We start from the raw sequence: 57671 nt of genomic DNA on the forward strand, positions 1-57671 counted from the left end.
ACGTGGAGGGTATCCGTGGGCGCACGGACCGCCGGGCCAGTCAGGGTCTGCGCACGATGGTCTTGGCCCACGCCCCGCTGGAGGGTCCGCTGGCGGCCTCTTCCGGCGGGCTCACCGGCCCGTTGGGCCGTGGTGAGCATCTGCCCGCTGAGCTGAGACCGGTGGCGGTGCTGGCGTTCAAGGAGAAGGTCCGTCCCGACGCGGCCGAGACGCTGCAGTATTTCCGGGACCAGCGGGTGGCCCTCAAAGTGATCTCCGGTGACAGCCCGCGGACGGTGGCGGCGGTGGCCCGTGAGGTAGGGATGGAAGTCGACGGCGACGGCGTCGACGCCGCACAGCTGACCAGCCCGGAGCAGCTGCGGCGGGCGGTGGAATCTCAGGCCGTGTTCGGCCGGGTCACCCCGGATCAGAAGCGGGACATGGTGGAGGCGCTGCAGGCCGAGGGGCATGTGGTGGCGATGACCGGTGACGGCATCAATGACGCGCTGGCACTCAAGCGTGCAGACCTGGGCATCGCCATGGGCAACGGTGCCCCGGCGACGAAAGCGGTCTCCCGCATGGTGCTGCTCGATGGGCGCTTCGACCGTTTGCCGACAGTGCTCGCCGAGGGGCGCAAAGTGATCGCGAACACCGAGCGTGTGGCGCACCTGTTCCTCACGAAGACCGCCTATGCCATCATCCTGGGACTGTTCTACGGCGTGATGTTCTGGCAGTTCCCCTTCCTGCCCCGCCAGTTCTCCACCGTGGACTTCCTGATGCTGGGCTTCCCGGCGTTCTTCCTCGCCCTGATGCCGAACCCACGCCGGTATCGGCCCGGGTTCCTGCGGCGCTCGCTGATCTTTGCCGCCCCCACGGCCACGGCCATCTGCCTGGCGGTGATCGCCGTGAGCTGGGCCGGTCGCACGTTCTCCGCCACGGCCTCAGAGGTGCAGACCGCGGCGACGATCACCCTCTCGATCGTCGGGCTGTGGGTGCTCAGTGCGGCGCTGCGGCCGTTGACCCGCCCGCGGATCGCGCTGATCGCGGGTATGTATGTGCTCTTGGCGGTCGTGCTGCTGGTGCCGATCTCCCAGCAGTACCACCTCTTCGCGATGCCGGGGCCCCAGCTGCTCTCCACGGCCTTCGTCGCTGCGGTGATCGGCTGTGCAGTGGTCGAGCTGGGCTGCCGCTGGCAGTCCCATCGGATTGAGCTTGAGCCTCTGGATGAGGCGCCTGCAGTCCGCTGACCTGGTGTTCCGTGCTCGTGACGGTGGCCGCTGGCGGCGATGTCAGAGGTGCGGGGGAGACTGGTACCGGCGCAGAGGCCAGGGATGTCACCAGGGATGTCAGAGGTGTCATACACACTGGTATCAGCGCGGAGATATCGGCAGGGATGCCGGGAACCCAGACCAGCAGCGGGGAGGTGCAGGCGATGACGACGACGGCCTCTCGCACCATGCCTGCCGGGTCCTCCGGAACTTCGTTGGACGTCATCCGCGCTCAGACATATCGGGCCCGGTGTGCCGAGGCTGAGGCGCTCGCCGCCATGCTCGATCACCAGGATGAGGCCGAGCGCGCCGCCTGTGCGGCTGGGGAGTCCCTCCATACACGTTCAGCCGCCCGCGCCCATGCCGTCCACGAGATCGCCCGCGCCTCTCACCTATCTGAGCGCACTGTGGGCCATCTGCTCAGTGCGGCACGGGAGGTCCGGCAGCACCTGCCGCAGTGCTGGGCGGGGTTCCGCCGCGGCAGCTTCGACCGCACCGCCCTGCGGGCCATCGCCGGTGTCAGTACGGACGTGCGTGACCCCCCACTCCCTGGAGATCTTCGACCGCGATGCCGCGGCCGCGGCGGCACGGATGAGCCCGGGGAAGCTCCGGACGTGGTTGATCCGCCGCCTCGTGCGGCTGACTCCGGAGGAGAATCAGCGTGCCGTGGCCTCCGCGCGGGAGCGGCGTTGTGTACAGGTCACACATTTCCCCGACGGGACCTCCCTCCTGGAGGCGCTGCTGCCCACCCCGGTCGCCGCGGCCATCGACAAGCGGCTGCGAGCCGTCGCCCGGTCCGCAGAAGCCCCGGTACCGCGTCAGGACACCCGGGGCCGACGCCTCGATGGGGCTGATACCGCGCCGCAGACCTCCCTGTTCGAGGCGGAGGCCGGTGCCGGACCTGTCGGCGGTGTACCGGTGGAGGAGCCGTGTACCCGTGCGGCCGGAGACGGGCGCACACTGGATCAGCGTGCGGCGGACCTCTGCGCGGCCTGGCTGCTCGAGGGCAGGCGCAGCGATGGTGTCGAGATCCAGGCGAAGATCGCCGTGATGATCCCGGAGGCCACTCTGCTGGGGGATTCTGAGGCGCCAGGTATCAGCGCTGACCGGTCCTGGTGTCTGACGGCCCAGGACGCCCGTCAGATGGCCGCAGGCGGTGGTCACGAGTGGTATGGCGCGAGATATCACCCGGGATCAGGGCCACCGGCTGATGAGACGGCCGACGGCCTCGGCCCCACCGGTGACGAGGCCGACCTGCTCTCCATCGTGTATCGAGGTCGTTTCCCCTCCGAACGGCTGCGTGATGCGCTGATCTTCCGTGACGGCACCTGTCAGGCGCCGGGATGTGTGGTGCCCGCAGAGCGATGCGATGTCGATCATCAGATTCCGCATCCCCTCGGGCCGACGAGCGCGGGGAATCTCTGGATGCTCTGCCGACGGCATCACCGCATGAAATCACACGGCTTCCTCACCCCGCACCTGCTCCCGTCAAGGCGCCGTCCTCATTCCTCAGCGGTCTCCCCCTCAGCGCCGGAGACGGAGACGCGCAGTTCGTCACCGACGGGTTCGACCTCCACTTCCAGGGAGAACTCTGCTTCGTAATGCTCCTCGAGCGAGGAGCCGTCGAAGTGGTCGATCGCCTCGAAGTCTAGTTCAGCGGTGAGGGAGTCAGTGCCCTCCACCTGCCATCCGTCCTCACCGAAACTCACGGACAGCTCAGAGACCTCGGGCATCGTCCATTCGATCGTCTCGGGGTCCACCTGGTCCGGGGTCTCTGCGCCCATCGGGCAGCCCGAGGGCATCAGCACCTGCTGCTCAGCACAGCTGTCCAGGTAGGAGCTGATCTGCTCACGGATCTGCTCCTCAGCCTGTTCAGAAGGTTCCACATCCAGCTGCACGGTCGCATCGGAGTCATCGACCACCAGATGATTCACCGTTCCCGAGACCCACGGGCTGCCCGCCTCGATATGCGCCGCCGTCGGCAGGAAGGCCGCCAACCGCACCGAACCGTTCTCCAGATCCACCGGCTGCCCATTCACCGTGATCTGCTCCACCCCTGCCGGGCCAGCCTGCGGGACCTCCACTTCGAACTCACTGATGATCTCCTCGGTGATCTCCCACCGATCGAAGATCAGCCACAGCGTGTCCCCGCTGTCCACCGGCACATTTACACTGTGCTGCTCGCCCTCGTACCCGAAGCGCAGTGCTGGAGCTCCGTCTTCCTCCAGGGTCAGGTCGCTGAGCTGTTCGGTGGACTGCTCCAATGCCTCGCCGCTGAGCAGTCCGGCATCAGTCGGCGGGTCAGTCTGCTCGAAACGTTCGGCGAGATCCTCAGTGGCCGAATCGGAGAGCAGCCCCAGCGCTTCACCGCCGTTGCCGGAGGCCAGCGCGTCACGGTAGCCCTCCGCGGCTGATTCGGCGCTGTACACCTCGGCGCGCACCGCCCAGATCCCGACTCCGCCCAGCGCCACCGCAGCCACCAGTACGAGCCCCCAGAGCACTGCCGCAGGACCCGTGCGGGGCCTGCGCGCAGTCTGTTCCTCATCGTCGGCGTCGTCGTCGGAGAGCATCATCAGAACAGCAGATCACATCAGCAGGGCAGAGACCACCAGCATCGCCGGGATGGCCAGCACCGTGGTCAGCAGGACGGTATCCCGGGCGATGATCTCCCCGGACTCATAACGGATCGCCGCCACCAGCACGTTCTGCGCCGACGGCAGTGCGGCCATCACCACGGCAGCCAGCAGCTGGTGGCCGTCCATGCCGAACACCCACACGGCGATCGCATAGGCGATCAGCGGATGCACCGTCAGCTTCAGCGCCGAGGCCATCAGCACATCACGACGCCGGCCAGAGGCCTTCTCCAGCGGCCGCGACCCCACCAGCGAGAGGCCGAAGGAGATCAGCATCAACGGGATGGAGGCCCCGGCGACGATCTCCACCGATTCCTGCACCGGCTGCGGAAACTGCCACTGCTGCCAGGAGAACAGCAGCCCCAGCAGGGCGGCGATGATCATCGGATTCAGTGCCGTCTTCGCTACTTGGACGAGCACGATCCGCGGGGCCGGGCGGACGCGCCGTGCCGCACCGGTGCTCGGCGCCAGGAAATCCAGGGTGGCGACGTACACCGGTGTATACAGCGCCAGCTGGAACACCAGGATCGGGGCGGCGAAGGCGACGTCGCCGAGCACATAGGCGGCGATCGGGAAACCTAGGTTCGCCGAATTCACCAGAGACGCCGAGAGGCCCCCGACGACTCGCTCCGCCCCCTGACGCCGCCGCAGCACCGGGATGCTCAGCAGCATGAACACCGCCCCCGTGGCGAAGGCCCCGAGCGCGGCGATGGCGAACTGCGGCCCCAGCACATCAGTCAGGGAGGCCTCGGCGACGGCGGTGAAGAGCAGGCAGGGGGAGGCGACGAAGAACGCCACCCGGCTCAGCACCACGCGGGCCTCCCGGCCGAGCACCTGCAGGCGCCCCAGAGCGTAACCCACCCCGATGATCAGCCAGATGACCGTGAAGCCGGACAGCACCGCCTCCATGGGACCTCCTGACCTGACCACTCTGCCGATGACGGGCCGACCGGCCCCGGTGACCCGCACCACCTTAGCCGGAGGCGTCTCGACGGCCCACCGACGACCACAGGATGGACACCCCGTATAGACACCCCATATTGAGGTCTAGGTCGAGCGTGGTTCACCATCCCGCCACCGGAAAGTCATATCTCTCACCCACGCTGGCACAGGGCATTCTGCCCGATCACTCACCTGCACACGCACCGATCTCAGATGCGGGCGTCTGTGTCTGCGCCCTGCGCGTGGCACGGAAAACCGATGCCCGGATCGTCCAGGAGGACCGATGACCATCCGCGCCGCCTTCCCCCCCACTCGCCGTCGGACTGACCGCCGGCATGCTGGCCCTGAGCGCCTGCAGCGACGACGCCGAGGCTGACCCGGACGCCACCGGCGCCGAGGCCTGCCCGGACACGCTGAACTTCTCCGACACCGGCGTCGAGGGCCTGGAGACCCTGCGCGTGGAGTTCGAGGACTTCCGCGTGGCCCTGGAGGAGGCGATCGGCAAGGACATCGACTTCCACCCCATCTCCTCACGCACCGCCGCGGCCACTGCCCTGGAGTTCGACGAGATCGACCTGCTGCTGACCGGCCCGGCGGAGTACGTCGTGCTGCAGCAGGAGGCTGAGGCGCTGCCGGTCACCGGCATCACGCGTGAGGACTACCGCGCCGCGATCTTCGCCACCGAGGGCTCCGGCATCGACTCCATCGACGATCTCGAAGGCGAGACCGTCATCACCAAGGAGGTCGGCTCCACTTCTGGGCACCTCGGTCCGCTGGAGATGCTGGAGTCCGCCGGGCTGACCGTCGGCGAGGACGTCGAGGTCATGCCGCTGGCCGACACCCGCATGGCGGCCTTCGCCTCGGGTGAGGGCGCCGCGTTGGGTACCGGCTACTCCGACTTCGAGGAGATCCAGGAGGAGGTCGACGAGGAGGTCTACATCGTCGAAGAGGGCCCTGACCTGCCCAATGACCTCTTCGTCGCCCGCGCCGGGCTCGGCCAGAACTGCGCGGACTGGCTGGAGGAGCAGCTCATCGAGAACCAGGATGTGCTGCTCGAGGCGATCGTCCAGACCGGGGAGAACGACAAGTACCTCAACTCTGAGTTCGTCGACGCCGAGGACGGCGACTACGACCCGACCCGTCGCGCCTTCGAGGCCGCCGGCTTCGAGGACTACGCGGAGATGCCGGATGAGAATGAGCCGGCCGAGGGCGAGGACGAGGCTGAGGAAGACGCGGAGGAGACTGAGGGATGATCGAGGAACCTCTCGACGCATCGATCAGCATCCGTGGACTCAGCAAGGTTTTCCGCAACGGCACGCGTGCCCTGGATGACGTCTCGTTGGACATCGCGTCGGGGGAGACCGTCGTGCTGCTGGGCGCCAATGGGTCCGGCAAGTCCACGCTGCAGAAGTGCATCACCCGGCTGATCGAGCCCACGGAGGGTACGATCACCGTCTTCGGGCGGGAGATCACGGAGATGGACAGCAGGCGCCTGGCCGAGGTCCGCCGTGACATCGGCGTAGTGTTCCAGTCCATCAACCTCGTCGATCAGCTCACTGTGCTCACCAATGTGATCCACGGGGCTCTGGGTCGTGACGGTTCCCCGCGCAACTGGTTCGCCGCCACGGCGAAGCAGCAGCTGCGTGAGGAGGCGATGACGGCGTTGGAGCGTGTGGGCCTCACCGCGGTGGCCGATCGTCGTGCTGAGCAGCTCTCGGGCGGTCAGCGCCAGCGGGTCGCCATCGCCCGGACCCTGATGCAGCGGCCGAGCATCGTGCTGGCCGATGAGCCGGTCGCGGCGTTGGACCCGGTGGCCGGACGCGGCGTGATGGACCTGCTGTGGCGCATCGCCGAGGAGGAGGGGCTGACCTTGGTGTGCACCCTCCACCAGCTTGCCCTGGCTCGTGACCACGGCCGCCGTGTGGTGGCTCTGCGTGATGGGCGCGTCGATGTCGACGCCGACATCGCTGAGCTCGACGACGCCCGGCTCGAAGGCCTCTACATCGCAGAGGAGGCAGGAGTATGAGCGTGACCGCAGACCCTCGGACCTCCGCCGGTGAGTTCGGCCGCAGCGCCCCGCCGCGCTGGCATGCTCCGCGGTGGACCACCGTGTTGGTGGTCGCTCTGCTGGCTTTCCTGGCGATCAACGGCTTGTTCCGGATGGACATCGACCTCAACCGGCTGGCGGATTCGCCGGCGAGGACGCTGGACTTCATCGTCTCGGGCTTCCCGCCGGACTTCGAGCGGGCCGGCAGCCTCGGCATGGCGATGCTGGAGACCCTGGAGATCGCGCTGATCGGCACGATCATCGGGATCATCCTCTCGGTGCCCATCTCCCTGCTGGCCGCGCGGAACCTCTCCCATCCGGCGGTCGCCGGGGGGATCCGCGCGATGCTCAGCACGCTGCGTGCGGTGCCTGACCTGGTGTGGGCGCTGATCTTCGTGATCGCCGTCGGGCTGGGTCCGTTGGCCGGGATCCTCGCCATCGCCGCGGACACGCTGGGATTCGCGGGCCGATTCTTCGCCGAGCGGGTCGAGGAGGTCTCCCGCGGCCCGATCGACGCGCTGCGCTCCACCGGGGCGCGGGTCACTGCGGTGGTGTCCTGCGCAGTGCTGCCGGCCTCGTTCGCCTCCTTCGCCGGCACCAGCCTGTACTGCCTGGAGAAGGCGGTGCGCGGCGCCGTCGTCCTCGGCCTGGTGGGCGCCGGCGGTATCGGTGTGGAGCTCAACGTCGCCTTCGAGCTGCGTCAGTATGACACCGCGCTGACCATCATCCTGATGATCCTCGTCGTGGTGCTGCTGGCTGAGCAGCTCAGCGCCTGGGTGCGACGGCGGATGCTCGGCGCGGATCAGCTCCGCCGGACCAACTGACCCGGACAAGCTGCCCCGGACCAACTGACCCGGACTAAATGGGCGGTACCGCCGCGGGGTTCTGCCCCGCGGTGGTACTTTGTCTCCGTGCTGCTATCTGATCGCGACATCCGTGCCGAGCTCGACTCCGGGCGCATCCGCCTGGACCCGCTCGAGACCTCGATGATCCAGCCCTCCAGCGTGGACGTGCGTCTTGAGCGTATGTTCCGGCTCTTCGACAACCACAAATACGCGCATATCGACCCCTCCGTCGAGCAGCCTGACCTCACCCGGTTGGTAGAGGTGGACCCGGAGGAGCCCTTCGTGCTGCACCCCGGAGAATTCGTCCTGGGGGCTACCTATGAGCAGGTCACCCTGCCCGACGACGTCGCCGCCCGGTTGGAGGGCAAATCCTCGCTGGGGCGCCTGGGGTTGCTGACCCACTCCACCGCCGGGTTCATCGACCCGGGCTTCTCCGGGCAGGTGACGCTGGAGCTGTCGAATATGGCCACTCTGCCGATCAAACTGTGGCCGGGATCGAAGATCGGTCAGCTCTGCTTCTTCCGGCTGACCTCCTCCGCCGAATACGGCTACGGCTCAAAGGCCCACCAGTCGCGGTATCAGGGTCAGCGTGGCCCCACCGCCTCGCGCAGCCACGAGAACTTCCACCGGACCATCATCAGCTGACCCAAGAACCCTCAGCTCTTCTGCGACCAGTCCCGCATCTTCGCCGGCTCGGTGGGGTTGCGCACCAGGACGAGCAGCCCCAGGCCGAACAGCAGCGTCACGATGATCGCGACGACGATGGCCATATTGCTGTCCAGGAACAGCAGCATCAGGCTGATCAGCGCCGGGGTGAGGAAGGAGACGCTGCGCCCGGCGGTGGCGTAGAGCCCGAACAGCTCTCCGGCTTTCTCCGGCGGTGCGAGCCGTCCCAGGAATCCGCGGGAGGAGGCCTGCGCCGGGCCGACGAACAGGCACAGGAACAGGCCCAGCACCCAGAACGCCGCCGTCGGGGTGATGGTCAGCAGCGGATCGGCGGCGGCACCGATCACCCGCTCCTCGGTGAGCATCAGCAGGGCCAGTGACGAGCCCAGGAGCCCGATCAGGCAGCCGGCGATCACCTTCCGTGGTCCGATCCGGTCATCGAGCCATCCGCCGATGAACGCCCCCAGCGCGGCCACCAGGTTGCCGGCGATGCCGAAGATGATGACATCGGCCGGGTTGATCCCGTAGAGCGTGGTGCCCAGGATGGCCCCGTAGGTGAACACCGCGGAGAGCCCGTCCCGGTACACTGCGGAGGCCAGTAGGAACCAGAACGTGTTCCGGTCCTCCTTCCACAGGCCGATGAGGGTGCCGAACAGCCGCCGGTAGGACTCCACCACCGAGATCCGTTCCGCGGGCACGGTGTCCTGATCGGCGGTCTTCTGCCTGGTCAGCAGCAGGGGCAGCGCCCAGAGGAGGAACCAGGCGGCGGCGACCAGCGCCACCACACGGATGTTCATCGCGTCGTCCTCGCCGATGCCGAACACATGCGGCGGATCCCCGGTGATGAGCCCCAGGTAGACCAGCATCAGCAGCACGATCCCGCCGAGATAACCGGCGCCCCAGCCGATGCCGGAGACGCGGCCCATCCGGGAGTGGTCGGTGATGTCGACGATCATCGCGTTGTAGTTCAGGTTCGCGAATTCGTCGAACAGCGTCATCGACGCCATCAGGGTGACCCCGAGGAGTAGGAAGCCCTCCTCCGGGCGGACGAAGAAGCAGGCGGCCACCAGCGCGACGATGATCGCGGTGTTGATGATCAGCCACAGCCGTCGCTTGCCGGCCCGGTCGGCGCGCTGGCCGATGATCGGTGCGGTGACCGCGACGATCAGCCCGGCGATCGCGTTGGCCGTGGTCAGGTACTGGGTGCCGCGCTCGTCGGGGCCGAAGGCCTCAGAGGCGATGTAGGTGCCGAAGACGAAGGTGACCATCACCGCCGAGACGGTGGCGTTGCCCCAGCTCCACAGGGACCAGGAGGTGATCAGCCTCTTATCCAGCGGTGCCGGTGATGACGCGTCTGCGGCCGGGCGGTGGTCTGCGGTGGAGGCCATAGAGGCATCGTATCGGCCGGTCGCGGTACCTCTCAGAGAATTCTCCCCAAGAATCACAATTCCTGCAATGTTTCTTTCGGTAAAAATCAATATGACTCAATCCCAGTCCCATGTTAAGATGGCTGAGGTCGACCCGCGGCTCCGTGCGATCAGGCGCCCCGCCAGCGCAGTGTTCGATGCCCGCGAGGCCCGCCACGCCCCCGAAGGAAGGACACCGTCCCATGCTGACCGTGCTCGCTGTCCTCTTCGCAGTGAGCATCGCAGTCCCTTGGGTCTACCATCGGCTCGGCCGTCCTACCTTCTTCCTGCTGGCCGGGGTGAACCTCGCCGCGATGATCTACGTCGCGCTCGCCTTCGCCGCGCCAGCTCTCCAGGCAGACCAAGCCGCTGGGATCGGTCAGCCCAACGCCCCTCCCGGCGCTTTCCATGAATGGCTGCCCGAGTTCGGCGTCTCCCTCGCGTTCCGCCTCGACGCCCTCTCCCTGGTCATGGCGATGCTCATCCTCGGCGTCGGCGCGCTGGTCATGCTCTACTGCGCCCGCTACTTCAAGGCATCGGAACGGGCTGCGGGTCCCTTCGCCGCCCAGCTCTTCGCCTTCGGCGCGGCGATGTTCGGCATCGTGATCTCCGATGACGTGGTGATGCTGTTCATCTTCTGGGAGATCACCACGGTCCTCTCCTTCCTGCTCATCGGCTACTCAGCCCACCGCATCTTCGCCCGCCGTTCCGCCATCCAGGCGCTGATCGTCACCAAGCTCGGCGGTCTGACCATGCTGGTGGGCCTGCTGTGGATCGGCGACCTCGCCGGATCCAACCAGCTCTCTGAGATCATGGCTGCCGCGCCGGGACTCTCCGGCACGCAGGTGGATATCGCGATCGTGCTGGTGCTGGTCGGCGCGCTGGCGAAGTCCGCGATCGTCCCGTTCCACTTCTGGCTGCCCGCCGCGATGGCGGCCCCCACGCCCGTCTCGGCTTATCTGCACGCCGCAGCGATGGTCAAGGCCGGGGTCTACCTCGTCGCCCGCTTCGCCCCCGGCTTCCATGACACCTCCTTCTGGCTGCCGGTGATCCTGGGCTTCGGACTGACCACGATGCTCGTCGGCGCCTACCGCGCTCTGCGGCAGACCGACATCAAACTCGTGCTGGCCTACGGCACCGTCTCCCAGCTGGGCTTCCTGGTGATGATCAACGGCTTGGGCACGGAGAACGCGGCTCTGGCCGGTGTCGCGATGATCCTGGCCCACGGACTCTTCAAAGCCGCCCTGTTCATGGTGGTCGGGATCATCGACCATGAATCCGGCACCCGTGACCTGCGTGTGCTCTCCGGGCTGCGGCGCACCCAGCGTCCGCTCTTCTGGATCTCGGTGGTCTCCGCCGCCTCGATGGCGGGCCTGCCGCCGCTCTTCGGCTTCGTGGCCAAAGAGGTCGTCCTCGAGTCCTTCCTCGAGGCGGCCGAGGTTCGCGGCGGCTGGTTCTGGGTGGTCGTGGTCGGCGTCGTCGTGGCCTCCGCCCTGACTGTCGCCTACAGCGCCCGGTTCCTCTGGGGTGCCTTCGGCACCAAGCGTGATGAGAGCGGTGCTGTGCTGAAGGACACCCGATTCCACGAGCCCGTGGATCCGGTGTTCCTGGCCGCGCCGGCGGTGCTGACGGCGGGCACTGTGCTCTTCGCCGTCTGGCCGGCCCCGCTGGAGGCGATGATCTCCCCTTACACCGAGCTCTTCGGCCCGGTGGAGTCCGGGGCGTCGATGACGTATCTGGCGCTGTGGCACGGATTCACCCTCGTGCTGGCCCTGTCCGCGCTGACCTGGGTGCTGGGTGCGCTGCTGTTCCTCGGCCGCGCGGGCGTCGCCCGTCTGCAGGAGCGTGTGCCCGCCGTGTTCGACGCCGAGCGCACCTACCGTGCCTCCATCCGCAGCCTCGATGCCTTCGCCCAGGCTCTGACCTCACGAACCCAGTCCGGTTCGCTGGGCCATTACCTGTTCATCATCCTTGCCGTGGCGACGGTGCTGCCCGTGGTCGCAGTCCTCTACAGCGCCGGCGGGCTGCCGACGCCGGATTCGTGGATCATCGCCGAGGAGCCGCTGCAGGTGGTGCTGGGCGTCGTCGTCATCGCCGGGGCCTTCGGCGCGGTGCTGGCGCCGAAGCGGTTCATGGCGGTGCTGATGGTCGGGCTCTGCGGCTACGGCATCGCCGGTCTGCTGGGCCTGCAGGGGGCGCCGGATCTCGCGCTGACGGTGCTGCTGGTGGAGTCCATCGTGCTGGTGGTCTTCGTCCTGGCGCTGCGCACGCTGCCGGCCGGGATCTGGACCCGCAGCCTCACCCGTTCCAAGGTCTCCCGGGCCGTGCTGGCCATCGGGTTCGCCCTGGTCATGATGGGCCTGGCCGCGCTGGCGGTCTCCTCGCGTTCCGAGGCGCCCATCTCCGAGGAGTTCCCCTGGATGTCGCTCGACGTCGGCCACGGGGCCAATATCGTCAACGTCACCCTGGTCGATATCCGCGTCTGGGACACCTTCGGCGAGATCACCGTGATCGCCGCGGCAGCCACGGGTGTGGCGTCGCTGATCTTCGTCAAACGCCGCGACGTCCGCAGACTCACCGTCCAGGACATCCCCACCGGGTCGGTGGGCCGGGTGCTCACTGATGAGAACTTCTCGCCCAGCCAGGTCCGCGAGATCCGTGCGGCACGCAGCTTCGCCACAGTGGCCCGTGAGGCCTGGCTGGTGGCCGGACGGACGCTGGCTCCGGAGCACCGCTCCATCATCTTCGAAGTGGTGACCCGCCTGCTGTTCCACGCGATCGTGCTGCTCTCGGTGTACCTACTGCTGGCCGGGCACAACACCCCCGGCGGCGGGTTCGCCGGAGGGCTCATGGCGGGGCTGGCCTTCGTGCTGCGCTACCTGGCCGGAGGGCGCTATGAGCTGGAAGCCGCGATGCGTTTCTCCGCCGGCGGGTTGATGGGCTCGGGCATCGTCGTGGCTTGCGTCTGCGGGATCGCCCCGCTGTTCGTCGGCGGTCAGGTGTTCCAGTCCTTCTACGTGGACCTGGACCTGCCGCTGTTCGGTGAGCAGGCGCTGGTCTCCTCGGTGCTGTTCGACGTCGGGGTCTACCTGGTGGTGATCGGGCTGATCGTGGACGTGCTGCGCAGCCTGGGCTCGGAGATCGACTTGCGCTCGGAAGAGGAGAACCGAGACACCTCCGACTACGGCCACGGCGTCCACGCCGAGACCAGCATGGGGGTGGCCCGATGACGATCAACCTCACCCTGCTCATCGTGATGGGCGTGATGCTGGCCACCGGTGTCTATATGGTGCTGGAGCGGTCGCTGACCCGTGTGGTGCTCGGTGTCATCCTGATCTCCAACGGCGTGAACCTGATGATCATCATGTCCGCCGGCGAGGCGGGGGAGGCCCCGCTGGTGCGGGATCACCTCAGTGCTGATGACTATCTCGATCCGCTGCCTCAGGCGCTGCTGCTGACCGCGATCGTGATCGCCTTCGCCCTGGTCTCCTTCCTGCTGGCGATGGTCTACCGGTCCTGGGTGATCGGACGCCAGGATGAGGTCCTCGATGACCCCGAGGATCGCCGCGTCGCCGAACAGCCGGCTTATGACCCGGAGGAGGACTCCGAGATCCCGACGGAGACCACGGAGTTCGACGCCGTCGCCGTCGGCGAGGAGGCACCGTCCCCGGCTGAGGCGAGATCCGAGCCGGGATCTAAGCCAGGATCTGAACCGGAGTCGAAGCCGGGATCCCGGCGCGCACGTCGTGAACGTCGAGAGGGGAGGAGCTGAGCATGCAGGAAGAGCTGACCGCGCTCATCCCCTTGGCAGTGCTGATCCCGCTGTTCGGATCGGCCTTCGCCTTCGCCTTCTACCGGCAGCAGACGGTCCAGCGCATCGTCACCGTGGCCTCGCTGGTGATCACCATGGCGCTGGAGGTCGCGCTGATCGCCTCGGTGTGGCACGGGGAAACTCTGGCTGTGCATCTGGCCGGGTGGCCCGCGCCCTGGGGCATCTCCATGGTGGTGGACCAGTTCTCCGCGCTGATGCTGGTGGTCTCCTCCTTGATCACCATGGCGGTGCTGCTCTACGCGATCGGTCAGGGTGCCGCTGAAGAGGGCAAAGACTCAGGCCCCGTCTCGATCTTCTACCCCACATACCTGATTCTGGTGGCCGGTGTCTCCAATGCGTTCCTCGCCGGAGACCTGTTCAACCTCTACGTCGGCTTCGAGATCTTCCTGACCGCCTCCTATGTGCTGCTGACGATGGGCGGCGGGGAGCAGCGCATCCGTGCCGGTGTAACCTACGTGGTGGTCTCGATCATCTCCTCGATGCTGTTCCTGATCACCATCGGTGCGATCTACGCGGCCACCGGGACGGTGAACCTGGCTGATCTGGCGCTGAAGCTGGGCGAGTTGGAGAGCCACGTGCAGCTGCTGCTGCATGTGATGCTGTTGGTCGCCTTCGGCATCAAGGCCGCGGTCTTCCCGCTGGCGTTCTGGCTGCCGGACTCCTACCCGACGGCGCCGGCGCCGGTGACCGCCGTGTTCGCCGGGCTGTTGACCAAAGTGGGCATCTACTCGATCATCCGCACGGAGACGCTGCTGTTCCCCGGCACGCAGCTGAACACCGCGCTGCTGCTGGTGGCGCTGCTGACGATGATCGTCGGGATCCTCGGGGCGTTGGTGCAGAGCGATATCAAACGTATGCTCTCCTTCACCCTGATCAGTCATATCGGCTATCTGGTGTTCGGTCTGGCGCTGTCCTCCGTGGTCGGGATGACGGCGACGATCTACTACGTGGCCCACCACATCACGATCCAGACCACGTTGTTCCTGGTCACGGGGCTGATCGAGCGTCGGGCCGGGTCCTCGAACGTGGACCGGCTGGGTGGTCTGGCGAAGCTGTCCCCGCTGCTGGCGATCCTGTTCTTCGTCCCGGCGATGAACCTGGCCGGCATCCCGCCGTTCTCCGGGTTCATCGGCAAGATCGGTATGATCCAGGGCGGTGTCGCCGAGGACACCTGGGTGGCCTGGCTGCTGGTGGCTGGAACTATCGTGACCTCGCTGCTGACCCTGCTGGCAGTGGCCCGCATCTGGACCAGGTCGTTCTGGCGGAAGGCCGAGGACGCTGAGGACCCGGATCCGCTGCTGCTGCCGAAGACTCTGGAGCACGGGCGGGCGGCGAACCGCCGATTGATGCCGATGAATCTTGTGGGGCCCACGGTGTTCCTGGTCGGGCTGACTGTGGCCTTCACAGTGGCCGCCGGGCCGCTGATGGCCTTCTCTCAGCAGGCGGCCCGGGATATGTATGAGCGTGCGCCGTATCTGGAGGCCGTCCTTGGTGAGGAGCGGGTCGACGGCGTGCGGGAGGAGCTGGTGGAGATCGCCTCGCAGGTGCCGGACTTGGAGACCGACGACGACGGCGTCGAGGACTTCGCTCCGGTCACCACGAACACCGAATCGGACTCCGGTGCGGAGAGCTACGGCACCGATGAGGAGGGCAGTGACCGATGAGGCGTCCGAAGACTCCGCTGAAGGCTGAGCTGCCGCTGATCGTCTTCCTGGCCGTGCTGTGGATGGCGGCCTGGCAGTCCTTCACCCTGGGTACCTTCATCCTGGGACTGGTGTATTCGACCATCATCGTCCGGGTGTTCTATCTGCCGCCGCTGCGTGGTTCGGGGCGGTTCAACCCGCTGTGGGCGTTGGTGTTCTCCGTGCGGTTCTTGTGGAAGATGACGGCGGCGTCGTTCCATGTGGCGCATCTGGTGTTCACGCAGGGGCCGAAAGTGGGCGGGTCGATCACCTCGGTGCAGCTGCGCAGCCACGATGACTTCATCGTCACCTTGGTGGGGCACGCGCTGGCGCTGGTCCCCGGTTCTTTGGTGCTGGATGTGGACCGCACGACGGCGACGCTGTACCTGCACTGCCTGGACGTCCGGGATGACGATGATGCCGAGCGCATCCGCCGTGATGCGCTGCGCACGGAGTCCTTGATGATCCGGACGTTGGGGAACCGTTCTGATCTCGCGGTGGTCAAGGCGGAGAAGCGGTTGGGCCGGGTCAGCGGGCTCTCCCGCGATGAGCGGGGGCGGCCTGTGGAGCGCCGGCATCGTGCGCAGAACGGCGATACTGCCCAGAACGGCGGAGGTGGTGAGCGCTGATGCTGCTGGACTACGCCTATTGGATCACGCAGTCGCTGCTGGCGGTGGCGATGCTGTGCGCGGTGTACCGGGTCTTCCGCGGGCCGTCGGTGCTGGACCGAGTGATCTCGGTGGATGTGCTGCTGATCGTGGTGGCGTCGATGTTCCTCACCGATATGGTCATCAATGATTCCCAGGATTACATCGTCTTCGTCGTCGGTACTGCGGTGATCGGTTTCATGGGGGCGGTGGCGATCGCCCGGTTCGTGGCGGTTCGTCGGCCGGAGAGTTGGCAGACCGGCAGCGACCCGCAGGCTGACCCGGGGTTGGGCGGTGCGGTGATGGCGCATGAGCCGGAGGCGCCGAGCACCTCGGAGGAGACGGCGGTGCGCCGGATGCTGCAGGATGATGGGTATGCCGCGCCTGAGCTGCAGGACGCTGAGGAGGTGGCGGACCCGCCGGAGGGGCAGCGCAACACCTCGTGGTTCCAGGCGTTGGCGCGGACCCGGGTTGCCCAGCAGCGGAATTCCGGGGCCGCGGACTCCGACGGCGAGACCGGGGGCGGCTCCGGTGAGGCGACGGAAGAGGAGCGTGGCTGATGCTCGCAGTCGATGCTGAACTGATCCGAGAGATCATCGTGGCGGTGCTGCTGCTGGTGGGCGGACTGATGTCTCTGGCGGCCGGTGTGGGGCTGCTGAGATTCCCGGATCTGCATTCGCGGATGCACGCGGCGACGAAGCCTCAGGTGCTGGGTTTGCTGGCGCTGGTACTGGCCTGCGCGGTGACCTGGGACAGCTGGCCGTGGGTGGGGATCGTGATCTTCGCCTGGATGCTGCAGCTGCTGACGGCGCCGGTGTCTGCGCATATGGTGGGCCGCGCCGGGTATCGGACGAAGCATTTCAAGCCGGAGCGGCTCACCGAGGATGAGCTGGCTGCGGCGGTGGACCGGATCAACCGGTCGGACAGTTCGCGGAAGGCCGCCGATGATCGGCGGGCCATCGACGGCCCCCGCGCCTGACGGCTGTGGTTCAGACCTCGGACTGTTTGCCGTAGGCCTGCTTGATCTTCTCGCGGCCGACCTTCGCCCCGCGCTGCGAGAGCACCTGCACGGTGGCCGAGATCGCGGCGGAGGAGATCGCGAAGACCAGCGCCTTCTTCAGGGTGAACTCCTCGTCGTCGCCGTGCTTCGGCGCTTCCTCACCGGTGGCCTGACGCCAGGCGAACTCGAAGGCCTTCGTCGCGATGATCCCTCCGGCGATCGAGATGCCGGTGCTTAGCGCCTTGTCCAGCAGCTTGTCCATGAGACTCCTTCAGCAGGTCTGTGATGTCCACGTGCATGTCCGTCACCAGCCTAGCCCAGGCAGCCTCGAGCCCCACCTCATCTGGCCCTTTTACTCCCTGATCGGTGCGCCGCACACGGTGGGCTACACGAGGCGGGAAGGCGGTGGGAAAATCGCTGCTGTGGCAGGTGGTCTCCGGGGCGGCACGATGACGTCAACCCGGCGTCTATGGTGCTGCACGGGTGGGGTGAGGACGCCTCGAAGGATCTGGGCCATGTCTTGGACTGGATCAGACGCGGACCGCGGGTCTCTGCGATCGCGTCGGCGACCAGCGGTTTGGCCTGCTTGCCGGGCTGCTGGTGGTCAGCGGTCCCGCAGGCTGAGCCTCCGGGGATCGACGGGAGGGGTGATCACCCGTCGACGGAGCAGTGGGAGGGCATGCTCACATGTACTACTGTGGTGCACGTCATCCAGAGACACGACAGGGGAGCGCGGACGCGCTGAGAGTGGGCCCCAACGGCCCTGACCCTCGAACCTGATCAGGTTAGGACCTGCGCAGGAAGTCGAGCAGTCTCCACGGACGACGAGGTGCGATGCAGGCAGACGGCTCGCACCCGTTGACTTCGTGCTCCTTCGTGCTCGCCGCACGTCGACAGGAGCACCATGAGCACCAGCGCACATCGGACGACATCGCCGCAGACGTCCCCCAAGACGTCACCCCGACGGCTGCGGTGGTCGGTTTCTGACATCGTCGTGGCCTCCACCCTCGCCGTGGCCTGTGGGGTCATCTTCTGGGGTTGGAACCTCAGCTACCACCTGGTCTCGAACCTCTTCGTCGCCTACCCGCCGGCCGCCACCCTGGTGCACGGCATGTGGCTCTTCCCCGCCGTGCTGGGCGCGCTGATCATCCGCCGTCCCGGTGCCGCCCTGTACTGCGAGATGGTCGCCGCCGTCGTCTCCGCTCTGCTGGGCTCCCAGTTCGGACTCACCGTGCTGTCCTCCGGGTTCGTCCAGGGCCTCGGCGCCGAGCTGATCTTCCTGCTGTTCCTCTATCGCCGTCACACAGTCGACGTCGCCATGCTCGCCGGTGGGCTGTCCGGATTCTTCGGCGGAGCGGTCTACCACTGGGTCATCCCCATGTACGCCTTCGCGCCGTTCGAGACCTTCGTCCACATCGGCTGCTTCGCCCTCTCCGGAGCGGTCATCGCCGGCCTGCTGACCTGGTGGGCGGTCCGCGGACTGGCCCGGACGTCGGTGCTGGGCCCCCTGGCCTCCCGGCACGCCCATCGTGAGTCGGTCACCCTGCTCGGAGCGCGACGACGATGAGCGCGAGCCTGAACGATTCGGTGCGTACGACGGCCCGGGGTGCCGCGCTCCGGGCGACCGAGTGGACCTACCAGCACCCCGAACGGGACGCCCCCGCCGTGGCCGGGCTCGATCTGCACATCGCCGCCGGCGAACGGGTGCTGATCGCCGGGGCCTCCGGAGCCGGGAAGACCACGTTCCTGCATGCGGCCGCCGGGGTGCTCCACGCCGACGAGGCGGTGTCCTCCGGTTCGCTGCTCATCGACGGCGTCAGCCCCGAGGACGCCCGTGGGCGGGTGGGGTTGGTCCAGCAGGACCCGGAGGCCCAGGTGGTGCTGTCCCGGATCGGCGACGACGTCGCCTTCGCCGCCGAGAACCTCTCGGTGCCGCGGGAGGAGATCTGGGGGCGGGTGCGGGAGGCCATGGCGCTGGTCGGCCTCGGCGCCGGGCTCGAGCACCCGACTGCGCAGCTCTCCGGGGGACAGAAGCAGCGTCTCGCGCTGGCCGGGATCCTGGCGATGCGTCCCGGGATGCTGCTGCTCGACGAGATCACCGCCCACCTCGACCCGGACGGGGTGGCGCAGATCCGCGACGCCGTCGTCGACGTCGCCGCATCCACCGGCGCCACATTGGTGGTCGTGGAGCACCGGCTCGAGCCGTGGATCGATCACGTCGACACGTTGATCGTCCTCGACTCCGGGTCAGGGGTGCGCCGTCGCGTGCCCGCCTCCGCGCTGCGGGAGGACCCCCATCTGCGGGCCGAGCTCGTCGAGCTGGGACTCTGGGTGCCCGGCCACGACCCTGCCGCCGCACTGCCGGCCTGGCGGCGGCCCGCGACGGGCGGACCGCTGCTCATCGGGGAGCGACTGGCGGTCTCACGGACCCCGCCGCGGCGCAGCTGGCGCCGCACCCCGCCGCCGACCCCGGTGCTCGACGGCGTCGACGTCGCCCTGCACCGCGGGCAGGCGCTCGGGATCGTCGGCCGTAACGGCGCCGGGAAGTCGACCCTGCTGCTCAGCCTCGCCGGCCTGATCCCCGTACACGGCGGCAGCCTACGGGCCTCGGACGCGCTGAAGGGGGAGCACGGCGCCGAGCTGGCCGACTCACCGGACCGGTGGGGATCGACGGAGCTGATCACTCGGATCGGCACCGTGTTCCAGGAACCGGAGCACCAGTTCGTCCGCGGCACCGTCCGGGAGGAGCTGGCGCTGGGACTCCGCCGGGCCGATCGGTCCGTCGCCGACGAGCCGGACACCGATCAGCGGGTCGAGGAGATGCTGCATCGGCTGCGCCTGGACCACCTGGCCGATCAGAACCCGTTCACCCTCTCCGGCGGGGAGAAGCGGCGGCTCTCCGTCGGGACCGCGCTGATCTGCGCGCCGGAGATCCTGATGCTCGACGAGCCCACCTTCGGGCAGGACGCGCACACCTTCGCCGAGCTGGCGATCCTGCTGCGCGAGCACCTCGATCGGGGCGGGACGGTGGTGGCGGTGACCCACGAGGACGCTTTCCTCCGCGCGCTCGACGGAGAGGAGTTCGACGTGAGCCCGCGCGACGAGGCGCGTCCCGAACACAACGACGACGCTCCTCGCTCCAGCGGCGCCCCCATTCTCTCCGGGGTGCGGTCGGCGGCCTGGTTGGGCCGGCGGAACCCGCTCGGGAAGCTGGCCGCGGTGCTGCTGGTCACCGGGGCGCTGGTCTCCACGATGGACTGGGTGAGCTCGATCGTCGTCGTCGCGGCCTCGTTCGCGCTGCTGCCTGTGGCGGGGATCCGGGTCGGGCAGTTCCTGCTGCGGGTGTGGCCCTTCGCCGTCGGCGGGGTGCTCATGGTGTGGTCGACTGCGCTGGCCGGCGAGGATTCCGGGGAGGTCCTGCTGGACCTGGGGTACGCGCAGGTCAGCGAGGGATCCCTGGAACTGGGCGTCGCGCTGGGCGTGCGTGCGTTCGCGATCGTGCTGCCCGCGGTGCTGGTGTTCTCTACGACTGACCCCACCGATCTTGCAGATTCGCTGGCTCAGGACCTGCGGCTACCCGCCCGGTTCGTACTCAGTGCGCTCGCGGGGATGCGGCTGCTGGGTCTGCTTACCCAGCGGTGGACGACCATCGGTCACGCCCGGCGCGCCCGGGGGATCACCGCCGACCGTGGGGTCGCGGCACGGCTGCGGGCGTTCGGGTCCCAGTCGTTCGGGTTGCTGGTCTCGGCGATCCGCACCGCGACGCGCCTCGCTGTGACCATGGAGTCCCGCGGATTCGGTGCAGGGACGCGCAGCTGGGCGCGGCCCTCGACGTGGCAAGCGGCTGACGCGTGGGTCGTCCTCGGCGGGGTGGGCCTGGCCGGCGCCGCCCTGGCTGCGGCGATGTTGGCCGGGACCTACAGCTCAGCGTGGTGAGCGGCGTAGGCTGGGCGCATGCGGATTGCAGCAGCACAGATCGTCACCGGCGAGGACACCCAGCAGAACCTTGAGCTCGTCCGCGAGTGGACGGACAAGGCCGCCGAGGCCGACGCGCAGGTCGTCGTCTTCCCGGAGGCCACCCACCGGCAGTTCGGCCACAACCTCACCTCCATCGCAGAACCCGTAGACGGCCCCTGGGCGCAGGCGGTGCGGGGGATCGCCGAGGAGGCGGGCGTTGTCGTCGTGCTGGGCATGTTCACCCCGGCCAGTCCCAGCGCGGAAGGCCGGCAGCGGGTGACCAATACGCTGCTCGCCGTCGGCGTGGACTCCGCCGGGAACCGGATTGATGCCTCCTATGACAAGATCCACCTCTATGACGCCTTCGGCTTCAAGGAGTCGGACAGCGTCGCCCCCGGGGAAGCCACGGCGAGGATCGACGTCGACGGCGTCCGCCTAGGTCTGGCCACCTGCTATGACGTACGCTTCCCCGCATTGTTCACCGCCCATGCCCGCGCCGGAGCGCAGGTGACGGTGCTGCCCGCCTCCTGGGGTGCAGGCCCTGGGAAGGTCGAGCAGTGGCAGCTGCTGACCCGCGCCCGCGCACTGGACTCGACGCAGTACATCGTCGCCTGCGGGCAGGGGAGTCCGGCAGCCGCCGGAGCCCCCGCCGTCGACGGGGCCCCCACCGGTGTGGGGCATTCCGCGATCGTCTCCCCGATGGGCAAGGTGCTCGCCGAAGCTGGTGAGCAGCCGGAGCTGCTCGTCGTCGATCTCGACCTCGAGACCGTGGACACTGCCCGGCGCAACGTGCCGGTGCTGGAGAACGCGAGGCCTGTGTGAACTCCCCGGCGCCGATGAAGATCGGCATGTACCTGTTCGAGAAACTGATGACCCAGCACAGCACCCCTGTGGTGGTGACCATCGCTCCGGGCCGTGTGGTGCTGGCCACCGAGGACCGTGTGCTGGCGGATATGCCCGCCGGTCAGCTGAGCACGAAGGTCTCGAAGATGCTCAAGCTCAACGAGCTCCACGGCCCCTGGGGCAAGTGGCTGCTGGGCGGGCTCGGCGCGGCGAAGAGCCCCGCGTTCACTGAGACCCAGGTGCAGGAGATCATGGCCGCACAGCAGATGGCTGCGCATGACCCCCAAGCCTCCCAGCTGGAGCTGGCCCACACCCTGTGGATCGGGAAACCGACCACTGCCGACGGCAGTAAGCAGGGCGGCCTGCGCTCCTTGAGTGCGGGCGAGGCGAAGCTGCAGCCGCGCGTCGCTCCCATCCTCGACGCCGCACTCATCGCCGCAGGCGTCCACCGCGCCTAACCACCCACGTTTATCCGAATCTCTTCGGAAATCCTGCCCCAACAGCAGTCGGATTCCCGAGAGGATTCGGATAAACGTGGGTGGGTGGTGGGGTGACGTAGGCCTCGACCTGTGATGTGATGGGACCAGTGACACGGGGTGCCGTGCGCCGATGACCGGCCGCGGCTGAGATGACACCCGTCGAACCTGATCCAGTTAGCACTGGCGAAGGGAATGTCCGGTTTCTGCGTACCTCAACGCGCCGTCGTTCGCCTTCGCCTCGAGATGAGAGGCAGGCCATGACCACCCCCACCACACCAGCTGAGCAGCACGCACTCGCCGACCAGATCGTCCTGGTCACCGGCGGCGCCCGCGGCCTGGGCGCCGCGATCTCCCGCGCATTCCTAGACGCCGGAGCACGCGTCCTCATCAACTACCGCACCTCAGCGGAGTCCGCGCAGGCGCTGGGCGAGCAGTTCCCGGAGCGTGCCCTGGCCGTCGCTGCCGATGTCCGCGACCCGGAGCAGGTCCGCGGACTGTTCGACGCCGCTGCTGAGCACTTCGGCGCCGCCCCCACCACCGTGGTGAACAATGCGCTGGTCGACTTCGTGTTCAACGGCGACGCGCGCTCGAAAGTCGCGGACCTCAGCGCAGACGAGCTCGCCGCGCAGTTTGCCGGCTCTGTGCAGGCCCCGGTGCAGGTGATCCAGGCCGCGCTGCCCGGCATGCGCGCCGCCGGATTCGGGCGGATCATCAACATCGGTACCAACCTGTTCCAGCACCCCGTGGTGCCTTACCACGACTACACCGCCACCAAGGCCGCCCTGCTCTCACTGACCCGCACCTTCGCCGACGACCTCGGCTGCGAGGGCATCACCGTGAACATGGTCTCCGGCGGTCTGCTGCGCACCACCGACGCCTCCGCCGCCACTCCGGAGGAGGTCTTCGACGGCATCGCCGCGGCCACCCCGCTGCGCACGGTCACCACACCCGAGCAGCTCGCTGATGCGGTGCTCTTCTTCGCCCACCCGTGGTCACGTGGAGTGACCGGCCAGAACCTCATCGTCGACGGCGGCCTGGTCAAAGGATGAGCATGACGACACCCACCACTTCACGGACAAACCACCCGAAGCCCCTGCGGCTCAACCTCTTCGCCTTCGGCGTCGGCCACCACAAAGCAGCCTGGCGGGCCAAGGATTCCCGGGTCGATGACCTCGGCGACATCACCTATTGGGAGGAGCTGGCGCAGATCTCCGAGCGAGGCACACTGGATGCCATGTTCCTCGCCGACGGGCAGTCGGTCACCGCCTCAGCGATGCAGGACGGTCCGCTCTGGTATCTGGAACCGGTGACCACGCTGAGTGCGGTGGCCCGGGCGACCGAGCACATCGGCTTGGTCACCACCGTCTCCGCCAGCTTCTGGACCCCATACCACGCCGCCCGGATGCTGGGGTCACTGGACCACATCTCCGGCGGCAGGGTCGGGTTCAACGTGGTGACCTCCATGTTCGACGCCGAGGCCCAGAACCACGGGATGCAGGCGCTGCCGGGCCATGCCGAACGCTACGCTCGGGCAGCTGAGTTCATCGATGCGGTGCGCGGGCTGTGGGGAAGCTGGCCGGCATCGTCGGTCCTCGCCGACCGGGACGGCAGCTACGTGGACCCTGAGACGGTCCACAGCATCGACCACCACGGCGAGCACTTCCGGGTGGCCGGGCCGCTGAACGTGCCCAGCCCGCCGCAGGGAGAACCGGTGCTCTTCCAGGCCGGCGCCTCGGATCAGGGCCGGAATCTCGCGGCCCGGTACGCCGAGGGCATCTACGCCGTGGCCTATGACCTCCCCGCGGCCCAGGAATACCGGTGGGACGTACGCCGTCGTGTGGCTGAGGCCGGGCGGGATCCTGACGCGGTGGCCATCATGCCCGGGTTGGTGACCTATGTCGGTTCCACGATGGAGGAGGCTCGGGCGAAGCAGGCGGAGCTGGATGCGCTGCTGCCGGCCGAGGAGTCGCTGCGCCAGCTCAGCGTGTTCGTCGGGCAGGACACCTCCGGCTGGGAGCTCGACGCGCCCGTGCCCCAGCTGCCGCCGCTGGAGGAGTTCACCGGCCCGCAGGGACGCTACGCGACCATCCTGCGGATCATCGAGACCGAGCGCCCCACGGTGCGCCAGCTGCTGGGTCGACTCGCCGCCGGGGGAGGGCACTGCACCATGGTCGGCACGCCGGAGTCGATCGCCGATGAGATCGAGCGGTGGCTGGATGAGGGCGGGGCTGACGGGTTCAACCTCATGCCGCCGTCGCTGCCCGCCGGCATCGAGGACTTTGTGGAGCATGTGGTGCCCGAGCTGCGGCGTCGCGGCCGGTTCCGCACCGCCTACGAAGGCACCACGCTGCGCTCCCACCTCACCGAGCAGCAGCCACGTTTATCCGAATCTCTTGGGTGATCCGAACGCTATTGGGAGGGGATCTCCGAAAGAGTTCGGATAAACGCAGGAGTCAGGTGGGAAGTGAGGTGAGGAAGGACTCGACGGCCTGGTTGAAGCTCTCGTCGACGTCCTGAGGCAGGGCGAAACCGCCGCCCAACTCCAAGGCGACGAACCCGTGGAGGATCGCGCGGAGACGGCGGATCACATGGACCTCGGCGTCGGCATCGAGCGCATACCCGCGCAGGGTGGCGGCGATGACCCGCACCAGCTGATCGGAGACCTCGACGTCGGCCTCGGAGCTGGGGTTCGCGGCGGTCAGCGTGTAGGGATAGGCCCCGGGATTCCGCAGCGCCCATTCCCGGTAGGCGACGGAGAGTCGGTGTACGGCGTCGTCCCCAGATCGACCAGTCACGGTGTCAGTGAGGACCCCGAGCAGCTCCCGTTTGGCGACGACGCTGACAGCGATGCGCAGATCCTCGGCTTCCCTGTGGCTGGTACGCGTCGTCTGGGAGAAAGCGCTGGCGTATTCCGGACGCCGCAGGGAGGCCCGCACTGCGGTACGGTGCGCCTCGAAGTCTCCCGGTCGGTGTCCGGTGAGCACCAACGCGCGGACCAGCTCCGGTCGGCGCGCGGCCACGATGACTGCGGCCGCCGCGGACATGGAGGAGTCGATGAGCACGGCGGGGGTGCCGATCTCTTCCACCAGCGTGATGAGATCTTCGGCAGTGGCTTCATCGCCGTACTCGGCGAAGCTCGCATCGCTGTCACCGTGCCCGCGCAGCTCGGCAGTGATGGTCTCGTATTCGGCCTCGACGAGGCCGGGGATCAGGTTGCGGAACGTTCTGCGCAGATCACCCATACCGGGGGAGAGGAGCACTGGATCCCCGGCGCCGGTGCGTGAATAGGACGTCGCCGTCGGGTTGATTCAGCCGCAGGGTGGGGATGAACAGAGCGTCGCTGGTCATAAAGCTATGCTGCGAAGCTATTTGGCTAATGACAATAGCTGACGGGCGGGGGCCTCGTGACGAACAGGGCCCCGTTCTGTGCCAGAGTTGAGAACATGCTGCGCAAGGAGGCCTACACCGACAGCGACGGGACCCTCGTCTACCCCTCGGTCGCCTCAAGACCGCAGCCCGAGATCCAGCTCGGCCCCGTGGACCGGCTGCTCGGGCCGGTCAGCACCGCGCTGATGATCGCCGCCGTCGCGGGGTTCATCGGGGTCGCGCGGCAGGCCGGCGGCGAGGTGCCGGTGCACTTCGGTGTCGACGGCGAAGCCACCCGCACCGGAGGGATCTGGACCGAAGGGACGATCACGTTCTTGCTCGTGGGCCTCGTCTGGGCTGGGTTGCTCGTCCTCGCCCGCTATCCGAGGGTCTACAACTATCCGCACATGCTCACCGAGCACAATGTGCAGGCGCAGTACCGCAACGGGGTGCAGATGGTGCTGCGGAATGCTGCGGCCCTGCCGCTGATCCTCCTCGACCTGGTGCTCGTCTGGGGCGCGGTATTCCCCACGGTGATCCTCACGCCGCTCGCCGTCGTCGTCCTGCTGCTCGTCACCGCCGTCGGCGTGGTCCGCGCGTTCCGGCTCACCGGCTGAGCAGCGCCCGTTCCTTCGCATCGCTGAGGCCCGCCCCCTGCGGTCCGCCGCGCGATTCCTCGAAAGCCAGCGCATCCTGCAACGTCTGTGACAGCGGGCTGCGCACCAACCCGGCCTCGAGGGCCCGGCTGGAATCAGCTGTGGCGCCCCACCGCAGCTCCGGCATCGGGAGCCACAGCGGGAGGCTGTCCGGTCCCATCCACGGGGAGACACCTTCCTCGAGCAGGGCCGAGGCTGAGACAGGTTCGATGCCGGCCGAACTGCCGGATGCTCGGCGCGCCAGCTCCAGCAGCTCACCCAGCGAGGTCGTCTCTCCCGCGGCATTGAACACCCCGCCGACCCCCTTCTCCAGGCAGTGCAGAATCCACGCCGCGAGATCGTCGACGTCGAGCAGCGCGATCGGAAAATCCAGGTCTCCGGGGACGACGACCTTCTCGCCCACCGGATGGGCGAACCTCCAGGGGTAGTACCCGCTTCGCCCCGTGCGATCATCCGCACCTGAAATCAGCCCGGGCCGGATCACCGTGGCAAGCTTCCCATGAGCGCGGGCAACGGCCGTTTCACAAGCCACCTTGGCGGCACCGTACTGACTCATATCGGTGAACTGATCAGCTGCTAAGGGCGCCCATGCCTCGGCGGACTCCTGACGATCCGGGACGTCACTGTGACGGTAGACGCTGACGGAGGAGAGGTAGACGACGTGCGCTGTGTTGATGGCAGCCAGTGCCTCGCGCACCTGGCCCGGCTGTGACGAGAGCTCGACGACGGCGTCCCACCGCTCCGCCGAGACCTCGTCATAGGCGCGGGGCTGATCGCGGTCAGCCCGGACGAACCGCACGCCGTGCGGGGCAGGGCTCGTGCCCCGGGCCAGGCAGGTGACAGCGTGACCCCGCTCGTGGGCTGTGCGTGCGATGGCGGCACCGAGCTGACCGGTGCCGCCGAAGATGAGGATGCGCATGAGACCAGCATCTCCCGTCTCGGAGCAGCTGAGAAGTGCGCACTGCTCTCACCTGGTGATCCGGCTCCTCACTCCCCGGGATGATTGACCGGCAGATCCTCGGCCAGGAAGCCGCGCAGCGCCTCGGTGATCTCGTCGTCGACGCGCAGCTGCGTCTCATCCACCCGCCACACCGGCACCACTCCGCGCACTGAGGCGGCGAGGAACACGTGATCGGCGTCGAGCAGCTGCTGCGGAGTCAGCGGGCCATAGCCCAGCTCCCAGCCGGCACGCGAGGCCGCCGCGAAGATCGCACCCTGAGTGGTGCCCGGCAGCACGCCAGCCTCCAGCAAAGGCGTCACCAGCTGCGGGGTCTGCCCCTCACGGTGGTTCACCAGCAGCACCGTCGAGTTCGGGCCCTCCAACAGCTGCCCGTCAGAGGTGTGGAAGATGACGTCGTCGTGGCCGTGGGCCTTGGCCCAGCGCTGCGAGGCCATGTTGATCGCGTAGCTCAGCGTCTTCGCACCCAGCAGCAGCCACGGGGCACGCTCGGCGACGTCGGCGTCGACCCCGCGGTCCAGCAGCGTCACGCTGAACTGCGTGGACTGATCGGCCTTCGCCCATGCCGGTGCCGGGGAGAGCAGCACCCAGTAGGTGCCCGCATACTCCGGGTCCTCCGAGGCCGGTTCCCCGTCCACCCCGCGGGTGGCGGTCAGCCGCACCATCAGCTCCTCCGGCACACCTCCGCGGGCCCGGTATTCCTCCAGTCCGCGTTCGACGGCGGCCCGCCACGCCGACTCCGGCGGGATGCCCAGCTCCATCATCCGCGCCGAACGGCGCAGCCGCTCCAGATGGGCGTCGTATTTGCGCACATGCCCGTCGAGCACGTGCATCGTCTCGAAGATCCCGTCCCCGCGGACCACGCCCAAGTCCGTCACCCGCAGCTGCGGCTGATGCGGGTCGAAGATCATGCCCTCGGGGTGCTCAGCATCGAGCCTTACGCCGACGGCGGCCACATTGTCCTCACGGAAGTGCTCTGCCATACCCACAGCATAGTCCTCACCTCAGACACCCGCCCGCTGAGACGGCCGTCCCGGCGAGTACTATGGATAACCCGGCTCTGGGCGCTTCACCCAGCCGGACCCAGGAGGTGAGTCGAGGCGTGCTCTGGCCGCTGAGCGGTTTCAGCATCGATACTCTGCCTGAGTGGCTGATCTGGATCGTGCTCGTCGTCGAAGTCGGTGTGCGTATCGCCGTGCTCGGCATCATCCCCGGCAACCGCCGTCCCGCCACCGCGATGGCGTGGCTGCTGGCCATCTTCTTCATCCCGGCGATTGCGCTACCGCTGTTCCTGCTGATCGGGACCAATAAGCTCTCCCGACGGCGGCAGGACCGTCAACGCGTCATCAACGAGGCGCTGCTGAAGGCCACCAGTCACATGGACCTCACTGACCACCTGCTGGCCTGCGGTGAACAGCTGCGCGGCACCATCACACTGAACCGTAACCTCGGCGCCTTCCCCATCCACGAGGGCAACCACCTGCGTCTGCTCGGCGAATACGAGGACGCCTTCGAATGGATGGTCGAGGCCATCGACTCCGCGCAAGAGTACGTGCACGTGCTCTTCTACATCATGGGCGATGACCCGCACTACGCAGGCCCGGTGTTCGACGCGATGGAGCGTGCCGCCGACCGCGGGGTCACCGTCCGGCTGCTCTATGACCACATGGGCACGATGCGCGTGAAGGGGTACCGGCGGCTCCGGCGTCGGCTGAAGGCCTCGCGGATCCAGCACCATGCGGTGCTGCCGGTGCGCCCGCTGAAGCGCCGGTTCTCCCGGCTGGATCTGCGCAACCACCGCAAGATCGTCGTCGTCGACGGCGAACGGGCGCTGACCGGCTCCACCAACCTCATCGAACCGCATTATCACCGGCCCTCGGCAGTGCGCTCAGGCAGGCGCTGGGTGGAACTCAACGTGGTGGCCTCCGGGCCGGTGGTCACTGGGCTGGACATCGTCTTCGCCTCCGATTGGTACACCGAGACGGAGGAGAACATCGCCGAGCGACTGGGGATCGACCTGCAGGAGGACGAGGACGCCCGCGGCGGATCTCTGGTGCAGGTGGTGCCCTCGGGCCCGGGGTTCCCGGATGAGAACAACCTGCGCCTGTTCAACGATCTGCTCTACAACGCGGTCCACCGGGTGGTGATATGCACGCCGTACCTGGTGCCGGATGATTCCCTCCTCTACGCGGTCACCGGTGCCGCGCACCGCGGGGTGGAGGTCACCCTGCTGGTCTCCGAACGGGCGGACCAGGCGGTGGTCCACCATGCCCAGCAGTCCTACTACGAGGGGCTGCTGGAGGCCGGGGTGCGGATCCACCGGTACCCGGCGCCCGATGTGCTGCACGCGAAGTTCATGCTGATCGATCAGGACACGATGGTCATCGGCTCCTCGAACATGGATATGCGCTCGTTCAGCCTGAACCTGGAGGTCACGCTGCTGATCATCGACGCGGCGATGGTGGAACAGACCGATGCGGTGCTCGCGCAGTACATGGAGGTCTCCCGGCCGTTGACCCTGGAGCAGTGGCGCCAGCGTCCGCTGCGGGTCCGCTACCTGGACAATGTCTGCCGGCTCACGGCCGGGTTGCAGTAGCCGGGTCCCGGCCTGCCCGTCCCACTCCACTCCCTCCCCATCGAGGGAGAGAAACTCGTGCCGGATTTCGGCGTGTCGGCACCAGATTCTCTCCCTCGATCAGGGGTGATGGCGGGCAACTCATCGGGGGAGAGAAATTGGTGTCCCATACCGGCGAGTTGCAGTAAATTTTGCTCCCTCGATGAGGGGTGGCTGGCGTGGCAGGCCTCTAGGGTCGGCGGGGTCAGCGCCGGTACTTGGAGTGCCGGCGGAGGTGTCCGAGCCCGTCGGCCACCATCCAGCCGCCGACGCCCAGCTGGACCACTGACACCCAGGCCCAGCCGATCTCGAACCAGAGGAAATAGATTCCAGTGGCTGCGATGAGCAACCCCGCGATCAGAGTGAGCCAGGAGGCCCGGCGGGGCTGGACGGTGATCTCTTCGGCCATAGCTCCAGCCTACGACGCCGGGTCGATCCCTGCCGTCGGCTCCGGCCCCGCCCTGACCCCGACGGCCGCCCCCGACCCCGCCCTCGACGCCCAGCACGACTCCAGCGCACCTGCCCGGACCCCGTACGATGGCGACGTGACCCCCACTCGCCCCGCTCCCGCCCGCGGTCGCCCGCGCAGCACGACCTCCCACCAGGCTGTGCTGCAGGCCGTGGCGCATCTGATCGACGTCGAGCAGCTCGGCTTCGAGCAGCTCACCATCGAAGGCATCGCCGCCCAGGCCGGAGTCGGCAAGCAGACCATCTACCGGTGGTGGCCGGATAAGGCCGCCATCGTCATGGAGGCGATCCAGGCGGGCAAGCTCGCGCTGGACATCGGAGAGGTGCCGGACACCGGCGACCTCACCGCGGATCTGCGGATGTGGATGCGTCAGGCTCGTCAGCGGGTGTTCACCGAGAAGAACATGGCCCTGGCCCGCAGCCTGATCGTCGCGCTGGTCGCCTCGGGGGTGACGGTGGAGGAGTATGTGCCCGGCGGCAGCATCCAGGAGGGCTCCCAGCTGGCGCAGCGGCTGGAGTCGGAGGAGCGTGCCGGCAGGCTGCGTGAAGGGATCGACGTCGAGGCGGCGGCCTTCGCTCTGCTGGATCCGGTGGTCATGAAGATGATCGCCGGGCAGGTGCCGGAGCCGAACTGGTTTGATGCGCTGGTCGACGTGATCGTCGATGGTGTGCGCCGCTGAGGTGCCCGTGAGTTCTGCCACACGCGCGGCAGAACAGCCCGCAGAGATTTGCGAGACGTAGAGTTCCATATATCCTGGTGCAGGCGCGGCGAGTCCTCGTCCGCGCGCAGACCGCTCCTACCCCTCTTCCCGGGAGACCTTCATGGCAAAACTCCTCTACCGGCTCGGGCTGCTCAGCGCCCGCCGCGCCAAGACCGTCATCGCCGCATGGTTCGCGATCCTCGCCGTCGCGGTGACCTCCTTCCTGGCCTTCGGTGGGCAGCTGAGCAACCAGATCTCCCTGCCTGACCTGGAGACCACTGAGGTCGCCGATCGGATGTCCGAGGAGATCGAAGACGGCTCCGGCGGCAGCGCCCAGGCGGTCATCCGCACTGACGACGGCGAAGCCTTCACCGATGAGCAGCGCGACCAGCTCGCCGAGCTCTTCGAGGAGGTTGAGGCCGAAGACGTTGTCACCTCGGTGACCGATCCCTTCGACGCGGCTGAGGAGATGGACTCCAACCGTGCCGAGCTCGAGGACGGCCAGCAGGAGCTCGAAGACGGCAGGCAGCAGCTGGAGTCCGGTCAGGAGGAGATCGAGGCTAACCAGGAGGAGCTCGACTCCGGTCAGGAGCAGCTCGACGCCGCCATCGAAGAGGCTCAGGATGCCGGCATGTACGAGGCCGCTCAGGAGCAGTTCGACGAGCAGCAGGCCGAGATCGACGAAGGCCAGGAGCAGCTCGACGAGGCCCGGACTGAGCTGGAGGAGAACCGGGAGGAGCTGGAGTCCGGCGAGGCTGAGCTGACCCGCGGCGAGCAGATGCTCGACCTCTCCGATGGGCTGGGCACGGTCTCCGAGGACGGCGACGTCGCCGTGCTCACCGTCAACTTCCCCGAGTCCGTGCAGGGCGTGGACATGGACGAGCTCTCGGTGATCTCCGAGATGCTCGCCGACGCCGACATCGACGGTGTCGAGATCCTGCCTTCCCAGGAGCTCGCCTTCGAGACCCCGGCGCTGTTCTCCAAGGCCGAGGCCATCGGCCTGATCGTGGCCGCGATCGTGCTGATCGTCATGCTCGGCACCTTCATCGGCGCGGGCCTGCCGCTGCTCAATGCGCTGGTCGGCGTCGGCGTCGGTGTGGCCGGTGCCCTCTCGCTCTCCGGCGCGGTGGAGATGATGTCGGTGACCCCCATCCTGGGGCTCATGCTCGGCCTCGCCGTCGGCATCGACTTCGCCCTGTTCATCCTGCACCGGCACCGACGGCAGCTGAAGGAGGGCATGGACGTCGTCGACTCGATCGCCCTGGCCAACGGCACCGCCGGCAATGCGGTGATCTTCGCCGGGGTGACGGTCATCATCGCGCTGCTGGCGCTCAACGTCACCGGGGTCGGGTTCCTCGCGCTGATGGGCTCGGTGGCCGCGTTCTGCGTGTTCATCGCCGCACTGATGGCGGTCACCATGACTCCGGCGACGATGTCGCTGGTGGGACTGCGGATCCTGTCGAAGAAGGAGCGCGCGCAGGTCGGCCACGTCTCGGCCAACGGCATCACCGAGGGGATGAAGACTCCCCGGCAGGTGGTCATCGCCTTGGCGGCGGTGGCCGCGCTGGTCACCCTGGCGCTGCCGGTGTTCTCGCTGCGCCTCGGGCTGCCCGATGCCTCGGTGGAGGCGGAGGACTCGGCGCCGTACCAGGCCTATGAGCAGATCGAGGAGTCCTTCGGGGCGGGGATGAACGCTCCGCTGCTGGTGCTCGCCGATCTGCCCCAGGGTTTGGGGGAGGACGAGGCCGCTGAAGAGCAGATCGCTGTGGCCCAGGAGCTGCTGGACCTCGAGGACGTCGAGGCGGCGGTGCCCACCGGCACCAGCGCTGATGACACGGTGGCATCCTTCGCGGTGATCCCCACTGACGGGCCGGCCTCCGAGCCCACTGAGGAACTGGTGCATCAGCTGCGCGACGGCGACGTCCTGGCGGGGACTGAGGTCTCCGACGTCGAGATCTCGGTGGCCGGTGCTGCGGCGGCGAACATCGACATCTCCGATGTGATCGCCGATGCGCTGCCGCTGTACCTGGGGCTCGTCGTCGGGCTGTCCCTGCTGCTGATGGTGATGGTGTTCCGTTCGCTGCTGCTGCCGCTGGTGGCGACGCTCGGCTTCGTCGGCTCCTTCGCCGCGGCGATGGGCGCGGTGGTGGCCGTGTACCAGTGGGGGTGGTTGGCTGATCTCTTCGGGGTCAGCGGCACCGGCCCGATCCTCACCTTCCTGCCGATCATCGCCGTGGGTATCCTCTTCGGCCTGGGCATGGATTATCAGCTGTTCACCGCCACCGGGATGCGTGAGGCTTACGCTCACGGGGCGAAGCCGCGGGTTGCGGTCCGCAAGGGCCTGCTGGCCGGGCGCGCGGTGGTCACCGCGGCCGCGCTGATCATGACCTCAGTGTTCGCCGGGTTCATCTTCACCGATGACGTGATGGTGACCTCCATCGGTTTCGCTCTGGCGCTGGGTGTGCTGCTGGATGCCTTCGTGGTGCGGCTGCTGCTGGTGCCGGCGGTGCTGCACCTGCTGGGTCCGGCGGCGTGGTGGCTGCCGAAGTGGCTGGATCGGATCATCCCCGACGTCGACGTCGAGGGTGCGGCGCTTGAGGCTGAGGTGACGAAGCGTTCGGAGGGTGCGGGGATCTAACTCCCACCTTCACCACATCGAGTCCCCGATTCCTGCAGCAGTTCAGGCCGTTTTCGGCCCGACACGCGGCAGGAATCGGGGACTCGATGTGTCTGGGGATCGTCCTCGTTGACACTGACTCCGTTCCATGGTTCATTAGTAGAGTAATGAACCAACGGGGTAGGGAAGTCCAGTAGGCTGATCGCGTTCCACAGGTGGATCGAGGAGGACTGATGGACGAAGGCCGCGCACTGTTCGTGCAGATCGCCGAGCAGATCGAAGCCTCAGTGCTGGACGGCACTCTGGCCGAGGGCGAGCGCGCGCCGTCGACCAATGAGCTCTCCGCATTCCACCGGATCAACCCGGCCACCGCGGCCAAGGGCATCAACCTGCTGGTGGACCGCGGCATCCTGGTCAAGCGCCGAGGCCTCGGCATGTTCGTCGCCGAGGGTGCCCGCGAGGTGCTGCGGCAAGACCGACGGCGCGAGTTCGCCGATCGCTACCTCACCCCGCTGCTCACCGAAGCCCGCGCCGTCGGGCTGACGACCGAAGCCGTCGTCGAGATGATCCGCACTCAGCCTGATCCCTGAACCACTGGAAGCACTGACAGGGGCCCGGCTGGGCGCAGAGGGAGGAACACTATGTATGCCGCCGTCGAGGTGCGGGACCTGACCCGCAGATACGGTGACGCACTGGCCCTGGACCATGTGTCACTGAGCCTGGAGTGCGATGTCATCCACGGGCTGCTGGGCCGCAACGGAGCCGGGAAGACCACGCTGATGTCGCTGATGACCGCCCAGGACTGGCCGAGTTCCGGAGATGTGGAGGTCTTCGGACAGCGACCGCATGAGAACGAGAGCGTGCTGCCGCGGATCTGTTTCGTCCGCGAGGACCAGCGCTATATCGACGACGCCCTGGCCTCCCACGCCTTCCGCGCCGCGGCGCAGGCGTTCCCGCGCTGGGACCAGGCGGTGGCCGATCAGCTGATGGCCGAGTTCCGGGTGCCGGAGAAGACGCGGATCAAGAAGATGTCCAAAGGGCAGCGCTCGGCGGTGGGAGTGATCATCGGCATCGCCTCGCGGGCTGAGATCACCTTCTTCGACGAACCGTATATGGGACTCGACGCCGTGGCCCGCCAGCTGTTCTATGACCGGCTGCTCGAGGACTACGCCGAGCATCCGCGCACTATCGTGCTCTCCTCCCACCTGATCGATGAGATCGCGCACCTGGTGGAGAACGTCATCGTCATCGACGGCGGGCGGATCCTGGTGGACGAGTCCGCCGAGGACCTGCGCGGCCGGGCGGTGACATTGGTGGGCCGGGCCGATGCGGTGGCGGAGATCGTCGGTCAGCGCGAAGTGCTGCACCGCGAATCGTTAGGCCGGATGGTGCGGACCACTGTGCTCGGCAGCCTGGATGACACGGAGCAGCGCCGCATCGCCGAGCTCGATGTGGACGTGGTGCCGGTCTCGCTGCAGCAGCTGGTGGTCCGGATGACCTCGCGAGAGCACGTACAGGATGAAAAGGGGCAGTCATGACCACGACGGCATCGACATCAACTATCGGCACCCGAGACGAGGCGAGCCTGCGCTCGCGCATTCCGGCCGCGTTCCGACTGCAGTTCACCGTCCCCAGTCAGCTGATCTGGGTGCCGCTGATCGTCTTCGGCGCCTCATGGGTCATCAGCTTCGGTATCGGCTTCTGGATCAATCAGATCACGGAGGCAGAGTACGGCGTGGCGGACTCGGTGACCGGAGCCAGCCAGGCGACCATCTGGACATTGGGTTTCCTGGCGGCCTATGTCTCCTCACACACCTTCCCCTTTGCGTTGGCGCTGAGCTACAGCCGACGGGTGTTCATGATCGGCGTCTCCCTGGCCTTCGCCGCCGTCAGCGCCTGCTTCGGCCTCGGTGCCGCCCTCGCAGCCTGGCTGGAGGAGGCGACCGACGGATTCGGCGTCGGCGCCTATACCTTCGCCATGCCGTTGCTGATCGATGACGGCCTCGTCGCCCTGGGTCTCTTCGCCGCTGCTCTGGCCTTCGCCGTCATGCAGTTCGGCTTCTTCTGGGCCAGCCTGTACCGCCGTCTGAGGCTGATACAGCTGTGGGCGGTGATCATCGCGATGGTGCTGGTCCTGGCCGTGGCGGCCATGATGATCACCACCTACGACGGCTGGGCAGCGGTCGGCCGGTGGTTCCTCCAGCAGCACATCGCCGGACTCGCCGGATGGCTGGGACTGCTGAGCCTGCTCGGCGTGGGGGCGAACTACGCGGTGATCCGCCGGTCCACAGCGTGAGCTCGGCCGGTGCGGTGGGGCCGCCCGGGTGCCTGCTCAGGCGCCGCTGTCAGGCACGGCCGTCAGGCGCATTCGTCACGCACCGCCGCGGGAGTCGAGGGGATCCTCGTCGTCGCCGTTGAGCGGTTCGTCGAGCAGCTCGTGGACCCCGTCGATGATCCGGTTCGGGCGGAACGGATAGTCGGCGATGTCCGCACGCGAGGACACCCCGGACATCACCAGCACCGTGTGCATACCAGCCTCCATGCCGGCGATGATGTCGGTGTCCATGCGGTCGCCGATCATCGCGGTGTGCATCGAGTGGGCGCCCAAGCGGTTGAGTGCGGAGCGGAACATCATCGGGTTCGGCTTGCCCACCACATAGGGCTTGCGGCCGGTGGCCTTGGTGATCAGTGAGGTGATCGCTCCGGTGGCCGGCAGCACGCCCTCGGGGGAGGGGCCGGTGGCGTCCGGGTTGGTGGAGATGAACCGGGCGCCGTCGCGGATCAGCCGGACTGCGCGGGTGATGGCCTCGAAGCTGTAGTTCCGTGTCTCACCGACCACCACGTAGTCCGGATCCACCTCGGACATGATGAAGCCGGCCTCATGCAGTGCGGTGGTGAGTCCGGCCTCGCCCACCACGAAGCAGGTGCCTCGAGTGTTGGCGTGCGGGTCCACCTGATTGGCGAGGAACTTCGCTGTGGCCAGTGCGGAGGTCCAGATCCGCTCCTCGGGGACGACCAGACCGGAGTTGCGCAGGCGGGCGGCGAGATCCCGGGCCGTATAGATCGAGTTGTTGGTCAGCACCAGGTAGGGAAGATCCGCCCGGCGCCACTGTTCCAGCAGCTCAGCGGCGCCGGGGAGCGGCTCCTGCTCGCGGACGAGCACGCCGTCCATATCGGTCAGCCAGCATTCGATCGACTCAGCGCTCATGTCCCCAGTCTAGTGGTGGGGTGTCGGCAGTCCTATGGGGGTGGGGCACCGGTGCGCTCGCTTCGGCTATGACTGTGGTTCGGGCTGCGATATATGGCCAGCACGGCGCATATCTGTAGCTGAGTGTGGAGGCCTGCCAAGGAGAGAGCCCCCGGGAACCTGGCCTGCGTGAGGGGAACGCATCAGATCGGCCAGCCCGGGGGCTCTCGTATCACTCGCACCTTGATGAGGTAGTCACTACTCTACGAGTCGATGTTTGGGGCAAGCCCTGTAGAGGCTGACAGTTCCCTGTGAGTTTCTGGCCGCCGGTGCGCAGGCAGCACGGTTCACCGGATGCGCTCGCCGGCATGTTCAGTCTGTCCGGCCGAGGTCACGCCGCAGTGCATCGAGCTGACGCCGTTCCTTCTTGGTCGGCCGCCCGGCGCCGCGCGGGCGCACCGGCAGTCCGAGATCCCGGGGACGTTCCCGGGGAGGGGAGTGGTCCCGGTAAGCGGTACGAGCTACGGGTGGACCCACGCGCTTGGAGTGGGTATGCACCACTTCGAGGACGATCTCATGACCGGGCCTGCGGATGCGGATCACGGTGCCGGGAGTGATCTTCACCGAAGCCTTCACCGGGTCTCCGTCGATCGTGATGTGCCCGGCCCGGCAGGCCTGTGTGGCGGAGGAGCGTGTCTTGAACTGCCGCACCGACCACAGCCAGGCATCGATCCGGACCGGCTTGATGGGGCCCTCCGAAGATGGCGGAGAAGTCATCGCCCCAGTCTAAAATGCCGGAGTCCACGAGGTGCCCGGACGGTCCGCGGACAGCAGCAGACCCCGTATCGACGACGTGAGGGGGACGTCTGCAATGTCGATACGGGGTCTGCTTGTATCACTCGCACCTTGAAGAGGCACTCTCTACTGTAAGCCTCCATCGTGAAGGATCAATGGGTAGAGCCTGGGAGTTCTCTGAATTTGTGGGGACGGGCGGGTGAACGCGAGTCATCGCAGGTCAGCGGGCCGGAAGGCCGCATGAATTCACCGCAGGTTCACCACCAGGCCTTCACGAAACCTGAGCGTCGTCTATACTCAGGCTGACAGCGTCGCCCGCGCGTGCGTGCCTCCACCGGCCGCGACACGGACAGCGCCTTCCCCGTCACCCCCGCTATGCCGCGAGACTCCTCACGGCGCAGCACCCTGCCCTGGCTCCGTCCGTCACGGACGGTGATCCCGCCTGTCCCACGCCGGATCACTACCTCGGCAGCACTGCGCCGCACCCTGGAGCCCCGCACCCAGCAGACGCCCTCACCTTCGAGAGCGTCCCCGTGAGGAAGGCGCCCCGTGCCCAAGAAGCTCTCCGCCGCCGTCGTCGGCACCCTGATCGTCGGGCTGTCTCTGCCCCTGAACGCTCCCGCCGCCACAGCCGCCGTGGTCCAGGCCGCGCCATCGTCGGTCGCTCTGCCGGGCGGGGCACAGGCTGGCCTGGCGCCGATGGTGGCCCCTGCCACCACGTTCCATGATCCGCTGCCTGCCGGCGTCTACCGTTACACCTCCGAGCACGGCGCCCGATGCATCCCCATCCGCGGCTCCTCCACCACCCACCCGGGACAGGACCTCGGCGCCTCCGAGGGCACTCCCATCCGCGCCATCGCCGCCGGCAAAGTGGTCCGCACCTTCAGCGGCACCGCCTCCCAGGCCGGGTACGTGGTCATCGAACACAGCATCAACGGCCGGACCATGCACAGCGCGTATGTGCACATGTGGAACGCCAACAGCCACGTGCGGATCGGCCAGACCGTACGCGGCGGGCAGACCATCGCGCTGGTCGGCAACTCCGGACCCTCGACGGCCCCGCACCTGCACCTGGAGATCTGGGACGGCGCCTGGCTGCGTGGCACCTCGGTCAAGCCCACCACCTGGCTGGCCGCCCGCGGCGTGGACCTCAAAGGCAAAGCCGCCAGCGTCCTGAACATCACCCGTCCCAGCACCTGCAGCTACTACGCCTTCAACGCCACCAGCCTGTACTCCCAGGCGAACACCACCTCGCCGGTGCTCGCGCAGCTGGCCGCGGGCACGCCGATGGTCGGTTTCCCCGGGGCGATGACCAACAGCATGGTGCAGGTCCGCGCCGGCGGACTCCTGGGCTGGGTGCCGCACTTGAGCGTCACCCCCAGCCGCCCCAACGGGTACCCGGGGCGGGTGACTCCGGTCGCGCCGACGACGACCACCTCCGCCTCCGGCACCTACCGCGCCACCACTCAGCTCAACGCGCGCTCCGGGCCCGGAACCTCCCACGGAGTGGTCACCACTCTGCGCAGCGGCCAGCAGATCGCAGTGACCGGGCGCAGCTCGAACGGGTGGTTCCGGTTCACCAGCGGCGGGCGCACGGTCTGGGCCAGCGGGGCGTACCTCGAGGCAGTGGTCTCGAACGTCACCTCGGCCTCGGGGACCTATGAAGCCACCGGCAGGGTGAATATCCGGACCGGGCCGGGGACGAGCCATGCGCGGGTGGGCCAGCTCAACCGGGGCGAGACGGTTCGAGTGACGGGGCGCAGCGGCAACTGGTTCCGTGCGACCCGCAACGGCAGCACAGTGTGGATCCACGCAAACTATCTGCGCGTCGCAGTGGCGAACGTCGTCTCTGTCTCGGGAACGTACGAGGCCACCGGCCGGGTGAATATCCGGACCGGGCCGGGCACCAGCCATGCGCGGGTGGGCTCGCTCTCCCGCGGGGACCGGATCACCGTGACCGGACGCAGCGGCAGCTGGCTGCGGGGAACCCGCAACGGGCAGACCGTGTGGGTCTCGGGCAGCTACGTGCGTGCGGTGGTCGCCGACGTCGCGCGGGCCGGTGGGACCTATGAGGCCACGGGTCGGGTGAATATCCGGACCGGCCCGGGAACGGGCCATGCGCGGGTGGGGTCGCTCTCCCGTGGGGATCGGGTGACGGTGACCGGCCGCAGCGGCAGCTGGTTCCGGGCGACACGCAACGGCCGCACCGTGTGGATCCACGGCAATTATCTGCGCGCCGCAGTGGCCAACGTCGCCTCCGCCTCGGGGACGTATGAGGCGACGGGTCGGGTGAATATCCGCACTGGGCCGGGCACCAGCCATGCGCGGGTCGGGTCGCTGTCTCGTGGGGATCGGGTGACGGTGACCGGTCGCAGCGGCACCTGGTACCGGGCTACTTACCAGGGCAGCACCGTGTGGATCTCCGGGTCCTATCTGCGCCAGGCCGCCGCTGAGCGGACCGCCGGGACCACCACCTGGGTGAATATGCGTGCCGGGGCGGGGATGAGCCATGCGGTCTCGCAGACCGTGGCACCGCAGACCGTGGTGCGGATCATCAGCGGGCCGCAGCAGGGCTGGTACCGCGTCTCGGTCAACGGGCGCACCGGCCGGATATACGGCACCTACCTGAACTTCCAGGCCGGTGGGCAGGTGATGCATCACGAGATGGAGAACCTGGAACCCACGGAGCTGGTGGCGCGGCGTGACACCGTGTTGCGTGCCGAGCGCCGAGAAAGCGCTGAGATGATCGACCGGATCGCAGCGGGCGAGACCATGATCGCGACGTCCCTGGTGGAGGGCTGGTATTTCGTGTCCTTCGACGGGGCCGGAGGATGGGTCCGGGTTGAGGATGTGGAGGCTGCGCCGGAGCGTGATGAGGCGGATCTGACGGAGGAAGCTGCCGAGCAGTCGGTGGAGGAAGCCGTGGACCAGGCCGCCGACGAGGGTGCAGATGAGGCCGTAGATGATGCCGTCGAAGAGGTTGAGGAGGCCGCTGACGAAGCGGAACCGGAGCGTCCTGGTGTGGCGATCGACGCGATGCCCGATGAGGACCTCATGCAGGAGGTCCCGGCCGAGGACGATGACGAGGAGCCTGTTGAGGAGTCGAGCCCGTCCCCGAGTCCTATGGAAGAGGAAACTGAGGAGTCGAGTGAGGAACTGATCGACGAGCCGGCTGAGGACGTGACCTCGGAGCCGGTGTCCGAGTCGACTCCGGAAGGTGCTGAATCGGAGAGTGCTGAGCCGGACGAAGCTGCGCCGGAGGATGAGGCTGCTGAGGAGCTGAGCGACGAGCCCAGCACGGAGGAATCCAGCACGGAGGAGCCGGCCGACGACTCCTCTCCTGAGGACAGCGCTGAGGACGGCGCCGATGACAGTGCCGAGGACGGTGTCGAAGACGGCTCCGAAGACAGCGCCGATGACAGCACTGAGGACAGTGCTGAGCGGGAGGATGAGCCTGAGGCTCCGGTGCGTGCGGCGTCGTCGTTCCCTCTGCGTACTGACCCTGGTGGTATCACTTACCGCACGGTCTGGGATGAGCTGGCGCGTTGTGAGTCCGACGGCGACTGGTCAGCAGCACCCGTTGAGGGCCGTTCCGGTGGACTCGGCCTGACCCAGCAGGATTGGCAGCGAGTCGGTGGCACCGGCGCGCCGCATGAGGCGAGCCGACACGAACAGATCGCCCGGGCCTATGCGCTCTGGCAGCTGGAGGGCTGGGAACCCTGGAACTCCTGCATCGACGAGTTCGGCGTGACTGGAGACCCCGGCGGAATCCAGGGCTACGATCCTGACGAGGAGGCCGCCGATGAGGACGAGGCCGAGGAGTCTGAGGACAGCACGGAGACTGGGGCGGACACCGGTGAGGAGCCGGGTGAGGCTGCCTCAGATCCCGCTCTGACCCCTACCCCGGATGCCGCGGGAGACGACTCCTGATCTGAGGCGACACGACATCCTCACAGGCTGTGGGGCCTCCCCTGACGTTCGTGGAGGGGAGGCCCCACGGCTTTTCGCAGCCTTCAAGCAAGGGTTGAAAGTTTTGAGAATTCCTCTTGCCGTTCGTCATCTTTTCGTGATTACAGTTGTCTCGGCTCAGCAGAATGTCCGAATGCGCTTCCCATCGTCGCAGGCGGGCGTGCACCCTGCGGGCTGATAATCCGACCGACCGGAGTGAGTGGTCGGCGTCCCGCGCAGTCGGCCTTGGGGCATGGCTCGTCATGCCGTGGTGCGGCACTGTGCAGGGCGCTGCGGCTCGCTGCGGAAGATTGAGGGGACGGTCCCGTCCTCCAGTGAGGAAACGCAGTGTCTCAGAAACTTCCCCCTGCGGTCGCCGGCACACTCGCCGTCGGCCTGACCCTGCCCCTGACCCCCGCCGCCTGGGCGGCCGATGCTCCGCATACCGAGCGGCCCGCTGCCGGCGGGTCGGATGTGGAACGCGCCGCCGTCACCACCGATGTCTTCGACGGCCTTGACCTGACCGTGGGCGCTGCCGGTGTCGTCGTCGCATCCGCGAACGCCGACACGGCGTCAACAGCCGCGACCGCCGCGGCGTCAGACGCCTCCGCGACCACCGCGGGGTCAGACGCCTCTGCAACCGCTGCCGTCTCTGCGGAGACCCGTGCCCTGCATCAGGCCACTGAGTGGCTCAACGTCCGGACCGGCGCCGGTGTCCAGCACAGCATCGACCACGTGCTCACTCCTGGCGAAGACTTCGCCTTATCGGCCTCCCAGGGTGCCTGGGTGGCCTTTGAGTCCGCCGGCGAGACCCACTGGGTCAACGGCTACTATCTGCAGCCCACCGATGCTGACCGCCGAACCGCGAGTGTGAGCGAGGAGGTGTGGCTCAACCACCGTGCCGGACAGGGCGTGCAGAACGAGGTGCTTCAGGTCCTGAACCCGGGGCAGTCCGTGCAGGTCCACGTGGAAGGGGTCGACGGCTGGTACCTCGTCTCCGCCGGTGAGCACACCGGGTGGGTCAACGGTGCCTACCTGTCCTTCGGTGCGGCGGGCGGGGCCGATGCGGCAGATGCTGCGCAGCAGCAGGCGCCGGAGCCCCCCGTGGCCGATGACGAACCGGAGTCCGAGGGTGCTGACGTTGAGGCGACCGAGGGTGACGCCTCCGCGCCGACGGAAGAAACTGATCAGGTTGCTGCGCCCACCCCGAGTGAATCTCCTGAGACCGTTGACGCTGACGAGGACTCCTCCCCGGCGTCCGAGGCAGATGAGGCTCCAGAAGCCGAGGAATCTGCCGAGGATGCAGGGTTTGACGACGAGCAGGAGGCAGACCAGGAGACAGAGCAGGAGGCTGTCGGGACGGAGTCCGAGGAAGCCGCCGACGAGACTGTTCAGGAGCCGACGCCGGAGCCCACCCCGACGCCCGAGTCCACCCCTGGCGCCGATGCCGCTGACCACGCGACGGAAGAGTCAAGTGAAGAGGTCACAGCGTCGAGCGAAGAGGCCACTGAGGAGGCCACCGCAGAGGTGCCGGACACTCCTTCTCCGACGGCCGAGGCTTCCGACGAAGAGACGGAAGAGACTGCGGACGAGGCAGCGGAGCCCGAGGAAGCAGAGCAGTCAGAGGAGGAGACGGAGCAGCCTGACACCACCGAGGCGTCATCTGCTGAGGCCACCGAAGAAGCCACTGCTGAGGCCAATGATGCTCCCTCCCCGGAACCGGAGCCCACAGAATCTGTGGCTTCCACTTCGAGCGAGTCTCCCTCAACGACTGTTGAAGAGGACAGCGAGCCCACAGAGAACGCTGATACGGAGGCCGACGCCCCGGTCAGCCGTGCGGCACCGCAGCAGCAGTCCGCCCCGTCGGCTGCGCCGACGCCAAGTCCCACTCCGACACAGGGCCCGACACAGACACCGACACAGACCCCGGAGCCCACTCCGAGCCCGACGCCCACACCCACCCCTGCGCCGTCGACACCGGCTCCCACGTCCACGCCGACTCCTTCACAGACCTCGACCCCGAGTCAGACCCCGTCTTCGGCCTCCACCCCCACATCAAACCCGACTCCTGAACCAAGCCCGACCTCCACGCCGACCCCGACACCCACCCCCACTCGAACTCCGAGCGAGTCTCCCTCGCCGAGCCCCACTCCCAGCCAGTCGTCGCCGGCGACCAGCGGCTACAGCTCCGACTGGGACCGGCTCGCACAATGCGAGTCCACCGGGAACTGGAGCATCAACACGGGCAACGGGTACTACGGGGGTCTGCAGTTCAGCCTCCAGTCCTGGCAGGCTGTCGGTGGCAGCGGCTACCCTCACCAGGCCTCGAAGGCCGAGCAGATCAACCGCGCCTATGAGTTGTGGAAGCTCCAGGGCTGGGGCGCCTGGCCGTCCTGCTCCGCGCAGCTCGGACTCTCCGGAGATCCGGGGGGCGCCTCCGGTTCCACTACGGCGGCCTCCTCGGCGACTGCGGTGAGCACTGTCTCGAGCACTGTCTCGGCGATCAGCTCAGCACCGCGCCTGTGGAATGCTGCGCTCTCCGTCCCGCTGCGCGGCGAACCCTCAAGCGGCGCAGAGAAGCTGGCGCAGATCCCCCGTGGTGTGGACCTCGCCGAGGTTGCTGACCGCGGCTCCTGGGTTCAGGTCCGGTTCTCAGCACTCAGCGGCACTACGCTGCTCGGCTGGGTCAGTACGGACTTCGTCTCGCCCGCCTGATCGGGGTCTCACCTGCCTCAGCTACAGATGTGCGCCGGGCTGTTCCTATGAGACAGCCCGGCGCACATCTGTAGCTGAAACAATCGCTCACCGGCTGGACCGCAGGGGAACCGGGGCCCTGCGGTGCTTCCGGGTGCGTACCATGTCCAGCAGCCACTGCTGAGTGTGTTCCCAGGTGAACCAGATCTGTTCGTAGCTGAGCCGATCGGAAACATACCCGCCGATGCGGCTCTGCAGGTCACGGCTGCGGTCCGTTGCCACCTCCCTTGACGAGGAGTGGTAGGCCTGGCTGTCGGCCTCGAGGATCCACGACCGTCCGACCAGCAGATCCACCCGCCCCACCCCGGGGATGAGCGCCTGAGGCTCCACGGGCACTCCGATCCGCTGGAAGAACAACCGCAGTCGGGTCTCCGAGCCTGACTCTGCCAGGGGCGAGAAGTGCTGTGCAGTGCGCCGGGCTCGCAGGGGCACCGTCGCCAGAAGATGGCGGGCGTCCGCGTCATGGATGAGCCCTCGGTTCACCGCCGATTCCAGCACGATGAGCCCGGTCTCCTCATCATGGCGATGGAGCACCTGCGCCACCGCATCCTCCACGGGCAGCACGGCCTGCCCGCACGCCTTCCCCAGCCGGTGGAACACCACCCCAGCAGGACGAGGCGACGGTGCTCTCGCCCCGGGGTTCAGTGCCACATGCAGCTCGGTGTGGTGGGGGACCCACAGGCCGTGGGCCTGGCAGGCACTGAGGCATCCGAGTCGCCCGCCGAGCTGGACAGCCCGCACGGCTGCTTCGGGAGTGCTTGCCTGAGCAAACCACCCGCGGCGGATACGCCGAAGGCGTCCCTGCCTCAACAGCTCCGTCAACTGTGCGTCCGCAATGCCCCGCTGTGCCAGCTGGGTCCTGGTGAAAGGTCCTGGATTCTCCACGCAGCCGACACTGTCATGCCGTACGGCGCCTCTGCAGTCACTATCCACAGCCTGTGGAAAATGTGTGCTGAAGCGTCTGCTACAGATATGGTTCGGAGGCGCTCTATATGCCAGGGCGAACCACCCACATAGAACACGCCCAGGCCACCACGGCCGCGGGCAAGTCCCAGAGGCTGCCGCTAGCCGGTGAACACTAGCCGGTGAACACTAGCCGGTGAAGCGGCGCGTCACCGCTGCCCCGTGCGCCGGCAGTCCCTCCGCCTCTGACAACGCGGCCACATGCGGGGCCACCTGCTCCAGCCCCTGCCGCTCATAGCGGATTACCTGCTGAGAGCGCAGGAAGCTGGTGACGTTCAACCCCGAGCTGTAGGCCGAGGCGCCGCCAGTGGGCAGCACGTGATTGGACCCGGAGCAGTAGTCGCCCAAGGACACCGGAGAATACCGTCCCAGGAAGATCGCCCCGGCATTGCCGATCCGTTCCGCCCAGGAGTCATCCGCCGCGGTCATGATCTCCAGATGCTCGGCCCCATAGGCTTCGGCGATCTCCGCGGCCTGCTCCAGAGAGTCCACTACCAGCACCGCCGACTGCGCCCCGCTCAACGAAGCCTTCACCCGCTCCACGTGCCGAGTGTGTGCGGCCTGCTCGGCGACGTGCTCCAGCGCCTTCTCAGCCAGTGCCATCGAATCGGTCACCAGCACGACGGCGGCCAACTCATCATGCTCGGCCTGGGAGATCAGATCCGAGGCCACCACTGCTGGGTCAGCAGTGTCATCAGCCAGCACCATGATCTCAGTGGGTCCGGCTTCGGCATCGATGCCCACAATGCCCTGCACGGCGCGCTTGGCCGTCGCCACATAGATGTTCCCCGGTCCGGTGATCAGTGACACCGGGTCCACCACACGGAGCCCGTCGGCATCGCGGGCACCATAGGCGAACATCCCCACCGCCTGCGCGCCGCCGACGGCGTAGACCTCCTCGACCCCGAGTAGCTGAGCGGCGGCCAGGACCGTCGGGTGGGGGTAGCCGCCGAAGTCAGCCTGCGGGGGAGAGGCGATCGCCAAGGATCGCACCCCGGCCACCTGCGCGGGCACCACGTTCATCACCACTGAGGAGGGGTACACCGCCTGCCCTCCGGGCACATACAGCCCCACGCGGCGGATCGCCGACCACCGGTTGATCACCTGTGCCCCCGGCCCCAAGGCCACCTCCGAAGGCTCGGGAACCTGCGCCGCGTGCACCGCCCGGGCGCGGAAGATCAGCTCATCCAGCGCCGCACGCACCTGAGGGTCAAGCTCCTCCAACGCCTGTGTCATGACCTGCTGCGGTACCCGCAGCGCCGGCGGGCGGACGCCGTCGAAGCGTTCGGAGAGCGCCAACAGGGCTTCCGCCCCACCGGTGCGCACCTGCTCGAGGATCGGCATCACCGTCTCCACCGTGGTGGCGATGTTCTGCTCGGGGCGCGGGAGTACGGAGGCGACGTCGGGGGCCGTGCCGCGCAGATCCTTCAGGGTGAGCATGATCCTCCTGGGTCGAGTGTGTCCGCACCGGGGCATCGGTGCCGCAGTTCCCATTTTGTCGCACTCGCACCCGGTCTGCCGCCATCCTGGGCCTCCCGCTGCTGTGTCAGGTTCCTGATGAGGCCCGGTCCTGGACTCTGTGCCTTCGTGCAGGAGACGTTCAGTGATCGGTAGGAAGACGTGTCACCATGGTGTCCTGCCGAGATATCTGCCGAGGGGCCGCGCCCTCAGCAGATCAGGGTGAGACCGGAGCAGGGTGAGACCGAGGCTCGGCCGTGCACCGGCCGAGGAAGTGCCACAGGAGGCCGCGTGTTCCCAGCGCAGTTATCGACGATGCTCGCCGTCCCTCAGGACAACCCCACCGAGACGGCGGAGGAGATGAGCGACATCGTCGAGGAGAACGTCCCCGACGGTGTGCAGGCGCTGATCGCCGACGTCGGCCCCACGATGGGTCTACTCATCGGGGTGGGCATCTCCGCGGTCTTCGCGTTCTTGGTGATGCTCGGTTCGGCGGTGATCCTGCGGCAGATCTTCCGGAAGATGCCCAGTGCGCAGCGGGCGGTGAACCGCACACGGATCCCCGCGTTCGTGACGGTCACCCTGATCGGCTCGCGTCTGGCGCTGGGCATCGTCTCCGCCGACCACGAGGACATCTGGTTCCTCGTTTTCTCCTACGCCCTGTTGGTGGGGATCGTGGTGTGCGCGGCCTGGTGGGCGCTGCGGGTGGTCGGCATCGTCGAGGCGGTCATCCTGGCCCGTTTCGCCGACGAGGAGAAGGTCGACGATCGCCGCAGCCGCCGGGTGCAGACTCAGGTCTCTCTGATCCGCCGGGTGATGTACGCGATCATCGTCACCATCGCGGTGGCGGCGGTGCTGCTGATGATCCCGCAGGTCCAGGCGCTGGGTGCCGGGCTGTTGGCTTCGGCCGGTGTGATCTCCGTGGTGGCCGGTCTGGCGGTGCAGTCCACGCTGACCAATGTGTTCGCCGGGGTGCAGCTGGCCTTCACTGACGCGATCCGCGTGGGCGATGTGATCATCATGGAGGACGTCTACGGGGTCATCGAGGACATCACGCTCTCCGCGGTGGTGGTCAAGATCTGGGACGAGCGTCGGGTGATCTACCCCTCCAGTCACTTCACGACGGTGCCGTTCGAGAACTGGACCCGGGTGGGCACCGAGATGATGGGCACAGTGGACATCACCCTTTACTTCCGGGCCCCGATGGACGAGATCCGCGCCCGGCTGAAGCGTCTGCTGAACTCCACCACTTTGTGGGACGGCAAGGAGTACTCGGTGCAGGTCTCCAAGGCGGAGTCCGGGGTGCTGCAGGCCCGCTGCACGGTCTCGGCGCGCAACTCCGCGGACCTGTGGGATTTGCAGTGCCTGGTGCGTGAGGACATGGTGAACTTCCTGCGCCATGAGCACCCGCATGCGCTGCTGGCTACCCGCATGGTGCTCGACTCCGGGGAGGAGGACCGCGACGGGCGGCTCTCCGTGCGTACCGGGCAGTTCGGTGCAGTGCCGGAGGGCGGTGCGCGTGGCACGCAGCCGCAGTATCAGCGCTACGACCTCGGCCGCCGCGACGACCGCCACAGCTGGCCTACCGATACCCGGGAGTTCCCCTCGGTGCCGCATCAGGACACCGATGAGTATGAGTTCGTCCGGCGTTACGGGACTGCGGCTGACCCGTCGGCGTACGCCGAGGACCATGACACCCCGCTGACCCGCGCTGGGGAGGGAGCGTCACTGTTCACCGGATCGATCAGCGCGGTGGAGCGTAACCGGGAGTTCGGCGGTCCGGGTGAGGAGGCCTACCGCGAGCGGCGCGAGTGGCTTGAGGAGCACTACGGCACCGGGGAGGTGGACACCCCGGAGGTCTCCGCTGAGGCCGATGCGGAGGAGATCACCCCCGACGACGGCGTCACCGGCTCGCGCTGACCGGCTCCCGGGAGGTGTCGTCCTGAGTGGTGGTCTCGCTCGTCTTCGCCCGGGGCGGTGCCGGCAGGCTGAGCTTCTTCGGGCGGGAGGGCTGTGAGGCTGCCGGGGTGGGCCCAGTTGGGGTGGACTCAGTCTTCTGGGCGGTGTCTTGAGGGGTCTCGTGCCGGGCCTGCTTCTCGGCCTGTCTCTGTGCCTTCGCGGCGTCCTTCTCGGCGCGTTTCGCTGCCTGGGCCTCGGCCTTTTCGGCCTTCCGACGCTCCTTCTCCGCCCGCTTCCGCTCTGCCGGAGACTGGAACGCACCCTCGGGGGCGGGAGAGGCGATGTCCACCTGCTCATCGGCGGCGACCGCCGCGGCGGAGTCCCGCTTCTGGTAGGCCCAGCGCACCACCGAATCCGGCAGCACCTTCAGTGAGGCGGTCAGCGCCTGGTACGTGCGGGAGGGGATGTGCACCTTGGCGCCCTGAGCATTGGCGGCCAGGCCCTCGCGGACGACGTCGTCGGCGTTGAGCCACATCCACCCTTTGGCGCGGTCGATGCTGATGCCGGAGCGGTCGTGGAACTCAGTGCGCACCAGGCCCGGGCAGAGGGCGGTGACGACGACGCCGTAGCGGGCCAGCTGCTCATGCAGGGCCTCGGAGAAGTTGATGACGTAGGCCTTCGCCGCAGAATAGGTGCCGGTGGAGGTGTACCCGGCGACGGAGGCCACGTTGATGATCCGGCCCCCGCGCTGCCGGCGCATCGTCTGGGCGGCGGCGTGGCAGAGTTCCACAGTGGTCTGCACGTGCAGGCGAAGTAGGTTCAGCTCGTCCTCCAGGGCGGTGTCGGCGAAGTCCCCGGCCAGACCGTGCCCGGCGTTGTTGACCAGCAGATGCACCGGTTGGGTGGTGTCTTCGATGCGGTCACGTACGGCGGCGACGCCGTCGTCGGTGGTCAGATCGGCGACTATCCGCCGCGCGCGGATTCCGTACTGCGTGGTCAGCGAATGCGCCTGGGTGCGCAGCCGGTCGGCGTCGCGAGCGACGAGGACTAGGTCATAGCCCTGTGCGGCGAGCTGACGGGCGAACGCTGCGCCCAGACCTGCAGTGGAACCGGTGATCAGAGCGGTGGGGAGAGCCATGCCTCCATCCTAGGCGCGCGGGGCGTGTTGACCGGCATTCGACGCACGCATTTCTCCTCGAAGAAATTCCGTGACGTTTTAGTGACTTTTCAGTAATCAGGAGGTGTTTGAGGGCGGGGTGTCTATGCTGGTGGTCTGCGCCTGACGGGGGCGCGACTGGTGGGCGGACGAGTGTGGTGCGCGTGTGCGGCCTCTCGAGTGAATGGAGGATATATGCGGTGGCATAAGCGGGTGGAATGGGGTCCGGCGGCGTTGAGTGCGCAGCAGTGGGCGGTGCTTGAGGCGCAGATCGAGGCGCCGGATCTGGATGCGGCGGAGCAGGTCCTCGACGACCTCACCGGGTTCATGGACCCGTTCCGGGCAGATGTGGAGGGCCGTCCGATGGTCGGCGAGTCTGACGGGCAGCTGGCCGTGGTGCGTCGGCGTGTGGCGGATCGGCGGGGGAGGAGGGTGCTCTCCGTGCAGTTCTTGGCGGCGGGGCCGGTGGGGCAGGCGGTGCCGCATGCCTTCGATCGGCTGGGCTCGGCCAGCGCGGAGCTGGTGGATCAGCTGCAGGCGGAGGGTGTGCGGATCGAGGAGATCCGCTGGTTCGAGCACCCCTATGTGGAGCGGCCGTTCTGAGGGTCGGTGCTGTGAAGGTCAGGGCTGTCTGACGGCTGCTGGCCCAGCTCGCCCAGGCGGCGCAGATGATCGACCTGCGCGCCGACGATCTTGGCTGTCACGGCGGAGCCGGCGGGGATGCTGTCACCGTAGATCAGCTGGGCGAGTTCCTCGTCGCTGAGCTCGGTGCCGTGGGTGTCCAGCAGCGCGCGGACCTGGTCCAGCCGCTCCTCGCGGTGTCTGAGGTAGTAGGCGACGACTTCGCCCAGACTCTCCAGCCGCGGGCCGTGGGCCGGCAGGACGGCGGCGGCGCCGAAGGTGCTGAGCCGGTGGAGGCTGTGTAAGTAGTCGGTGAGTGTGCCGTCGGGGAAGTCGAGCATCGTGGTGCCGCGGCCGAGGATGGTGTCGCCGGTGAGCATGGCGCCGGTGTCTGGCCCGGTGTCTGGCCCGGTGTCTGGCCCGGTGTCGGCGTCTGTGTCAGGTCCGGTGGCTGGGGGTTCGGGTGCGATCCACAGGCAGATTGAGTCGGAGGTGTGCCCGGGGGTGTGGAGCACTTCGACGGGCCGGCCGCCGACGTCGAGGATCTCACCGTCCGTGAGTGGGCTGACGGCGGCGCCGTCGGGTCCGGGGCGGCACTGTGCGGCGGAGAACCCGCGCACCGGGGCGCCGAAGTGCTCGGCGAATGCGGCCGCCGCGCCGGTGTGGTCACGGTGCCGGTGGGTGACCAGGATCTGGTCCACGCGGCGCTCGCCGATCTCTGCGGCCACGGCCTCCAGGTGCTCCGGGTGCCCGTCGGGGCCCGGGTCCACGAGGAGGACGTCGTCGTCGGGCCCGCCCAGCACATAGGTCAGTGTGCCCTCCAGCGTCATGGGGGAGGGGTTGTCGCACAGGATGCTGCGCGCCCACTGAGTCGTCCGCATACCCTCCACCCTATGCCCGGTATCGAGAATCCCTGGCTTTGTGAGAAATCCCTGGGTACATACAGCGGGAGAACTCACAAACCCAGTGATTCTCGATCCGGGGGTCCGTAGGCTGGGTGCATGAGCAGCGAACAGCATTCCACCAAGGGCGCCTACGTCACCGGCGGGGAGTTCACTCGGGACACCAACTACATCGAGGACCGGGTGGTCGCCGACGTCGACGCCGTCCGAGCCGCCCCGACCGAAGAGCCCTCGAAGATCGGCGACCCGCGCATGCAGGGCCTCACCGAGGGCGCAGAGGCCTGGCCGGTCGAGCCCGGCCGCTATCGGCTCGTCGCCGCCCGCGCCTGCCCCTGGGCGCACCGCTCGATCATCATCCGCCGGCTGCTCGGCCTGGAGGACGCTATCTCCCTGGCCACTCCCGGGCCGGTGCACGACGTCCGCTCCTGGACCTTCGACCTCACCGAGGACGGACGCGACCCCGTGCTCGGCACCGAACGTCTCCAGGAGAACTACTTCGCCCGCTTCCCGGACTACCCGCGCGGGATCACCGTGCCCGCCCTGGTGGACGTGCCCTCCGGCGGCGTGGTCACCAACAACTACCCGCAGCTGACCTTCGACTTCTCCACCCAGTGGCGGGATCACCACCGTGACGGCGCCCCGGACCTCATCCCGCAGGACCAGCTCGACGAGATGCTGCCGCTGATCCGGCTGATCTTCACCGAGGTCAACAACGGGGTCTACCGGGCCGGCTTCGCCGGAGGTCAGCAGGCCTACGACGACGCCTACGACCGTCTCTGGGCTGCACTGGACCAGCTGGAGCAGCGGTTGGCCGAGCGGCGGTATCTGATGGGAGACCACATCACTGAAGCTGATATCCGCCTGTTCACCACGCTGGTGCGCTTCGACCCCGTCTACCACGGCCACTTCAAATGCAACCGGCAGAAGCTGACCGAGATGCCGAACCTGTGGGGTTATGCCCGAGATCTGTTCCAGACCCCCGGCTTCGGTGACACGGTGGACTTCGACCAGATCAAGCGTCACTACTACGAGGTGCACGAGGATGTGAACCCCACCCAGGTGGTGCCGAAGGGCCCGGAGTTGCAGTCCTGGCTCAGTGAGCACGGCCGCGAGCGGCTCGGCGGCTCACCGTTCGCCGCCGGGGCGACGGCGCCCGGCCCGGTGCGCGCCGGAGAGGAAGTGCCGGGGGCGAACCCACTGCACCGATGAACCTCAGCCTGACGTGGCACACCCCGGCGGGATACCCTGAGGGCTGGACCGGATCCACCTGACAGGAGGAGAGCGCCGATGTCGTCGTCCGAGGAGCTCACGCGCAAGTTCGCCCGGCGGTTCGTCGCCATGGGGGACTCTTTCACTGAAGGGGTCGGCGACATCGACCCCTCCAGCCCCAACGACGTGCGTGGTTGGGCGGACCGGGTGGCGGCCCAGCTGATCAGCAACGATTCCTCCTGGGGCTACGCGAACCTGGCGATCCGCGGCAAGAAGCTTGAGCAGGTCATCGATGAGCAGCTCCACGCCGCCATCGATCTGAAGCCCACCCTGCTCACCCTCTACGCCGGCGGCAACGACATCATCCGCCCGACAGTGGACCTGGAACGGCTCATGTCCCGTTACCGGGCGGCGGTTCAGAAGCTGCGTGAGGAGACGGAGGCGCGGATTCTGCTGTTCACCGGCTTCGACTCGGCGAAGGCGCCCGTGTTCAACATGACCCGCGGCCGCACGGCCATCTATAACGAGCATGTGCGCAAGGTCGCGGAGGACCTGGGCTGCGAGATCGTCGACTTCTGGAACATGAAGCGCATGCAGGACTGGGCGTACTGGGATGTCGATCGTCTTCACCTGGGGATCGCCGGGCACACGCTCATGGCCAAGGAGGTGCTGCGGGTCCTCGGCGAGACTGATGAGATCGATGATCCGGAGCTCGACGCGATGCCTGCGGTCTCCCTCTACGACCGCACCAAAGACCATCTGACTTGGGGCCGTGACCACTTCTACCCCTGGGTCAGGCGCCGTCTGACCGGTGCTTCCTCGGGCGACGGTATGTCGCCGAAGTATCCGCAGCTCACCGATAAGGTGTGGTGAGCGCGGCCTACCGCACCTCGGTAGTCTGGAGTTGTGACGTCTGCAGAACTTGATGCCAACTCCCGTTTCGTCGCCGAACACATTGCCCATCGTTCTCTGCAGTTCAACGCGCTGCCTCAGTGGCCGGGGCATCGTGGGACGTTGAAGGCGACGGCCCGGCGCCGCGGGCTCACCCTCTCCGAATACGCCAACACGATGGTGTTCTTCGACGACGGCATCTGCGTGGGCGCGACCACCGGACTGGTCAGCTCGCTGATTGCCTACAGCGCCTCTCGGCTGACCCGCTCTAAGCGCGCCACCCGGGAGATCCTCGAGTCCGCCGGTATGCCGGTGCCCGCGGGCGCGGCCTTCGACGCCGACGGGGCGGTCCGTGCGAGGAGATACATCGAGGCGACGCTTCAGGCGCATCCCGGGCGGCGGTTCGTGCTCAAACCCTCTGACGGCAACGCCGGACGCGGGATCACGACCGGGATCAGCGCGGGCGAGGAGGTCGCCGGGGCGTGGAAACGGGCGCAGGCGGCGTCGAAGGATGGAGAGATCGTCGTCGAAGAGCAGGTCTCCGGGATCGACGTGCGAGTGTTCGTCGTCGGGGCGAAAGCCGTGGCTGCGGCGGTACGCATCCCCGCCCACATCATCGGCGATGGGGCACGGTCCCTCGCCGACTTGGCGGAGGAGTACACGCAGACCCGGCGGGTGAACGCCTACCTGGGGGCGCGGGATCCCCACGTCGACCAACGGCACCTGGCCCGCGGCGGGTATGACCTCTCCAGCGTCCCGGGGCAGGGTGAGGTGGTGTTCCTCAACGGCACGGCGAACATCTCCCAGGGTGGGCTGAGCGTGGACGTTACTGAAGCGATCGCCCCGGAGCTGCTCGACGTCGCCGTCCGTGCAGCGCATACGGTCCCGGGGCTGGGGACCGCCGGGGTGGATCTGTTCGTGCCTGATCTGAGCACCACCGACGGCGCGCACGTGATTGAGCTGAACCCCTCGGCGAACCTCTCCATCAACCAGTACCCCGCCTACGGACAGGGCCGTGACGTGGCCTCGGCCATCATCGACGAGATGCTGCGGCAGGGCAGCTGAGAATCCCCTGATATGTCTTGCTCCCCGTCAGAGACTCTGACGGGGAGCAAGACGGTAAGGGGAGATTTCAGCTCAGCACGGCGTCGAGCGTCTCGTTCCAGATGCCCAGCGCCTGGTCCACCTCGGATTCGTTCACCACCAGCGCGGGGATGAACCGCACGCACTGGCCCCACGGGCCACAGGTCAGCAGCACCAGACCACGGCGCGCGGCCTCCTGCTGCACGGCAGCTGCGGTGGCTCCGTCGTAGTTGCCCTCGGCGTCGCGGAACTCGTTGGCCAGCATGAGCCCGAGCCCGCGCACGTCAGTGATCTGCGGGTGCTTCGCGGCGGCGGCTTCCAGGCCGGCCTTCAGCTGCGCGCCGCGGGCGGCCGAGTTCGCCACCAGTCCCTCCTCCTGGATGACTTCCAGGGTGGCCAGGGATGCCGCGCAGGCGACTGCGTTCGCACCGTAAGTTCCGCCCTGGGAGCCCGGCCATGCCTTGTCCATCAGCTCGGGGCGCGCGGCGATGCCGGACAGCGGGAAGCCCGAGGCCAGGCCCTTCGCCGTCATCATGATGTCGCCCTCGACGCCGAAGTGGTCCTTGCCCCAGAACTCGCCGGTGCGCCCCCACCCGGTCTGGACCTCGTCGATGATCAGCACGATCCCGTGCTTATCCGCGCGCTCCTGCAGGCCCTGCAGGAACCGGGTGTTGTTCGGCACATAGCCGCCCTCACCGAGCACCGGCTCGATCAGAAACGCCGCTGTGTCATTCGGTGCAGACTGGGTGGCCAGGATGGTGTCCAGCTCACGCAGCGCGAAGTCGGTGGTCTCCTCCTCGGACCAGCCGTAGTAGGCCGCGTTCGGGTACGGTGCGACGACGACGCCGCCCATCAGCGGGGAGAACCCGGCACGGACCTTCGTGCCGGAGGTGGTGAGTGATGCCGCGCCCATGGTGCGGCCGTGGAAGCCGCCCTGGAAGACGACGATGTTCGGCCGGCCGGTGGCCTGACGGGCCAAGCGCAGTGCGGCCTCGGCGGCCTCGGAACCGGAGTTCGCGAAGAACACCGACCCCAGGTGCTCGGGCAGTACCTCGCCGAGACGCTCGGTGAGCTGCTGCAGGGGCTTATGCATGATGGTGGTGTACTGCCCGTGGATGAGCTTGCCCACCTGTTCCTGGGCGGCGGCGACCACCTTGGGGTGGCAGTGGCCGGTGGAGGTCACGCCGATGCCGGCGGTGAAGTCGAGGATCTTGCCACCGGACTCGTCATAGAGCCAGACGCCCTCGCCGCGCTCGGCGACCACACCGGTGGCCTGCTTCAGGATGGGGGAGAGGTTCGTCATGGCAGCTCCTTCGTGAACGGATGGTGGGAGGCGGTCTCAGCGTGCCATACCTCGGCCCGTCACACTTGGGCATACGAGGGTGTGTGCGTTGTTGCTGCCCGCCCTGTGACCTAGGCTACTCACAGATGCAGGGCATGTCAGCCGTCGTGTGCCGAACGGGCGTGCGGTGCCCTGTGTACCACGGAATGGGACGACGGCGAGACGCTGCGCGTCTGGCGATCAGGAGGACCACATGGCAGAGGCTCAGAGCATCACCGCCCAGCAGGAGGCGCAGGCGATCGCCGCGACGCCCAAGCGGCTTTACATCGACGGGCAGTGGGTGGATGCCCAGGGTGGTGCCACGCTCGACGTCGTGGACCCCTCCACCGGGCAGGTGCTGTGCCAGGTGGCCGATGCCAGCGTGGACGATGGCTGGGCGGCGATGCGCGCTGCGGAGAAGGCCCAGGCTGATTTCGCGGCGATGCCTCCGCGCAAGCGCTCGGACATCCTGATGGCGGCGTTTCGGCTGATGCACGAGCGCGCTGATGAGCTGGGCTTGGTGATGACGCTGGAGATGGGGAAGCCACTGGCTGAGGCGAAGGGCGAAGTGGCCTACGCCGCGGAGTTCTTCCGTCATTTCGCCGAAGAGGCGACTCGTATCGACGGCGGCTATCAGGTCTCGCCGACCGGCGGCGCACGGTTCCTGGTGACCCGCCAGGCCGTGGGCCCGTGCCTGTTCATCACCCCGTGGAACTTCCCGCTGGCGATGGGCACGCGCAAGCTGGGCCCGGCGCTGGCGGCGGGCTGCACCTCCGTGCTCAAGCCGGCGGCGCAGACGCCGCTGACGATGCTGAAGCTCGCCGAGATCCTGCACGAGGCGGGGGTCCCGGCCGGTGTGGTGAACATCCTGGTGACTTCGACCTCGGGCAAGGTGATGGAGCCGCTCATTCGGTCCGGGATCGCGCGGAAGCTCTCCTTCACCGGGTCCACCGGCGTAGGCCGGCGGCTGTTGGAGCAGTCGGCTGAGCGGGTGCTGCGTACCTCGATGGAGCTCGGCGGCAACGCCGGTTTCGTGGTCTTCGACGACGCCGACATCGACAAGGCCGTCGAGGGGGCGATGCAGGCGAAGATGCGCAACTCGGGTGAGGCGTGCACCTCGGCGAACCGGATCTTCGTGCACCGCGACGTCGTCGAGGAGTTCTCCAAGAAGCTGGCCGGCCGGATGGGTGAGCTGCGTGTGGGCCGCGGCGTCGACGACGGCGTCACGGTCGGTCCGATGATCGATGAGGCTCAGCAGAACAAGGTCGCCGAGCTGGTCGATGACGCCGTCTCCGGTGGTGCGAAGGTGCTGACCGGCGGGGCGAAGCCTGAGGGTGAGGGCTACTTCTACAACCCCACAGTGCTGACTGACATCCCTGAGGGCGCGAAGATGTGGACTGAGGAGATCTTCGGTCCGGTGGCCCCGGTGAGCGTGTTCGACACCGAGGAAGAGGTCATCGAGAAGGTGAACTCCACCGAGTACGGCCTGGTCAACTACGTCTACACCGAGTCGCTTCGCCGCGGGCTGCGGGTCTCGGAGGCTCTGGAGTCCGGAATGGTGGGGCTGAACCAGGGCGTGGTGTCGAACCCGGCCGCGCCGTTCGGCGGGGTCAAGGAGTCCGGTCTGGGCCGCGAGGGCGGGCCGAGTGGCATCGATGAGTTCCTCGAGGTGAAGCTCATCGGCATCGGCATGGACTGAGTTGAGCACCTCCTGTCATCGAGTCCCCGACTTCTGCAGCGTGTCGGACCGTTTTCGCTTCGACACGCCGCGGGAATCGGGGACTCGATGTATGCGGTGACAAGATCAGCCCCGCCAGCCGCGGGAACCTAAGGCCTCGGAGATCTTGTCCAGCGCTGGTGCCCAGTGCGGGTGGGTAT

At 67.7% G+C, this 57671-nt stretch carries 49 protein-coding genes, 1 pseudogene and 2 riboswitches (2 of these 52 running past the window's edge); of the genes and pseudogenes, 33 read left to right on the forward strand and 17 right to left on the reverse strand.

Translation table 11 applies throughout. From position 1 onward, the window contains the following. Both RIL96_RS05565 and RIL96_RS05570 read left to right on the forward strand, forming a co-directional pair. Nucleotides 1-1226 carry the 3' end of an HAD-IC family P-type ATPase gene (locus tag RIL96_RS05565; RefSeq protein ID WP_310548023.1) on the forward strand. The gene continues 1336 nt to the left of window position 1, outside the view, so only the last 1226 of its 2562 coding nucleotides appear in the window; its start codon lies off the left edge, out of view; the stop codon is at nt 1224-1226. Nucleotides 1227-1781: 555 nt separating this feature from the next. After that, on the forward strand, nt 1782-2849 hold the full coding sequence (locus RIL96_RS05570; protein ID WP_310548024.1) for an HNH endonuclease signature motif containing protein: 1068 nt from the start codon (nt 1782-1784) through the stop codon (nt 2847-2849). Here the strand turns inward: RIL96_RS05570 and RIL96_RS05575 are convergent. Together RIL96_RS05575 and RIL96_RS05580 are read right to left on the reverse strand one after the other, a co-directional pair. Continuing rightward, nucleotides 2750-3820: a zinc ribbon domain-containing protein gene (locus RIL96_RS05575; RefSeq protein WP_310548025.1), complete on the reverse strand. Its 1071-nt coding sequence runs from the start codon at nt 3818-3820 to the stop codon at nt 2750-2752. The two genes, RIL96_RS05570 and RIL96_RS05575, sit on opposite strands and share 100 nt — an antisense overlap. Before the next feature lie 12 nt (nt 3821-3832). Continuing rightward, complete coding sequence (locus RIL96_RS05580) at nt 3833-4789, reverse strand: AEC family transporter (RefSeq protein WP_310548026.1); 957 nt, start codon at nt 4787-4789, stop codon at nt 3833-3835. A gap of 368 nt (nt 4790-5157) precedes the next feature. Between RIL96_RS05580 and RIL96_RS05585 the strand changes: the two genes are divergently transcribed. From RIL96_RS05585 to dcd, 4 genes are all read left to right on the forward strand, one after another. Next, a complete protein-coding gene (locus tag RIL96_RS05585) occupies nt 5158-6075 on the forward strand; it encodes a PhnD/SsuA/transferrin family substrate-binding protein (protein WP_310548027.1) in 918 nt (305 codons plus the stop codon). Beyond that, nucleotides 6072-6848, forward strand: a complete 777-nt coding sequence (locus RIL96_RS05590) for a phosphonate ABC transporter ATP-binding protein (protein WP_310548028.1) — start codon at nt 6072-6074, stop codon at nt 6846-6848. Before RIL96_RS05585 ends, RIL96_RS05590 begins: the two co-directional genes overlap by 4 nt. Next, nucleotides 6845-7693, forward strand: a complete 849-nt coding sequence (phnE, locus tag RIL96_RS05595) for a phosphonate ABC transporter, permease protein PhnE (RefSeq protein WP_310548029.1) — start codon at nt 6845-6847, stop codon at nt 7691-7693. Before RIL96_RS05590 ends, phnE begins: the two co-directional genes overlap by 4 nt. 87 nt (nt 7694-7780) lie before the next feature. After that, complete coding sequence (dcd, locus tag RIL96_RS05600) at nt 7781-8359, forward strand: dCTP deaminase (protein WP_310548030.1); 579 nt, start codon at nt 7781-7783, stop codon at nt 8357-8359. An 11-nt stretch (nt 8360-8370) separates the two neighbouring features. Here dcd and RIL96_RS05605 read toward each other — a convergent pair whose 3' ends face one another. Then, nucleotides 8371-9768, reverse strand: a complete 1398-nt coding sequence (locus RIL96_RS05605) for an MFS transporter (RefSeq protein WP_310548031.1) — start codon at nt 9766-9768, stop codon at nt 8371-8373. A gap of 221 nt (nt 9769-9989) precedes the next feature. Between RIL96_RS05605 and RIL96_RS05610 the strand changes: the two genes are divergently transcribed. From RIL96_RS05610 to mnhG, 6 genes are read left to right on the forward strand one after another with little or no spacing between them, the layout of a single operon-like run. Continuing rightward, the gene (locus RIL96_RS05610) at nt 9990-13016 is read left to right on the forward strand and encodes a Na+/H+ antiporter subunit A (protein ID WP_310548032.1); all 3027 of its coding nucleotides are present in this window, start codon (nt 9990-9992) and stop codon (nt 13014-13016) included. Beyond that, complete coding sequence (locus RIL96_RS05615; protein WP_310548033.1) at nt 13013-13558, forward strand: Na(+)/H(+) antiporter subunit C; 546 nt, start codon at nt 13013-13015, stop codon at nt 13556-13558. The genes RIL96_RS05610 and RIL96_RS05615 overlap by 4 nt, the downstream gene beginning before the upstream one ends. A 2-nt stretch (nt 13559-13560) precedes the next feature. Then, the gene (locus RIL96_RS05620) at nt 13561-15282 is read left to right on the forward strand and encodes a Na+/H+ antiporter subunit D (RefSeq protein ID WP_310548034.1); all 1722 of its coding nucleotides are present in this window, start codon (nt 13561-13563) and stop codon (nt 15280-15282) included. Then, a complete protein-coding gene (locus tag RIL96_RS05625; protein ID WP_310548035.1) occupies nt 15279-15929 on the forward strand; it encodes a Na+/H+ antiporter subunit E in 651 nt (216 codons plus the stop codon). The genes RIL96_RS05620 and RIL96_RS05625 overlap by 4 nt, the downstream gene beginning before the upstream one ends. Continuing rightward, a complete protein-coding gene (locus RIL96_RS05630) occupies nt 15929-16507 on the forward strand; it encodes an MrpF/PhaF family protein (RefSeq protein ID WP_310548036.1) in 579 nt (192 codons plus the stop codon). The genes RIL96_RS05625 and RIL96_RS05630 overlap by 1 nt, the downstream gene beginning before the upstream one ends. After that, nucleotides 16507-16926, forward strand: coding sequence for a monovalent cation/H(+) antiporter subunit G (mnhG, locus tag RIL96_RS05635; RefSeq protein WP_310548037.1), 420 nt, complete (start codon nt 16507-16509; stop codon nt 16924-16926). Before RIL96_RS05630 ends, mnhG begins: the two co-directional genes overlap by 1 nt. Before the next feature lie 10 nt (nt 16927-16936). Here mnhG and RIL96_RS05640 read toward each other — a convergent pair whose 3' ends face one another. Further along, nucleotides 16937-17209: a DUF4235 domain-containing protein gene (locus RIL96_RS05640; RefSeq protein ID WP_310548038.1), complete on the reverse strand. Its 273-nt coding sequence runs from the start codon at nt 17207-17209 to the stop codon at nt 16937-16939. A 452-nt stretch (nt 17210-17661) separates the two neighbouring features. Continuing rightward, a riboswitch (TPP riboswitch) is annotated at nt 17662-17767 on the forward strand. Nucleotides 17768-17851: 84 nt separating this feature from the next. Between RIL96_RS05640 and RIL96_RS05645 the strand changes: the two genes are divergently transcribed. From RIL96_RS05645 to RIL96_RS05670, 6 genes are all read left to right on the forward strand, one after another. After that, nucleotides 17852-18514 carry an ECF transporter S component gene (locus RIL96_RS05645; protein WP_310548039.1) on the forward strand — a complete coding sequence of 221 codons (663 nt, stop codon included), beginning with the start codon at nt 17852-17854 and terminating at the stop codon, nt 18512-18514. Continuing rightward, nucleotides 18511-20883 carry an ATP-binding cassette domain-containing protein gene (locus RIL96_RS05650; RefSeq protein ID WP_310548040.1) on the forward strand — a complete coding sequence of 791 codons (2373 nt, stop codon included), beginning with the start codon at nt 18511-18513 and terminating at the stop codon, nt 20881-20883. Before RIL96_RS05645 ends, RIL96_RS05650 begins: the two co-directional genes overlap by 4 nt. Nucleotides 20884-20901: 18 nt before the next feature. Then, nucleotides 20902-21726 (forward strand): carbon-nitrogen hydrolase family protein, encoded by an 825-nt coding sequence (locus RIL96_RS05655; protein WP_310548041.1) that lies wholly within the window; start codon nt 20902-20904, stop codon nt 21724-21726. Further along, entirely contained in the window at nt 21723-22205 is a 483-nt protein-coding gene (locus tag RIL96_RS05660) for a hypothetical protein (protein ID WP_310548042.1), read from the forward strand. The genes RIL96_RS05655 and RIL96_RS05660 overlap by 4 nt, the downstream gene beginning before the upstream one ends. 124 nt (nt 22206-22329) lie before the next feature. Then, nucleotides 22330-22436, forward strand: a riboswitch (TPP riboswitch). Between the two features lie 47 nt (nt 22437-22483). Beyond that, nucleotides 22484-23275 carry a 3-oxoacyl-ACP reductase gene (locus tag RIL96_RS05665; protein WP_310548043.1) on the forward strand — a complete coding sequence of 264 codons (792 nt, stop codon included), beginning with the start codon at nt 22484-22486 and terminating at the stop codon, nt 23273-23275. 2 nt (nt 23276-23277) lie between these two features. After that, a complete protein-coding gene (locus RIL96_RS05670; protein WP_310548044.1) occupies nt 23278-24627 on the forward strand; it encodes an LLM class flavin-dependent oxidoreductase in 1350 nt (449 codons plus the stop codon). A 52-nt stretch (nt 24628-24679) separates the two neighbouring features. Here RIL96_RS05670 and RIL96_RS05675 read toward each other — a convergent pair whose 3' ends face one another. Further along, nucleotides 24680-25486, reverse strand: a complete 807-nt coding sequence (locus tag RIL96_RS05675; RefSeq protein ID WP_310548045.1) for an alpha/beta fold hydrolase — start codon at nt 25484-25486, stop codon at nt 24680-24682. A gap of 183 nt (nt 25487-25669) precedes the next feature. Here RIL96_RS05675 and RIL96_RS05680 point away from each other — a divergent pair, with 183 nt between their 5' ends. Beyond that, on the forward strand, nt 25670-26209 hold the full coding sequence (locus RIL96_RS05680) for a hypothetical protein (RefSeq protein WP_310548046.1): 540 nt from the start codon (nt 25670-25672) through the stop codon (nt 26207-26209). Here RIL96_RS05680 and RIL96_RS05685 read toward each other — a convergent pair. Together RIL96_RS05685 and RIL96_RS05690 are read right to left on the reverse strand one after the other, a co-directional pair. Next, complete coding sequence (locus RIL96_RS05685; protein WP_310548047.1) at nt 26199-27167, reverse strand: NAD-dependent epimerase/dehydratase family protein; 969 nt, start codon at nt 27165-27167, stop codon at nt 26199-26201. The two genes, RIL96_RS05680 and RIL96_RS05685, sit on opposite strands and share 11 nt — an antisense overlap. A 68-nt stretch (nt 27168-27235) precedes the next feature. Then, complete coding sequence (locus tag RIL96_RS05690) at nt 27236-28189, reverse strand: aminotransferase class IV (RefSeq protein WP_310548048.1); 954 nt, start codon at nt 28187-28189, stop codon at nt 27236-27238. Between the two features lie 119 nt (nt 28190-28308). Between RIL96_RS05690 and cls the strand changes: the two genes are divergently transcribed. Further along, nucleotides 28309-29802 carry a cardiolipin synthase gene (gene cls, locus RIL96_RS05695; RefSeq protein ID WP_310548049.1) on the forward strand — a complete coding sequence of 498 codons (1494 nt, stop codon included), beginning with the start codon at nt 28309-28311 and terminating at the stop codon, nt 29800-29802. 223 nt (nt 29803-30025) lie between these two features. On the opposite strand, the gene RIL96_RS05700 is transcribed toward cls, so the two are convergent. Next, entirely contained in the window at nt 30026-30229 is a 204-nt protein-coding gene (locus RIL96_RS05700; protein WP_310548050.1) for a hypothetical protein, read from the reverse strand. Nucleotides 30230-30365: 136 nt separating this feature from the next. Here RIL96_RS05700 and RIL96_RS05705 point away from each other — a divergent pair, with 136 nt between their 5' ends. The 5 genes from RIL96_RS05705 (at nt 30366) to RIL96_RS05725 (ending at nt 35902) form a co-directional block, all read left to right on the forward strand. Next, entirely contained in the window at nt 30366-30968 is a 603-nt protein-coding gene (locus RIL96_RS05705) for a TetR/AcrR family transcriptional regulator (RefSeq protein ID WP_310548051.1), read from the forward strand. 142 nt (nt 30969-31110) lie between these two features. Then, nucleotides 31111-33627 carry an MMPL family transporter gene (locus tag RIL96_RS05710; RefSeq protein ID WP_310548052.1) on the forward strand — a complete coding sequence of 839 codons (2517 nt, stop codon included), beginning with the start codon at nt 31111-31113 and terminating at the stop codon, nt 33625-33627. Nucleotides 33628-33836: 209 nt separating this feature from the next. Then, entirely contained in the window at nt 33837-34196 is a 360-nt protein-coding gene (locus tag RIL96_RS05715; protein ID WP_310548092.1) for a GntR family transcriptional regulator, read from the forward strand. Nucleotides 34197-34247: 51 nt separating this feature from the next. Continuing rightward, a complete protein-coding gene (locus RIL96_RS05720; protein WP_310548053.1) occupies nt 34248-35144 on the forward strand; it encodes an ABC transporter ATP-binding protein in 897 nt (298 codons plus the stop codon). Continuing rightward, a complete protein-coding gene (locus RIL96_RS05725; protein ID WP_310548054.1) occupies nt 35141-35902 on the forward strand; it encodes a hypothetical protein in 762 nt (253 codons plus the stop codon). The genes RIL96_RS05720 and RIL96_RS05725 overlap by 4 nt, the downstream gene beginning before the upstream one ends. A 75-nt stretch (nt 35903-35977) precedes the next feature. Here RIL96_RS05725 and RIL96_RS05730 read toward each other — a convergent pair whose 3' ends face one another. Both RIL96_RS05730 and RIL96_RS05735 read right to left on the reverse strand, forming a co-directional pair. Further along, entirely contained in the window at nt 35978-36814 is an 837-nt protein-coding gene (locus RIL96_RS05730; RefSeq protein WP_310548055.1) for an HAD-IIA family hydrolase, read from the reverse strand. Nucleotides 36815-37165: 351 nt separating this feature from the next. Continuing rightward, nucleotides 37166-37570: an Hsp15 family ribosome-associated heat shock protein gene (locus tag RIL96_RS05735; RefSeq protein WP_310548056.1), complete on the reverse strand. Its 405-nt coding sequence runs from the start codon at nt 37568-37570 to the stop codon at nt 37166-37168. 567 nt (nt 37571-38137) lie between these two features. Here RIL96_RS05735 and RIL96_RS05740 point away from each other — a divergent pair. Both RIL96_RS05740 and RIL96_RS13325 read left to right on the forward strand, forming a co-directional pair. Then, nucleotides 38138-41518 (forward strand): SH3 domain-containing protein, encoded by a 3381-nt coding sequence (locus RIL96_RS05740; protein ID WP_310548057.1) that lies wholly within the window; start codon nt 38138-38140, stop codon nt 41516-41518. A gap of 366 nt (nt 41519-41884) precedes the next feature. Continuing rightward, nucleotides 41885-44251 carry a transglycosylase family protein gene (locus tag RIL96_RS13325; protein WP_374761854.1) on the forward strand — a complete coding sequence of 789 codons (2367 nt, stop codon included), beginning with the start codon at nt 41885-41887 and terminating at the stop codon, nt 44249-44251. Between the two features lie 87 nt (nt 44252-44338). Here the strand turns inward: RIL96_RS13325 and RIL96_RS05755 are convergent, their stop codons facing one another. From RIL96_RS05755 to hisD, 3 genes and pseudogenes are all read right to left on the reverse strand, one after another. After that, a complete protein-coding gene (locus RIL96_RS05755; protein ID WP_310548058.1) occupies nt 44339-44893 on the reverse strand; it encodes a hypothetical protein in 555 nt (184 codons plus the stop codon). Nucleotides 44894-45076: 183 nt separating this feature from the next. Continuing rightward, nucleotides 45077-45223: pseudogene (locus RIL96_RS13330) on the reverse strand (type IV toxin-antitoxin system AbiEi family antitoxin domain-containing protein); the annotation flags it as partial. Between the two features lie 159 nt (nt 45224-45382). Then, the gene (gene hisD, locus RIL96_RS05760) at nt 45383-46693 is read right to left on the reverse strand and encodes a histidinol dehydrogenase (RefSeq protein WP_310548059.1); all 1311 of its coding nucleotides are present in this window, start codon (nt 46691-46693) and stop codon (nt 45383-45385) included. 309 nt (nt 46694-47002) lie between these two features. Between hisD and RIL96_RS05765 the strand changes: the two genes are divergently transcribed. Further along, the gene (locus tag RIL96_RS05765) at nt 47003-48631 is read left to right on the forward strand and encodes a mechanosensitive ion channel family protein (protein WP_310548060.1); all 1629 of its coding nucleotides are present in this window, start codon (nt 47003-47005) and stop codon (nt 48629-48631) included. Here RIL96_RS05765 and RIL96_RS05770 read toward each other — a convergent pair. Then, entirely contained in the window at nt 48615-49748 is a 1134-nt protein-coding gene (locus tag RIL96_RS05770) for an SDR family NAD(P)-dependent oxidoreductase (RefSeq protein WP_310548061.1), read from the reverse strand. The two genes, RIL96_RS05765 and RIL96_RS05770, sit on opposite strands and share 17 nt — an antisense overlap. 213 nt (nt 49749-49961) lie before the next feature. On the opposite strand from RIL96_RS05770, the gene RIL96_RS05775 reads away from it, so the two are divergent. Then, complete coding sequence (locus tag RIL96_RS05775) at nt 49962-50369, forward strand: hypothetical protein (RefSeq protein ID WP_310548062.1); 408 nt, start codon at nt 49962-49964, stop codon at nt 50367-50369. On the opposite strand, the gene RIL96_RS05780 is transcribed toward RIL96_RS05775, so the two are convergent. Beyond that, nucleotides 50348-51268, reverse strand: a complete 921-nt coding sequence (locus tag RIL96_RS05780) for an MBL fold metallo-hydrolase (protein WP_310548063.1) — start codon at nt 51266-51268, stop codon at nt 50348-50350. The genes RIL96_RS05775 and RIL96_RS05780 overlap by 22 nt on opposite strands. Before the next feature lie 120 nt (nt 51269-51388). Here RIL96_RS05780 and RIL96_RS05785 point away from each other — a divergent pair, with 120 nt between their 5' ends. The 3 genes from RIL96_RS05785 (at nt 51389) to RIL96_RS05795 (ending at nt 54454) form a co-directional block, all read left to right on the forward strand. Further along, on the forward strand, nt 51389-52498 hold the full coding sequence (locus RIL96_RS05785) for a glutathione S-transferase family protein (protein ID WP_310548064.1): 1110 nt from the start codon (nt 51389-51391) through the stop codon (nt 52496-52498). Nucleotides 52499-52576: 78 nt separating this feature from the next. Beyond that, the gene (locus RIL96_RS05790) at nt 52577-53371 is read left to right on the forward strand and encodes an SGNH/GDSL hydrolase family protein (RefSeq protein ID WP_310548065.1); all 795 of its coding nucleotides are present in this window, start codon (nt 52577-52579) and stop codon (nt 53369-53371) included. A gap of 33 nt (nt 53372-53404) precedes the next feature. After that, nucleotides 53405-54454 (forward strand): ATP-grasp domain-containing protein, encoded by a 1050-nt coding sequence (locus tag RIL96_RS05795; RefSeq protein ID WP_310548066.1) that lies wholly within the window; start codon nt 53405-53407, stop codon nt 54452-54454. 67 nt (nt 54455-54521) lie between these two features. Here RIL96_RS05795 and RIL96_RS05800 read toward each other — a convergent pair whose 3' ends face one another. Further along, on the reverse strand, nt 54522-55775 hold the full coding sequence (locus RIL96_RS05800) for an aspartate aminotransferase family protein (protein ID WP_310548067.1): 1254 nt from the start codon (nt 55773-55775) through the stop codon (nt 54522-54524). 232 nt (nt 55776-56007) lie between these two features. Here RIL96_RS05800 and RIL96_RS05805 point away from each other — a divergent pair, with 232 nt between their 5' ends. Then, complete coding sequence (locus RIL96_RS05805; protein ID WP_310548068.1) at nt 56008-57492, forward strand: NAD-dependent succinate-semialdehyde dehydrogenase; 1485 nt, start codon at nt 56008-56010, stop codon at nt 57490-57492. Nucleotides 57493-57597: 105 nt separating this feature from the next. On the opposite strand, the gene RIL96_RS05810 is transcribed toward RIL96_RS05805, so the two are convergent. Beyond that, nucleotides 57598-57671 carry the end of a putative endonuclease domain-containing protein gene (locus tag RIL96_RS05810; protein ID WP_310548069.1) on the reverse strand. 1015 nt of this gene lie beyond the right edge of the window, so only the last 74 of its 1089 coding nucleotides appear in the window; its start codon lies off the right edge, out of view; the stop codon is at nt 57598-57600.

The sequence above is a fragment of the Nesterenkonia aerolata genome, assembly GCF_031470965.1.
GTDB lineage: Bacteria > Actinomycetota > Actinomycetes > Actinomycetales > Micrococcaceae > Nesterenkonia > Nesterenkonia aerolata.

Excerpts from the sequence above, each read along its gene's own strand:
- RIL96_RS05640 (WP_310548038.1), bottom strand. The coding sequence starts at position 17,209 with ATGGACAAGCTGCTGGACAAGGCGCTAAGCACCGGCATCTCGATCGCC.
- RIL96_RS05710 (WP_310548052.1), top strand. The coding sequence starts at position 31,111 with ATGGCAAAACTCCTCTACCGGCTCGGGCTGCTCAGCGCCCGCCGCGCC.
- RIL96_RS05655 (WP_310548041.1), top strand. The coding sequence starts at position 20,902 with ATGCGGATTGCAGCAGCACAGATCGTCACCGGCGAGGACACCCAGCAG.
- RIL96_RS05585 (WP_310548027.1), top strand. The coding sequence starts at position 5,158 with ATGCTGGCCCTGAGCGCCTGCAGCGACGACGCCGAGGCTGACCCGGAC.
- RIL96_RS05790 (WP_310548065.1), top strand. The coding sequence starts at position 52,577 with ATGTCGTCGTCCGAGGAGCTCACGCGCAAGTTCGCCCGGCGGTTCGTC.
- phnE (WP_310548029.1), top strand. The coding sequence starts at position 6,845 with ATGAGCGTGACCGCAGACCCTCGGACCTCCGCCGGTGAGTTCGGCCGC.
- RIL96_RS05590 (WP_310548028.1), top strand. The coding sequence starts at position 6,072 with ATGATCGAGGAACCTCTCGACGCATCGATCAGCATCCGTGGACTCAGC.
- RIL96_RS05575 (WP_310548025.1), bottom strand. The coding sequence starts at position 3,820 with ATGATGCTCTCCGACGACGACGCCGACGATGAGGAACAGACTGCGCGC.
- RIL96_RS05700 (WP_310548050.1), bottom strand. The coding sequence starts at position 30,229 with ATGGCCGAAGAGATCACCGTCCAGCCCCGCCGGGCCTCCTGGCTCACT.
- RIL96_RS05685 (WP_310548047.1), bottom strand. The coding sequence starts at position 27,167 with ATGCGCATCCTCATCTTCGGCGGCACCGGTCAGCTCGGTGCCGCCATC.
- RIL96_RS05615 (WP_310548033.1), top strand. The coding sequence starts at position 13,013 with ATGACGATCAACCTCACCCTGCTCATCGTGATGGGCGTGATGCTGGCC.
- RIL96_RS05770 (WP_310548061.1), bottom strand. The coding sequence starts at position 49,748 with ATGGCTCTCCCCACCGCTCTGATCACCGGTTCCACTGCAGGTCTGGGC.
- RIL96_RS05775 (WP_310548062.1), top strand. The coding sequence starts at position 49,962 with ATGCGGTGGCATAAGCGGGTGGAATGGGGTCCGGCGGCGTTGAGTGCG.
- RIL96_RS05720 (WP_310548053.1), top strand. The coding sequence starts at position 34,248 with ATGTATGCCGCCGTCGAGGTGCGGGACCTGACCCGCAGATACGGTGAC.
- RIL96_RS05730 (WP_310548055.1), bottom strand. The coding sequence starts at position 36,814 with ATGAGCGCTGAGTCGATCGAATGCTGGCTGACCGATATGGACGGCGTG.
- RIL96_RS05620 (WP_310548034.1), top strand. The coding sequence starts at position 13,561 with ATGCAGGAAGAGCTGACCGCGCTCATCCCCTTGGCAGTGCTGATCCCG.
- RIL96_RS05665 (WP_310548043.1), top strand. The coding sequence starts at position 22,484 with ATGACCACCCCCACCACACCAGCTGAGCAGCACGCACTCGCCGACCAG.
- RIL96_RS05805 (WP_310548068.1), top strand. The coding sequence starts at position 56,008 with ATGGCAGAGGCTCAGAGCATCACCGCCCAGCAGGAGGCGCAGGCGATC.
- RIL96_RS05800 (WP_310548067.1), bottom strand. The coding sequence starts at position 55,775 with ATGACGAACCTCTCCCCCATCCTGAAGCAGGCCACCGGTGTGGTCGCC.
- RIL96_RS05680 (WP_310548046.1), top strand. The coding sequence starts at position 25,670 with ATGCTGCGCAAGGAGGCCTACACCGACAGCGACGGGACCCTCGTCTAC.
- RIL96_RS05690 (WP_310548048.1), bottom strand. The coding sequence starts at position 28,189 with ATGGCAGAGCACTTCCGTGAGGACAATGTGGCCGCCGTCGGCGTAAGG.
- hisD (WP_310548059.1), bottom strand. The coding sequence starts at position 46,693 with ATGCTCACCCTGAAGGATCTGCGCGGCACGGCCCCCGACGTCGCCTCC.
- RIL96_RS05580 (WP_310548026.1), bottom strand. The coding sequence starts at position 4,789 with ATGGAGGCGGTGCTGTCCGGCTTCACGGTCATCTGGCTGATCATCGGG.
- RIL96_RS05670 (WP_310548044.1), top strand. The coding sequence starts at position 23,278 with ATGACGACACCCACCACTTCACGGACAAACCACCCGAAGCCCCTGCGG.
- RIL96_RS05725 (WP_310548054.1), top strand. The coding sequence starts at position 35,141 with ATGACCACGACGGCATCGACATCAACTATCGGCACCCGAGACGAGGCG.
- RIL96_RS05625 (WP_310548035.1), top strand. The coding sequence starts at position 15,279 with ATGAGGCGTCCGAAGACTCCGCTGAAGGCTGAGCTGCCGCTGATCGTC.
- RIL96_RS05785 (WP_310548064.1), top strand. The coding sequence starts at position 51,389 with ATGAGCAGCGAACAGCATTCCACCAAGGGCGCCTACGTCACCGGCGGG.
- mnhG (WP_310548037.1), top strand. The coding sequence starts at position 16,507 with ATGCTCGCAGTCGATGCTGAACTGATCCGAGAGATCATCGTGGCGGTG.
- RIL96_RS05735 (WP_310548056.1), bottom strand. The coding sequence starts at position 37,570 with ATGACTTCTCCGCCATCTTCGGAGGGCCCCATCAAGCCGGTCCGGATC.
- RIL96_RS05610 (WP_310548032.1), top strand. The coding sequence starts at position 9,990 with ATGCTGACCGTGCTCGCTGTCCTCTTCGCAGTGAGCATCGCAGTCCCT.
- RIL96_RS05605 (WP_310548031.1), bottom strand. The coding sequence starts at position 9,768 with ATGGCCTCCACCGCAGACCACCGCCCGGCCGCAGACGCGTCATCACCG.
- RIL96_RS05780 (WP_310548063.1), bottom strand. The coding sequence starts at position 51,268 with ATGCGGACGACTCAGTGGGCGCGCAGCATCCTGTGCGACAACCCCTCC.
- RIL96_RS05630 (WP_310548036.1), top strand. The coding sequence starts at position 15,929 with ATGCTGCTGGACTACGCCTATTGGATCACGCAGTCGCTGCTGGCGGTG.
- RIL96_RS05650 (WP_310548040.1), top strand. The coding sequence starts at position 18,511 with ATGAGCGCGAGCCTGAACGATTCGGTGCGTACGACGGCCCGGGGTGCC.
- RIL96_RS05645 (WP_310548039.1), top strand. The coding sequence starts at position 17,852 with ATGAGCACCAGCGCACATCGGACGACATCGCCGCAGACGTCCCCCAAG.